The following is a 57671-nucleotide window of genomic DNA, read 5'->3' as shown; positions in this document are numbered from 1 at the left end:
TGCGGAATTCCCCAAGCAAAAATTTCCGGCAGCTTAACCCAAGATCCGTTCGCGCTGAGCACACCTGAGCTTTTACCCAACAAAGTGTACAGTAACCACCCAGATAAGATCCCAATCAAAACCGCATAATTTTTGATCCATCCTTTGCCTTTGACAGATAGAAGGATGACAAGAATAAAGACACCAAACGAAAGAGCTGCAGTTCCGTAATCCGGTAGGGACGCTTCCCCGTGTAAAGCCATCATTCCTTTCATGAAAACACCGCTAAGTTGAAGGGCTAATATCAAAAGAAAGGAGCCAGTAACCAAGGGGGTGAACAGGAATAGCAAACGATGGAAATACCCGCTCAAGCCAAGAATGAGGAGCAGCAGGCCTGCAATAATGAATCCACCCTCCAAAATTTGCAGCGTTTCCTTCAGGCTTTGGCCCTGTCTGACAGCTACGTCAGCTAAAATCACAAACACACTGACCCATGAACCTGCGGGGCCATCCGCAATCGGATACCGATGCCCCAACCATCCTTGGATGAAAGAACTCAAGCCAACTATCAAAAATGTTCTCTGCATCAACGCCGATACTTCCTCCATCGACAAGTGAAAAATGCCACCGATCACGATAGGTAGTGCGACAGAATTGGCCAGCAGGAAAATAAACCATTGAAATGTGCTTAAGCTGCCGTAGAATCGTCGATTTTGTATTTCCATTTTACCCACCTAATATAGGGATCTTTGAGCGTAGCTCAAAGTCTCTCCGCTTTTACTTTACGGTAACATCGTTTAGCATGAGATATCCTACCGGATTTAACGCAAATCCTTTTACATTTTTAGCTGTTGCTGCAACGTGATCAATCGTGCGGATCGGAATCAGCGGACTATCTTTCATCTCGATTTCTTGCGCTTTAGCGTAAATCGCTTTACGTTTTTCCACATCTTTTTCACGACGGCCTTCTTCAATTAGCTTATCCACTTCCGGATTGGTATAGAAAGCAAGATTACCTTTGCTTCCGTGGGAGGAGCTGTGAAACACATTATACTGATTATAATCCGCATCGCCGGTCGCGTTCCCCCAACCGCCGATAAACATGCTGTGCTCACCTTTTCCAGTTACATCCAGATACGCGCCGTACTCCATCACTTTAATCTCGAGGTCGATGCCAATTCCTTTCAACTGAGATTGAATGACTTCCGCCAGATTGATGCGTTCTTTTCTGTCATCTGTAACAATCGATGTTTTAAATCCATTTGGGAAGCCAGCCTCGGCAAGCAGTTCCTTCGCCTTATTGATGTTGTAATCATACTCGCCCAATTTAGGATTAAAGCCTATCATCTTAGGGGAAAGAGCTGATATGGCTTTGCTGCCCACGCCGTTATAGACACCTTTGATAATGGAGTCCTTTTCAATGGCATAGGAGAATGCCTGACGAACGCGCACATCATCAAACGGTTTTTTCTTCACATTAAACCCAATGTATTCTACCCCAAGCCCTTCGGTGCGAGCCAGTGTCATAGACGTTGAATTCTTCACGCGGTCTAATTCCGTTACTGGCAGTTGATCGCTAATCTGAACTTCTCCCGATTCCACCATGGCGACCCGCGTAGTATCCTCAGGTACTACTTTGTAAACAACCTTATCTACTTTCGGAATCTCTCCCCAGTAGCTATCATTTTTGACAAGGATCATCTCTTGCCCTGGCGTCCAGGACTGGAATTTGAATGGACCTGTTCCAATTGGATTTTTCGACAGCTTGTCAGCCTGTTCCGCAATAGCTTTCGGGCTAAGGATACTGCCTTCATTGCTGGCAAGAATGGACAAAATAGGGGCATACGGATAGGACAGAATGAATTGTACCGTATAGTCATCAACAGCCTTCACTTCTTTTACCATGGAGAAATTGCTTGCTCTTGGCGAATTTACTTTTGGATCCAGAGCACGCTCCATGGTCTTCTTGACGGCTTCGGCCGTGAACGGCGTTCCATCGTGGAAAGTCACACCTTGGCGCAGCTTGAACTCCCAAGTTAAGTCATCTACCTGTTTCCACTCTGTCGCTAGAGCAGGCTTGTACTCCATGTTCTTATCCGTCATGAGCAGACCTTCGTAAACCTTGCCAAAGATATAATTGGCTGAAGGAATGTTAGTTATAAACTGGGGATCCAGGTTATTCGCATCCGCCTTCCTTGCGATGGTCAGTGTACCGCCTGCTTTTGAAGCTTCCGAAGCTTTCCCGTTATCTGCCGTTGAATTTGGTGAAGAGGAGCATCCGGCTAACACTGTCATACCGACAAGAGACATTGCGAGAAAACCGCCAAGAATAAGATTTCTTTTCATAGTAAACCCTCCTGTTTCGATCATGTTGATGAGGCTGTTTATTTGCTTATAAGCATTATAGAGAATATTAGCCAAAGTGCCTTGCACATTCTTTACGTTTATTTACAATATCTTTACTACTTTCGTTATGCTAACCATCCATTATTTCATTGTCACATCATTAATTTCAATGTACCCTGAAGGGCTAATCCATACACCTTGCACATTTTTGGCGATGGCAGCCAAATTCTCCGAGCTGCGATAAGGCAGCAACGCTACATCATTGATTTCGATGGCCTGCGCTTTTTCATAAATTTGTTTGCGTTTTTCGGGGTCCGCTTCTTTACGTCCACTTTCGATCAACGCATCTACTTCTTTGTTGGTATAGAAGGAGTGGTTTCCGGGAACACCATGAGAGCTGCTGTGGAACAAATTGTACTGATTATAATCCGCATCGCCTGTCGCATTCCCCCAACCACTAATGAACATTTCCGTCTGAGCTTTGGATGCTGCGTCGATGTAAGCTCCAAATTCCATGACTTTCACTTGGAGATCGATGCCAATCCCTTTTAACTGCGATTGAACAACTTCCGCCACATTAATTCGAGCTTTATTATCGTTCAAATATACGGTAGCCTTTAATCCGTTCGGATAACCGGCTTCTGCGAGCAATTGCTTCGCTTTGTTCAAATCATAGGCAAACCCTTTTATATTTGTACTGTAACCGATCACTTTTGGCCCAAGACTCGAATTCGCTACTTTTCCGACGTTGTTATATACACCTTTAATGATCGCTTCTTTATCTATGGCGTAAGCAACGGCCTGACGTACACGGGCATCGTCAAACGGCTTTTTACTCGTATTGAAGCCGATATGATCCACGGCAAAGGCATCGAATCGGCCAAGACTCATCGTTGAGGAAGAGTTGACGCGTTCGATTTCGGTAACCGGCAACTGCTCGGCAACTTGGGCTTCTCCGGTTTCAATCATGGCAACGCGAGTCGTATCCTCGGGAACTGTTTTAAAAATGACTTTATTAAACTTTGGTTGATCTCCCCAATAGCTTTCATTTTTCACCAGGACAATTTCTTGACCGGGAGTCCACGATTCGAATCGGAACGGCCCTGTGCCTGTAGGGTGTTTCGTTAATTCTTTTCCATACTGTTCAATGGCTTTAGGACTCAGTATACTGCCTTCCGCACTTGCCAAAATAGAAAGAAGCGGTGCAAACGGGTACTCAAGAAGGAACTGAACCGTATATTCATCCACCGCTTTGACTTCTTTGATCATCGAAAAAAGATTCGCTTTTGGCGTAGGTTCCTTCTTATCCAATACGCGGGCAATTGTTTTGCGAACCGCTTCTGCGTTGAATGGCGTTCCGTCATGGAACGCCGCGCCTTTGCGGAGTTTAAATTCCCATGTAAGATCATTTAATTGTTTCCACTCGGTGGCAAGTAAAGGCTTGTACTCACTGTTCTTATCCAGTTGAACGAGACCTTCATAAATCTTATGCTGAATCACGGCCATGGAGTTGATCTGTGTGCTGAAATGCGGATCAAGGTTGTTCGCATCGCTCAATCGCGCAACGATTAGCGTGCCGGTGTTCTTCTGTGCTGTCGGGGTTGTTTCTTTGTTGCCGTCACTCGCTTCTTTAGCGGAAGTACAACCAGCCAGTGCTAAAGTTAAAATTAAGAAAGCGCTAACAATTTTCCGGTTCATACAAGGTCCCCTTTTTGAATGAATTTTCTTCATATTTAGATAATAAATAATTTTCAGATTTTTTATTTTCACAATCTTTACTTGATTTTATATAATCTTTACTACTTTCGTTGAATAAATGCGGATAAACGACTTCGTATTCCTGAGAGATCAGCCTCTTAGTAGCGACAAAACCTGTTAAGGGAACTGTAGGACGCTATATAGGCAAATGGCGGGGATGCTATGGCATTAGCGGAACTACAAGGTCTTATTTCCACGAAAAACGCTGAATTTGCCTTGAAACAGCAAAATAGCGGACTGGAGTTCCCTCACCCCCGCGATATGGATACTTTTGGCTAGAATAGCGGACTGGAGTTCTCTCTGTTCGCACAAGGCGGCTGGAGTAACTCTGCGCTCACTCCAAAACATATAAACTCTTATATATTAAAAAAAGGCATAGCCCCTCCCGAATGGGAGAAAACTATGCCTACCTCACTACAACGAACCGGAAACAATATTCCCGCGATACAGCACCGCTTGACGCTCGGCTCTTCGCGCTACCGCTTCCGCCGAACAACCGGCATGAACGAGCACCGCGCTTGCTTCATCGCCAACTGCCGGCCAGACGCGGGCACCCTCCGCGGAAAGCGGAAGCTTGCCACCTGTAATAAAGCCGAGAGCCTCCGCAAGCGAGCGCTCGTCACTCCAGCGGAATCGCTCCGCCAGACGGCCGACTCTTTCCAAGCTGTCACCTTGGCCGAATGGGGACCAGTGATCGGTGATGCTATCGTCGCCCAGCGACACGGAGACGCCTTTCTGCTTCAGAAGCGGAATCGGTATCGTCGCTCGGTTAATCGGCACGGTGGAGGTGATCGCGATACCGAGCTGCGCAAACAGCTCAGCCACTTCGCTTTGCAGCTCGACCGGAACGTCAGCAAGACCTAGTGCGTGACTGACGGTTACGCGCCCCTGCCAACCCGCTTCCTCGGTTAGTGCGGCAAGCCTTTTGAAGGTGAATATGCCTAAATGACCAGGGTCGTGAATGTGGACGTCAACGTCTGCGTCAGCCTCTACAGCTAGCTCCATAATCGTGTTCAACGATTTCTCGATGTTCTGATCAACCGAGGCCGGATCTACGCCACCCATGGATGTCGCTCCCATTCGGAGCGCCTCACGCGCCATTTCCACAACGTTGCTGCGCAGCAGCCCGTGCTGCGGGAAGGCTACGATTTCGCCAGACAGCTTGCCTGAATATGTTTCGAAAGCTTGCAGAGTGGCTTCAAGATTTTTCAAGCCGATATAGGGATCAATGTTGCAATGGCTTCGGACATAGGTCGTGCCGTTCTTCTGCAACAGCCCAAGCATCGCTTCCGCCCGCTCCCTGGCTGTCGGCAGCAGCTGCGTAAGCAGCGTCTCTTCTTCCTTTAAGCGAGTGAAAATATTCACCGGAGGTGAGCAAGCTTTCCATGGCCCTCCGTAATACGTTTTATCGATGTGAATATGCATATCGCGGAACGCGGGAAGGAGAAGCAGGTTCTTCGCATCTTGCTTAGGCAGATCGCTGTCTAAAGTCGTGTCTGCCGAAACGATTTGTGTAATCTTCCCATCCTCAATGAGGAGATGGCAGATCTCCGTTTCCGTTCCTGTGATTCTTCCATTTTCATAGCAATAGCCGCTCTCCAAACAGACGTTAGTTAGCCAATAAGTCGAAATCATACTCATGTTGGTTACACCCTTTCTCCCTGCCAAATTTGCAATCTCTTACAGCAACTCAGGATCAAAACGTTTCTCATCCACATAAGCCCTAGCGTGACCCCAGAAATATTTGGTCGGTTCCATATACTTCTGCAGCCCTGCGCGTTCAATCGTTCGCTTCGCTTCTTCATTCGCTTCATCAAGCGCCGTAAACTCGTCAACTGTGAGCACTTTGCGGTCTTCCATCACGATTTTCCCATTCACGATAACGTTGTCTACGTCGCTCGCTACCGCTTGATGGACCAACCGGTGCACATACATATATTCAGGTGTCAAATGCGGCTGGCGCATGTTAACCGTAATCACATCCGCTTTCTTGCCTGCTTCCAACGAGCCTAGTTCATCATCCCAACCTACACAGCGCGCCGCATCAATCGTGACCATCTCCAGCAGCTTGCCAGCCGGCAAATAGTAGTAATCCTTGAGTGCCGCCTGATGGATCATCTGCGTCTTGCGCATCGCTTGAAACATATCAAAACTGGCTGCCGGGGAGGTACCATCCGTGGAAATCGCCACAGTTGCGCCCATCTCCATCAGTTCCGTTATTGGCGTCCGTGCATTGACTTGTCCGAACCCTGGGGCAGAGCTAACATTGGTGCCTGTTTCAGCCAAAATTCGCGCTTCGTCAAACGAGATGCCACGGCAATGCTGCAAATGCACATCGGGCCCCAGCAAAGCGTTTTCTTTATCTTGAATCGCCAGATGAATCATGCCTCCGAAAGCATCCGAGTGAATCCGCGTCTTGTATTTCCGGGCGATCTCGCGAATCTTTTTCGCTTGATAACGATCATGATCAGTTAAGCCGTACAATTGGTCCGGCGGAGTCGGGGCGGAAGGATTTACGGAAGTTACGATAACAAATGGCGTGATAAAAGCACGAATATGGTCGTCATGCGCATGATGGAGCGCTTCAATCACCGACTCAGCACCCTTCAGCACCTCTTCGTAAGTCACTTCTCTGGTTACCCGCTTCCCATCCACCCAGCGGCTGAACGAATGCGGCCATGGCGGATTGCAAGGACCCGTGCAGACAATTTCGCGTATGCCAACTTCGGAGTAAGCTTTGGCATGATTCAGGGCAAAGATTGGATCATCGGAACGAGGCATGGAGCCAAGCACACAGGCGCCTGTCGTGATCCCTGCCTTTAAGCGTTCCAGCGCGTTCAGCTTACCTTCGTAATACCAAAACTCATCCGTTACAAAGTGCTTGTACGTATGCGTCATGATCGGCATCCAGAAACTGATGTTGTCCATAGCGATCGTCTTGAACATGGAGTGACCGCCATGACCATGGACGTCAATCAGACCGGGCAATATACAGTGATGGCTGCAATCCATCGTTTTCTTCGCCTCATACTTCGCCAGCAATTGCTCGGTGTCGGCAACTTCGAGAATTCTCCCCTCGTGGATCGCGACAGCTCCGTTCTCAAGAATGCGTCGTTCTTGATCCATGGTAATCACGACTCCATGGACAAGCAATAAATCGATCATAGCTGAAGTCCTCCTGCCACCAATGTCCCCCGATAGAAGACAGCGTTGCGTCTGGCTCTTCTCGCTACCGCCTCTGCCGTAGAGCTAGCATCCACAAGTACCATGCTCGCTTCATCTCCAACCTTCGGCCATGCCCGGTTGCCATCTCTATCCAGCGTTGTCTTTCCTCCCGTAATGAAACCAAGCGATTGTGACAAGGAATACTCGTCAATCCAGCGGAAGCGTTCCGCTAAACGGCCTGCTCGTTCCAAGATGTCCCCGTTGCCGAAAGGCTGCCAAGTATCGAAGATATTATCGCAGCCCGCAGCGACAGCCACGCCTTTCTCATGCAAAAGCGGAACCGGCGGCAGCGTTCTGCTGTGGGGCGCGCTTGTAATGATCGTAATGCCTGCCTCGGCTAAAATGGCGGACAACTCTGCCGCCTCACCGGCAGGCACTTCGCCTAAAGCGAACGCGTGGCTGATCGCCACTCTTCCTTGCAAGCCCGCTTCCATCGTAAGCGCTGCCAAACGCCTCATTGTAAAAGTACCCAAATAATCCGGATCATGCAGATGTAAATCGACGCCCGCATTAGCCTCAACGGCCAGCTCCATCATTTGCTGTAAAGAGGCTTCAATATCCCCGTCTACCGTTGCGGGATCGACGCCGCCGATCAATGTAGCGCCTTCACGAAGCGCTGCTCTAACCAGCTCCTTGGACTTGGATCGCAGCAATCCATGCTGTGGGAAAGCTACAATTTCGTAAGAGAGTTTCCCCTCATACTGGTCTAACGCCATCTGCACAGCTTCCAAGTTATGCAGCCCTGCGTCCGGATAAATATCCACATGTGTCCGCACTTCCGTCGAACCTGCACTTAATAGCGTAGCCAGCAAGTTTTCTGCTCTCTCCTTGGTCGAAGTCGGCAGTGTAGGGAGTATCCGTTTCTCCAATTCGCAGCGTTCCACGATATTGGCTACGGGAATGACTGCGCGCCACGTTTCTCCCATCAACGTCTTATCCAAATGAACATGTTTCTCAATAAATGATGGCAGCAATAGCAGGTTCTTTCCGTCTTGCTTCGGAAGATCCGTTTCTAACGGTTTATCAGCAGAAACGATTTCACTGATGAAACCGCCCTCTATACGCAGATGGCAGATTTCAGTCTCTGTCCCGGTGATCACGCCATTATCATACAAATAGCCGTTCTCCAGACGAACTTTGGTTAACCAATAAGATGAATTCACGAATTACTCACCCTTCCTTCCTTTTCCAAAAATTCGGTGTGTATTGCTCGTACTCCCTCAATTATAAAGAATATTCTGTGTTTTATTTTCACAATCTTTACTTCTATTTAAGGTATCTTTACGAGTTGTCCAAAGCTTATTTACTTCGTCCTTATTTCTGATAACTTTAATTTAACAAAGGAGGTTTGCTAGATGAATGTTGATTATGCTGAACAAAAGCAAGCGCTACCAAAACAGGTTCTCTCGGCTCGTCCAGGCAAGTGGAGAACATTTTATTTAAAGCTGCGAAGAAACAAATTAGCGATGCTGGGTGGGTACGTTATTCTTTTCTACTTCCTTGTCGCCATCTTTGCTCCGCTTCTGGCGCCCTACGATCCCTATCATATTGAATTAGCGAACAAACTAAAGCCTCCCTCAGCCGAACATTGGATGGGGACGGACGATAAGGGTCGCGACGTGTTAAGCCGGTTGATCATCGGGACACGCCTTTCTCTCTCTGTAGGATTTGTGGCCGTGTTTATCGGAGCTTTCTTCGGAATCGTTCTCGGGTTGTTTGCCGGCTATTACGGAAAATGGGTGGATACGATCATTATGCGTGTGATTGATGTTTTGCTTGCTTTTCCGGGCATATTGCTCGCACTCGCCATCGTAAGCGCCTTAGGTCCCAGTTTAATCAACGTGATGATTGCCATTGGCGTATTTTCCATCCCGATGTTCGCCCGGATCGTCCGCGGTTCGACCTTATCGGTGAAAAAGTTGGAATACATCGACGCGATCCGCTCTTTGGGAGCCAGCGATCTGCGGATTATATTCGTACACATTTTCCCGAACATCCTGTCCCCGATTATCGTTCAAGCCACTCTAAGGCTCGCAACGGCTATCCTCTCTGCCGCAGGGTTGTCCTTCTTGGGACTTGGCGCTCAACCTCCTTTGCCTGAGTGGGGTGCTATGCTGAGCAACGGACGCGACTTTTTATTCACAGTACCTTATCTGGCCTTATTTCCGGGGCTTGCCATCTCTACATTAGTTATTGGATTTAACGTATTTGGGGACGGGCTCAGAGACGCATTGGATCCAAGAATGAAACACTAAGCTCGTGCTTACGAAGACAGTTTTCTTAAAAGAAAACTCTAAGGGGGATATCCATGTTCGTATACATCATTCGCCGGCTACTTCAGATGATCCCGGTACTGTTAGGCGTCATTCTAGTCGTATTCTTGATTATGCAGCTTGTGCCTGGCGATCCGGCCGTTCTGCTCGCAGGAGAAGGTGCTTCCGCTGAGACGGTTGAACGCATTCGTCATCAACTGGGCTTAGATCAGCCATTGTTTATGCAATATTTCCAGTACGTCATCGACGTGGTTCGAGGAGACTTTGGGATCTCGCTTCGCTCCAATCTGCCTGTTTTTAACGAAATCATGATTCGCTTACCGATCACGATTGAGCTTGCTGTGGCCAGTATATTCATCACCATTGTTCTCGGGATGCTTGCCGGAATCATATCCGCTACGAAGCAATATACGGCATCTGATATCACGATCATGATTATCGCTCTGCTCGGTGTATCCTTGCCCAGCTTCTGTCTCGGGCTTTCGCTCATTTATTTTTTCTCCGTGAAAATGCACCTCTTTCCTGTCGCGGGCTGGGGAACATGGAAACATGTTGTGCTCCCGGCCATCACATTAGGAGCCTCAGGTGCTGCCATTGTCGCTAGGATGACGCGCTCCACGATGCTGGATGTCATTCGCCAAGATTATATTCGAACAGCCAAAGCGAAAGGCTTGAAATTACGCGTTATCATTTATAAACATGCCCTCAAGAATGCACTGATTCCTGTCATTACCGTGGTCGGACTACAGTTCGGCGTATTGCTCGGCGGTACGGTCTTAGTAGAATCTGTCTTTGCCATTAACGGACTTGGACGGCTAATTGTAGATGCCATTCGCATGCGTGACTTGCCTATGGTACAGGGTGGTGTACTGATCGCCTCCATCATTTTCGTCATGGTTAACCTTGCGGTCGACGTCCTGTATCGCAACTTCAACAAACGTATCGAGCTGGATTAAAAGGAGGGAACGAGATGCTTAAACAACAAGAAAAGGTTTTGGAAGTAAGCAATCTTCAGACACACTTCTTTACCGATGAAGGCGTCAGCAGAGCTGTTGACGGCATTGATTTTACGCTCCATAAAGGGGAAACGCTCGGACTTGTAGGCGAATCGGGCTGCGGTAAAAGTATTACATCGCTTTCCATTCTCAGGCTGATCGCCAGTCCCCCCGGGCGAATCGTTAACGGAGAAATCCTTTTCAAAGGACAAGACTTATTGAAAAAAACGGATAAAGAAATGGGTGCCATCCGCGGCAACGAAATCTCAATGATTTTCCAAGAACCCATGACTTCTTTAAATCCCGTGTACTCGGTTGGGGAACAAATCGCAGAAGTTTTTCGCCATCACCAAAAGCTCGGGAGAAAGGAAGCCTGGGAGAAAGCAGTCGACATGCTGCGTCTGGTCGGTATTCCCTCCCCGGAGAAGCGTGCCAAACAAGAGCCTTATGAACTTAGCGGCGGCATGCGGCAGCGGGTGATGATTGCCATGGCGATGGCTTGCAGCCCGGAGATTCTTATTGCTGACGAGCCGACAACCGCTCTTGATGTAACGATTCAAGCGCAAATCCTGGATCTGATGAAGCTCCTGCAGAAGCAAATGGGCATGAGTATCATTATGATCACTCACGATCTGGGAGTCGTTTCTGAAACATGCGATCGCGTAGCCGTGATGTATGCCGGCAAGATCGTGGAATATACCGCGGCTGGCGAGTTATTCGCCAATCCGAAACATCCCTACACAGTTGGATTACTTAACTCTCTTCCTCGTGCGGACCAAGACCAAGAAGAACTGCAAGCGATCCAAGGAAGTGTCCCAAGTCCATACAACATGCCTGTGGGATGCCGTTTTGCTCCTCGTTGTCCGCAAGCAAGAGAACTTTGTCAAACAACTGTACCGGAGCTAACCGACGTCGGAAATGGCACTCAGGTTCGCTGCTGGATGTATACACCAGAGTGGAACGCACAGCTTGATGCGCATATGAAAACGGGGGGCTCAATCCAATGACAATACCTGTGGAGCGTGGTAAGGATAAGAAGGTTTTAGTTGAAATCAACCATTTGAAACAATACTTTCCGATCAAAGGCGGCATCTTAGGGCGAACCGTGAACCATGTAAAAGCTGTGGACGATATCAGCTTTTACATTTATGAGGGAGAAACGCTTAGCATTGTAGGTGAATCAGGCTGTGGCAAATCGACTACAGGACGAGCCCTATTGCGCCTGGATGAACCGACCGGAGGAGATATCCACTATCAGGATAAGGATGTACTTGGCCTGAATAAGCGTGAACTCAGAAAGCTGCGCAAGGACATGCAGGTCATCTTCCAGGATCCTTTTGCCTCGCTGAATCCTAGGCAAACCGTCCGCCAAATTCTCGGCGAAGCACTCACCATTCAAGATGTCATTCCGAAGGAAAAGCGGACAGAACGTATTCAAGAACTGCTTGACAATGTCGGGTTACGGTCCGACCATATCGACCGATACCCGCATGAATTCAGCGGCGGTCAGCGCCAACGTATCGGCATCGCACGCGCATTAGCTGTGGAGCCGAAGCTTATCATCTGCGATGAAGCCGTTTCGGCACTGGATGTGTCCATCCAAGCACAAGTGCTGAACCTGCTGAAGAAGCTCCAGCATCAATATAAGCTGACTTATTTATTTATCTCCCATGATCTGGGCGTGGTACGCCACATCTCCGATCGGGTGATGGTTATGTATCTAGGTAAAATCGTAGAAATTGCGGACAAAAAATCGCTTTTCGATAACCCGCAGCACCCTTATACCAAAGCTCTCCTTTCCGCCATTCCTGTACCCAATCAGAAGGAAAAGAAAGAGCGCATCCTGTTGACCGGCGATGTTCCCTCTCCCATCAATCCGCCTCAGGGATGCCGCTTTCATACGCGCTGCCCGTTTGTCGTTGAAACGTGCAGATCAAAGGAGCCTGAGCTGCGCTTTACCGGTGAAGGACATCAAGCAGCTTGCCACTTGGTTGCTTCAGGTAAATATTGACTTCATTCGCTTTATCATGACGAATAATTTAAACTGGTAGAGAAAACAACTATTAAAACCGTATGCAGAAGGGATCTCATGCTTAGCTTTGAGGGTTTTACCTTACTCATTTTGCTGTTTATTTTAGCTCCAATTATTGGGGCTATTACTTTATTATTTTTGTTTGTCTTTGAGAAACGCATTGATCTCCTTGAAAACAAAACGAAGAAAATAGAGTTGGAAAAAGAGCTGCAGCAATCGCTTTACAACCAATTGAATCAGCAAATTCAGCCCCATTTTTTATTCAATTCGTTGAACGTGATTCTAACCTTGGCGCGCTTGGAACGTACGGAAGAATTGGTCAGAGCCCTTGAGGTCTTCTCCCAATTCCTTAAGTTTAAGTACAAAACCACCGAACCCGTGATTCCTCTTCGTGAGGAAATTCGTTACACAGAGTACTACATCGAGATTCAAAAGCTGCGTTTCGGTACTCGCCTTACAGTTACACTAACGTGCGATGAAGAACTCCAGGAAGCCTATATCCCGCCTTTTGTTTTGCAGACCATTGTTGAGAATGCGTTTAAACACGGGTTGGAACGGAAAGTTGGAGCCGTGAATCTTGATATCCGTTTTTCCCTTGAGCAGGAGACGGCAATCCTTCTTGTCTTCGATAATGGCACGATGGAGCAAGAGGAATCTGCCATGGAAGCGAAGAGCGGACATGGCTTGGACAACATTAGACGCCGTCTGCATCTTTACTTTGCCGATCGAGCTAGCTTACAGATTCAATCAATCCCGGAGACAGGTACGAAAGTGCAAATCAAATGGCCTTTCATCATAGAACCTAACTTATAAGAGGTGACCTAATGAATGTATTACTCGTGGATGACGAGCCTCTTGAGCTGGAACAGCTTGAATATCTGATACACCCGCTTTTTCCTTTTTGGACCTTGTACAAAGCATCCGATAGCTGCCAAGCTACCGCCATTAGCCAAAAGGTAAAGATTCATCTTGCCTTTCTTGATATCAATTTACCAGGCAAATCAGGACTGGAACTTGGCGAAGAGCTGCGTCAACATAATCAAGATATTGAGATCATAATCGTCACCGCCTACCAAAACTTCCATTATGCCAAACAGTCCATCCGTCTTGGTGTGGTCGATTACATGACGAAGCCGGTCATCCAAAGCGAACTGAATGATATTCTGAGCAAATACCGCAACAAGATGCCGCAGTCCAAGTACTCCCATGTTATTCATGACGCGCTGACCATCATCCATGAAAAATATGCAGAAAAGCTCGCGCTTGCCGACCTTGCCGCTGAGGTGCACATTAATCCAACCTATTTAAGCCGCCGCTTTCATGACGAAGTTGGTGTGTCATTCTCCGAATACTTGATGCAGTACCGCATTCAGATTTCCAAAAAGTATCTCCTTTCTCATCCCGATTGGAGTATTTCTACCGTATCAGAAAAAAGCGGCTTTAATAGCCAGCATTACTTTTGCACCATTTTCCGCAAAAGCACAAGCCAAACACCTAAAGAATATCGCGATAAGGAGAAATAAACCTTGCTTTACCAATCATTTCGTGAATATGCGCAGGGAGCAGCCAAGATTGGCATAGGCCTGGGAGTAATATCAATCTTAGCCCGATGGGTAACAGGCATTACCATCTTCGCCTCCCCCGAAGCGTTGGTCAAATATGGCATCTTTGGCGGAATTGGCTATGCGTTGATGGGAGCCATCGCGCTGATGGCTTTTGGCTGGCTTGGGAAAAGGGTGCGTAAAGAGTTCGGCGACGGCTTGACCATTGGGGATTTTTTTCAATTTAAGCTTCACCGGGTCGGTTATTGGATGATGATTGCTATCCTGCTTATCACCAGTATAGAGGGCTTATTTACGCAGGGAATGGCCGCAGGCGTGCTTGTCAATATTTTGTTCGGCATCCCAATTTCAATTGGAATGCTTTGTTTCTTCTTGTTTTGCGTCGTCTATGTCGGCTTTGGCGGAATTGTCCTGATTCAGCGTTTGGCCTTCGTTCAAGTCATATGTATGTTTGCCGCAGCCATCCTCATCCCCCTTTATTTTTTCATTGCAAAAGGGGTTGAGAACGTTTATCAAGGAATCCGCCTCTATCATCCTTATTTACTCGTGCTAAACAATCACGAAGGATTGTTTTTTATGTGTACAGGCCTATTCATTGGCTTCGGGCAAATTTTCGTCGACCAAGCAACGTGGCAACGTCTATACATGCTCGAAGGCAAAAAAATCGTGCCCACCTTCCTGCTATCCGGGCTCATCTGGGCAACCGTTCCACTAGCTTTTTCTTCGTTAATTATGGTCGTTATATTTACAGGCAGTTTTAATAACATTTATTCACTCTTATTTGATCTTATCCGCAAGATTGACACGATTTTCTTACTGGTGTTGTTCGTCCTCTGTTCATTCGGTGCCGTAACCTCAGCCTTCGGCGCAGGGCTGCATTCCATGATCAGTCTCATCGCGGGCAACGTGTATCCCCTCTTGAAACCTGACGCCAATGAAAGACAGAAGATGCGTATGGGATACATGCTTGCGATTGCAATCGGCGTTCTGTCGATTGCACTTACCTTTTTTTTCACACCTACACTTCTGGAGCTGCTCTTTTTCTTTGGCATTATTTACGCGGCACTCATTGTCCCTCTCTTGTTCATCGTTTTTAGCAAAGGAAAAGTGGACAATTTCATTCCTCTCTGCGCACTGATAGGACTAATCGCGGGATATACAAGCCGATACAAGTTAGGGAACTTAGACGCCGTCTGGGTTAGTATGATGGTGTCAAGCCTACTTGTCATTGTGCATTGGGGCAGTAAGTTTATTAAGAAACAACTGGGAAATCATTGAGAGGACTCCATTTCTATGCTTCGTTCCTACTTATTATTAATTTTTTGCGTTACCGTTTGGGGGAGCAACTTTGTCTTTGGCAACATGCTTGCCAAACAGTTCTCCCCCTTGTTTCTAGCCATGGCTCGCTTATTGTTCATCTCCTTGTTTTTACTGGGTTATACACGGGTTCGACACCGCTTCGTTGCCGTTGGCAAACAAGCGTGGAAGCTGCTTATCTTACTTGGCCTGATTGGCGTTTTTATAAACCAGTGGTCCTTTTATCAAGGCTTACAAACGGCCGACCCGACCACCTCAGCGCTTATTCTAGCGCTAACTCCTATTACGACTGCCCTTTTAGCAGCCTTATTTTTAAAAGAAGCTTTAACGGTAACGATGCTAGCTGGCTCGCTTGTGGCAATCTCGGGTGTATTTCTCGTCGTTAATAATGGCGGGAAACTGGCATTTCATATAGGCCACCTTTGGATTTTTATCACGATGATTACATTTGCCATCTCCATTGTATTAGTGCGTCTGCTGGCTCGCAGGCTGCCCCCCATTATTACCACGCTTTATTCGACCTTGGTCGGGTTCGGCACGATGGTGCCGGTCGTACTGGCGGGTGGGACAGGCTGGAACATCAGTCATGAAGCTTGGGCATGGGCTTTGCTAATTATTACCGCTATTCTAATGCACGGAATAGTTACGCTCATTTGGAACAGCCAACTGCAAAAGGTTGGCGCGGCGAAGGCAGCGATGTTCTCGAACCTAGAACCGTTTGTCGCGATGATAGTTGGCTATGTAATACTCGGCCAGCTCGTTACCTCGCAGCAAATGATTGGTTCCTTATTCATCGTTGGCGGCGTTACCCTGGCATCCTTAACTCTTTCCAAAGGAAAGTCACAGAGGGTGCTTCCCCAGTGAGCCCGACACTACTGGATGAAAAGTCTCGATATATCTATAGCTCCTCCTAATACAAAGAACCCCGAAATTATGAAAACCATAATTTCGGGGTTCTTTTGCATTAATGTAATAGTTCTTAAAGCTCTAGTTGAATGAATTTCCCGAGAAGAGAGTCAGTCTAATACTCTATTATGCTATTCTACAAGTTTATTTTTCAGTCTAAAACTATATTTTCTAATTATCGAACTTTTTGAGATTGTGTACGTCTAAAGCTACCTTCAATGAAGTCTCTCTTTAATCTGTTAAATTGTTAGCATGGTAGCATGGTAGTATAACTCCTTGAGAAGTTATGAAGGCCGTGTTTAAATGTAACAATAGCATGAAATGACACGATAGGCTTGCGTCATGGCTTAGTACCATAGCGAGAAAGAAGGCTATAGAAGTGAAAAGAACATTCATAGATTTGTTATTTATAGCAGTTGGTGCACTAGCTTTTGCGTTGGGCATTAATGTGTTTGTCATCCCTCACGAGTTGGGCGAGGGAGGGGTGGTTGGCATTACTATCATTTTATATTATTTGATGGAATGGTCTCCAGGTTGGACAAGTTTGATTATTAATCTGTTACTGTTGGCAATTGGATGCCGTTTGTTAACAAGAAAGACTGTAATATATACAATCGTTGCCGTTTCTCTCCATTCGTTGTTTCTTCATCTGACCCAAGGTTGGCATATTGCTTCAAACGATTTAATTGTGAGTTCCATTTTCGGAGGGGCTATGATTGGATTTGGCATCGGACTTATTGTTAGGGTAGGAGGTACGACTGCTGGCACTGTTATTATAGCCAAGTTGATGAACAAGTTCTGGGACTGGAATATCAGTTTTGCGTTGTTGTTGTGCGATGTTCTTGTAGCAGCGTCCTCTTACTTTATCATTGGCCCCGAAAGACTGATGTTCACCATTATTATGCTTTTCGTAGCTACCAAAGTGATGGAGTTCGTGATAGAGGGATTGAACCCAACGAAATCTATAACGATTATTTCCAAAAAACAAGACCAAATAGCTCAACAAGTAAACACTCTTATGGATCGAGGTGTTACGGTCTTAAGCGGCCATGGTTATTATACGAAGACTTCCATGAATATTCTCTATATTATAGTCAAGAAACAGGAGGTTGCCCTGCTGAAGAACATCGTAAAATCCGCGGATCAAGAAGCTTTCATGACGGTCCATAATGTGCAGGATGTGTTCGGTAAAGGTTTTGTCGACATTCAAAATTCCTAAAAATTCTGCTTTTTTTCTTCTGTTGGGTGACATACAAATAAAGTTTTGAATTGGTGTTTTCGGGCAAAAAGCTTGAATTACAAATAAGTTTTGAAGTACTTCTTACAAACATTATATTTCCGACTAAATTCAAAGAAAAAAACCACCGCCCTTTTTCGTTTTTCAGGCGATGTTTTCAAAATATGAAACGTTCTTTCTACGCCACAACTCGGCAACCGCTTCCGCATGTGCTGTCGAATCCACAAAAAAACAATAATAGAGTTCATTTATCAAGGTCGCTTTTCAGGGGTACAGAAGTCATGTCTTCGACGACGAATCTAGATAATCGGCAACATTCCAATTCATTCATCTTCACGTCGTCTATAATCTCATTTGCAGCCAAGCGGCTAACAATAGGAGCTAGCGTAATGGCTGAATGCATAACTGAAAGATATAGACCTCCTATCTGTTCATGAAATCCAACAATAGGGTAACCGTCTTCTGGCATAGGTCTCAATCCTACCTTGATACTTTCCAACTCCAAATTCTCACCTCCATTTAAATGGTGGCGGAGGGTATCAAAAGCTCTTTTTCCGATTGTTTCTGGCCCGTTTTCTTCAGACTCATCTATATAATCTTCCGCAGCTATAATAATATCATTTGTTAGTTGTCTTGCTTCAAATTTTGAATTAGAAATTAAAGTATGAATTAACTTTTCTTTTGATTTCATACGAATTATGATGGAAGGCGAAGGAGCAACAGGAACATCGAAGCCTAATGGTTTACAGAGCTCAGGTAAATCTGCACCAGTAGCTAATACAATAATATCTGATTCTATAAAACCAATTGAGGTGTAAACACCAACAACCTTAGAACTCTCTTTTTTGATTTGCGTAACTTTTGTATCGTAAAGTATATTCGCTCCATGTTCTTCTGCTTTTTTTAACAAAAGCTTTGTTGTTAATGCAGGATCTACTGCGCCTTCTCCATAAGCAAAGCTAGCCTCTTCTGGATATTCCTTTAAATTAGGTTCTAATTCTATGATTTGTTTCCGATTCAGTTTTTGTATATGAGATTTCTCCACATTTGCAGGAACTCCCCATGTCAGTGCTCCGTTCCAATTTATCTTTAAATCAGGCAGATCTTTTTCTAATGCATGATATTCGGCTAATGTTGCATCGTATAGATGTCGAAATTTTTTTGAAACTCGACCTGAAGGATGAATCCAAGCGAAAGATTTTTCAGTAACTTCACATGCTGCTGTTAAATTGCATTCGATCACAGTAACATCCTGATTCCGCTTTGATAAGTTATATGCCATTGATGCACCAACAATCCCTGCACCAATCACTACTATTTTTTGTTTCCTGATCATGCACGCCTCCTCTTGTCAACCAGTGCTTACTAACTACCTTCCGCAGAGGTCGTGATATAATAAAAAGAAGTTAATTTTGAGTGGGACTCTCAGTCAGTGGAGTCGGGAGAAATCACTTCCCACTTTCCAGCACCTTGACCCGACGGTCTTCGCTCAGGTTAGTGTTGGCTTCCACTCACGTTCACATATGCTATCATTTAACATGAACTGAGTTCACTATTTAAATACTGTAACATATTGCTCTAATCTATCGGCAGGAATTAATGCTTATAACTAATCATTACTATCCAATTTCTCAACCGTAGCCAAACCCAGCAAGATGGCACCACGCTAATTTGCCCGTCCCTCGGTTTTAATGGTTTATCTCACTATGCGGGAACAGAAGAAGCGCTTTGGAACTTTTCTCCATTCATTTTTATCCTGCACACATACTCCACTTTCTCCTTGGTGTTCACCATCCCATGGCTCGACGGATCTATGCCCTTACATTCATACGGGGCTTTCGCAGGTTAAGCTCGTTGGAATGTGAAATAGTAATTCACTAGGCAATGGGGTAGGGTCGATTGAATTTACCGCCGCTCATACTCTCTGAGCGGTTATTTGTGTCGTTAGCGACACAGTGGCGGACCAAAAGAAAACCTTTTCGAGGGTTAGTCGCAAGGAAGTTGAGTATTCTAAATACGCTCAAATAGGTCTACTTGATCCATTTTTCACTTCATCAGCTTCAATATACATGTCGTACCTCAATCGTTCGACGATGTCGACGTCAGACAGTTCAAAGGATATCGTCATAAAACGCTGCTTGTTTTAACCCTTGATCCGTTTTCCTTCCACCACTAGACGGGATGCCATCAGTCTGATAACTGGCTCCGACCAATGTCCATCGGCATTGTCGAAATTTTTGGGTTCACTCGCTATAACGATATAAACGCAATTTCCGTTTCAACGTATCTCGGCAAAGAGTCTCCTGGTTCCCGCACCTGATGAGCTATTACCCAGTTGGTTCTGCTCCCGAATTCTTACCCTTATTTCTTTATGGATAACATACCAATTTCTTCGTCTGTTAATGCTTTATGGAATACAGCAAGTCCGCCCAGCAATCCTTCATAGAAATTTCCCATCTCACCGGATCGGTTCACGGCACCCACGGTGAAATCCGCACCCGTCAGTCCCCCATCGAACAACCCTTTGTCATACAAATATGGGTTATAGATTTCACGTTCGTCCAGTACTCCGTCTACATATACCTTAGAGTAAGATCCATCGTAAGTGAATGCAAGCGCATACCATTGTTCCTTGACTAACGGTGTTGCTCCAATCGCTGTTGTCATACACCACGGATGTCCAGGTGTCGGTCCACCTTCCGCGGAGACATGGCCTCCCACCTGATCGCCGCTTTCCCAGATCCTCAGATTAATGAACATGGCGTATTGGCGCTTCTTTTCCGTTTCATTCCACATACCAGCAATAGCTTCGCACTGCCCATTTTTTCTTTCTTGACGTTTTAGCCATGCCAGAATGGTCAGCTCTGCCTCCAGTCCATGAAAATCAAGAGCCGGGCACATGTACCTAGGCAGGTTGAACCATTGCCCAAATTCCAATTTTGCCGCGTAGGTTCCCAAGACGCCGTCCTTAACTCTTGTAATAGGTCCCGAAATCTCTTCGAGTGAATAAGGATAAGGGCCTTTGGCTACTCGCAGACTCCCCGCTGGTTCTTGAAAGTCCCAAAAAGCTACAAGCGAAGGATGCTGAACTATCATTTCATTTCTAGACGTCATTCGTCTCCTAATACCTCCAAAAAGATCTGCCGCATAAGCAGATCTCTTGTATTTCTATAGAAAATAGTAGCTGGATCTGTCCTTACCTTTCAGATTATAGCGTTGATAATGCTGGTAGTGGGCCTTATATAATTCGCCGTTTTTACTAGGTGAATACGTCAAGTAAAGCTGTTTCCTACTAACTTCGGACAGGTTCGCGCCACTTTGATGAGGGGTAAATGAATGAAAGATGATCATATCACCCGGATTCGTTTCTATAATAACCCCCGTTTTAGGATCAATCTTTGTGATTTCTTCAGCGTTCATATTACGAAGCTCACCCGGCGTGGAACGTAGTCTTTCGTGATAGCCCGGGAACAATTCGAGCCCTCCATTCACCTCGGTAGCTCCATCAATGGCCACCATAATGGAGATTAAACCTTCAATCGGGAAGCCTTGCCACCAAGCCGCATCCTGATGCATCGAATAACCGTTGGCTCCAGGAAGTTTGAAGATTAATTTATCTTTGAATAGAAGAGGCTCATCCAAGTAAATGTCTCTCAGCGGCGACAAAATACGTTCGTCTTTTACTAAGTCTGCAAATACAGCTGAAATGTCATGTACAGGGTCCAGACGTTCGATGGCAACGCGTCCATCCGCATAATTCTTGTGCCCGGCGCGGATATTGAACTTATCGGTATAATCGCTTAGCGTAAGCAATTGATCGCATTCCGTTTGAATCACATTGGCTTCTTGCTCTGTAAAGACGTTGCGGAGAACTAAGTACCCCTGCTCGTTATAGGTTTGCAATTGCTCTTCCGTTAGAATGTTTAGGGATTTCTTTTTCATAGAAATATCCACCTTTCATTTGTTTTTTTGCTTTCTCAATTTATTTGATTATTTTCTTATATCCTTATATTACAGCCTAATATTCCCTTTATCCATGCACTAGGTTATACTATTTCATATACTTTTTTGCATTCAACAGGAGCGTGAATTCGTGACTAGGAAAATCCAGGTTATGCGTTACTATTATGGTAAACAAAGAGAGCAGTTTTCCCTAACAGAAGACACCTATGAAGGCTGGAGTATGCTTGCTGCGGAATCTGGCCGATTCTCCTTCGTTTTAGATGACAATGCACAAGAAAACCGGATTGCCGAATTCGGGGAGCTTGTTTTTTGTCCGCCAGGCCATACGTTGAGGCGTCTGGCTCTGGAACCGATCTCCTTTCATTTCGCTGAATTCACATTGTCCGGCCGCTGGACGCTACCCGATAAAGTACGCATTAAGGATGTTGGGAGACTCAGCTCCACGTTTCGTTATTTGCAAGAACAGCAGGAGGAGGATCTGAGCGATCAACTGAGGGAGGACGTTCAGCATCTATTCGAGGACCTGCTTTTCATGGCATATCGGGAGCAGCTCACAGCGCAACAAAAGCGATCTGGAACGATAGATCCATTGATGAATCAAGCTGCTGCTTACATCGAGACGCAGGCTCTCGAGCATGAATTATCTCTAAAGGGGGTGGCACTCACACTCGGTCTTAGTTCATCTCAGCTTACCCGGCGTTTTCAAGCTGTGTATGGCATGTCACCTGTCCGGTATGCAACCAAGATTCGACTGTCCCGAGCACGTTTGTTGCTAGCTGAAACTCCCGACACACTTGATGCTATTGCAGAGCAATGCGGCTTTCAGAATGCCTTTTACTTCAGCCGAGTCTTCTCGCAGCATATGCAAATAAGCCCTTCAGCATATCGAAGGACATTCCGTGTGTGAACAGGCAAAGAGCAGATTCCCAATAAGAAACTGCTCCTCTCTGTTTTTCGAACTTGCACCGATCCGTTGGCGGAAGAGAAATAAGTCAGGAACATTCACTTTTGATCCTGTAAGCTATTTTTTGTTCAATTTACCATAAATTTCCTTACCTTCTTTAGTAAACCAATCCTGAGATGCTTTAATAACGTCCTGTCTGCCGGCAGCGTCCGCTTTCTTGATGTATTCATCCAATGCAGTAATCGGTAATGCACCGTTGATAATTTTGGCAATATACTCATTTCTCAGGTCGATCAGCGCTCTGCCCTTGGCGAGTTCGACTTCCGTCTGCGGTCTGTACTGGTTGATATTGAATGCAGTAAGCTGCGCACCCGCTTGAGCAAAACTCTTCATAGCTGTCTCATATCCGCCAAGTAATGCGTTAGGAAGCCAAATGTCCGGTGTATTCCACATTCTATAATATAGTTTATAGATGATCTGATCATAAGCAGGCTTCTTCGGAGTCAGCGCGCCATTTACCATATCATAATGAACACCTTCCTTACCGAAATTCACAAATTTCTGCAGACCCTTATCTTTTAAATAGGTGTTCAGTAAGTCCACAGCTTCGTTCGCGTTTTTCGAATTTTTGGGAATGATATAGAAGTTGGACACAGGAGCCGGCATTGAATAACCTTTCTGTCCATCTTTCCCTTCTACCGTTGGCAGGAAACTCAGCTTCGCATTGGCATCCGTTTTAGTTAAACCAGCTAGGTAACTAGAAGGTTCCCAGTAGCCGGCGTACACCGAAGCCGCTTTTCCCGATGACATCTTTTCAGTCACTTGCTGGGATTTATTGAATAAATACTCGTTGTCAATCAAGCCTTCTTTATATAGCTTATTCAGGTAGGTCAGTAGGTCCTTCAGATACACATCCTGTGCGTCCACCAGCTTGCCATCCTTTACGATGAAAGGTACAGCGAGGTTAGTTATGCCGGATAACCCGAAAGCTGCGGTAATGACATCCAGTCCGTCAAGCGGATTACCGTTATTGCCGCCTGCAGCTACGAATGGAATCGTTCCCTTGCCGCTTGGATCTTTGTCCTTCATGGTCTTTAAGAAGGTATATAGCTCGTCGAGATTTTGGGGAGCCTTCAATCCCAGCTTATCCATCCAGTCTTGTCTAGCTAGAAATCCTGCGCCTAGATCGACGTTATCGAATTTCTGAAACGGAGGAACCGGGATGGCATATTTTTTCCCTTCCAGCGTTACAGCCGTCCAAGCATTCTCGGTAACTAATTTACCGACCTCAGTTCCGAATTGCTTGATCGCATCGTCCACTGGCAAGAGAGCCCCTTGAGCGCTGAAACGTTTGAAAATATTCAAATCATTCGTATAAATCAGATCATACACATCACCAGAAGCAAACATCAAATTGTATGTATCCAATTGATTAGCAGCCGGAATGACATTCCATTCTATGTTACTGTAACCTGTCTTCTCTTTGATCATATTCAGAAATTGATTATCGTTTGCGCTTGCTCCCTGCTCATAGCCCTTAACTCCTGAATTATCAGGAACGGCGATCCTAATTTTAGCCGCCTTATTCAACTTCGGTCCCTGAGTTGCAGCAGCCTCATTCGTTGCCTTGCTTTCTGGTGTCGGCGTCGTTTTGTTCGTGTCATTACTGCAGCCAGCAAGGGACACCGAGGCTGAAAGTGCAACTAGTAAAGTCGTCATTGACCATCTGTTTAATCTCTTTCGCATATTACTTCCCCCTTCATTAGCTATTGCTTAACAGCACCTAGCGTCAAGCCAGTGACAAAATATCTTTGTAGAAATGGATACACAATGAGAATTGGAATCGAAGAAACGAAAATAGCTGCGGCTCTGAAAGTCTCAGAGGCGATATTGGCCAATTGTTCTGGATTTTCCAATCCATTCTTATTGGCTGCAGCCACTACGTTTTGCAAAAATAAAGGTAAAACCTGAACCTCTTTTTTCGTTAAATACATTAAAGGGTCCATGTAGTTGTTCCATATACCTACCGCACTGAAAATAGCAATTGTCGCAAGCAAAGGCTTGGAGATCGGAAGCATGATGCGGAACAGAATGTTGAGATTTCCGGCTCCATCGATTCTCGCAGATTCCTCTAAGCTGTAAGGCAGAGACTCGAAGTAATTGCGCACCAGGATGAGATTGAAAGCGCTCACCATCCCAGGAATGACAAGCACCCACAGATGATTAATTAATCCGGTATTTTTTATGACCATATACGTAGGGATCATTCCCCCGTTGAACAGCATCGTGAACACATAAAGAATATTGATGGCCTTGCGACCTACCAAATCTCTTTTCGCAATGGCATACCCCACACAAGCTGTAAAAAACACTTGAATGGCTGTACCCAGAACGGCGACGAACAAGCTGTTCATAAACGCAGTACGAAAATCGATACCTGATAATAACACTTGGTAAGCTTTTAACTGAAAGCCCATTGGCCATAAGCTAACCTGACCGCTGACGACATAAGCTTCCTCACTAACCGATTTCGCTAACAGTGTGATAAACGGTAGGACGCAAATGAGACCTACTGTTATCAACAATGTGTAATTAACAACCGTAAATACCTTTTCCCCGGTCTTCATCCTCTTGTCGAACAAAGCTATTTGCTCCTCTCTGCTGCTTATTTACCATATCCCTCGGTTCGAATACTTGCGACTAATCTTATTGGCCGTAACCATCAAGGTAAATCCAATAACGGATACAAACAAACCGACTGCGGTTGTATAGCTGTAACTACCGTTCTGAATCCCTTCGCGGTATACATAGGTTCCGATAACATCCCCAACACTGTATACAAGGGGATTGTACAGCAGTAGCACCTGTTCTGTATCGCTGCCCAATAAGGTAGACACTCTTAGAATAATAATGAAGACGATCGTGCTGGATATGCCCGGGAGCGTAATATGCCACGTTTGTCTGAGCTTACCTGCACCATCAACGCTGGAAGCGGCATACAGATCGGGATCGATGGACGTTAAAGCTGCCAAGTAAATGATGGCGCTCCAACCGGTTTCTTTCCAAGCCGTTGATGCGACGAGCACACTTTTGAAGTAACTATCGTCGCCAAGGAACGAAATCGGCGATAGGCCGAACACCTTCAGCATGACATTGATAATGCCTGTGCTGGGAGACAGGATATCCACAAAAATCCCTGCAATAACCACCCATGAGAGAAAATGTGGAAGATAGGTAAGCGTTTGTGTCATGCGCTTCACAAAGCCCGTCCTGACTTCATTCAAGAGCAGCGCCAAGATAATGGGCAGTGGAAACTGAAAAATAAATTTGAACAGATTAATCAGCAGCGTATTGCTCAACACACTAAAAAATTTAGGATCGCTCAGCAATGTTCGAAAATGCGTCAGTCCTACCCACTTACTATCCAGTATGCCGTCGAATACCCGATAGTTCTTAAATGCGATGACGATCCCCAGCATCGGGACATAACTGTAAATCAAAAGCACCAGTAAGGGAATCAAAATAATCAGATATAAATCTAGATTATGCACGATTCTTGCCTTCAGGCGATTTTTTGTTTTGGGGATCACACCAGCATCTAGAGATTGTATCGCATGGGAGGGTGTAATCTTTGCCATTTCATCACCTCAGCTCCTTGTTGTATATCTTTATTTTACGTAAATAGGCCTATCAGCCACAACAGGACAGAAGTAAGATATCTCTGACAAAAATACGGACTATACGCTCCCCGAAGTCTTGAGCTTCGCAACGGCACGGCAGCCGAGGCCTGGTCCGCTGTAAAACTGCAAGCCGCATTCCTCACCATAATAAACTTGTATACGCTGATGCACGTTCTTCACGCCGTACCCTCTGGTCTCCGTTTCAAACAACTGCTGAAGTCTCTCTGCTGTCATCCCAACGCCATCATCGATTACTTCTAGATATAGATAAGCTTCTTCCCGATAAGCACGGACGACAATGGTTCCGGCCTTCCCTTTCTTCGGCCTGATACCATGAATAACTGCGTTTTCAACTAGCGGTTGCAGAATCATTTTGATCATAATCATCTCATCCAGACCTTCTTCGACGTCCGTCATGAACTGAATGGTTCCCCGATAACGGTAATTGATGATCTGCATATACTTGCTGACCTCCATAACCTCTTCTGCAACGCTGATATGCTCCTTGCCTTCGTTCAAACTCAACCGCAAAAACTTGGCAAGTGATTCGGTCAATTCCGCGATTTCCTTCGCTTCTATTCGTAAAGCGCTCCATTGAATAATATCTAGGGTGTTGTAGACAAAGTGCGGGTTTATTTGGGCATACAACAGTTTCATTTCGGACTCTTGTTTACTGATTTGTGCCTGATACACCTCTTCAATCAGAGCTTTAATTCGCGTGCTCATCTTATTAAAAGAGCGCTGCAACCGCGCATATTCATCATTTCCACGAATATTGTCTTCCGTCTCAAAATTCCCTTTTTCCGCATGTTTGATGAGCTTTATCAGCTTTTTCAACCGTTTGGTGATACTTCCCGATATGATGAAAGCAGTGATGATCGCGATAACCGAGACTACCCCCGCCAAAGCGAGCATGAAGTTCTGAATCCACCTGCTATTCATGCCAAGATGCTTTTCTGTCATGAGCAGCGCAATTTGCCAGTCCAGACCTTTCGTCTTGCTGTAAACTGCATAATTGGTTCTCTCCGCAGGTCCGAAGCTGACAATCCCCTCTTCCTCTCCCGGCAAAGACTTCAAAAATAGGTCGCTAACATCGCTGCCCCCTGCCAGTAATTGTGTAACTCCAATTCGCTTGTTAGGAGACATGACAAGTGTTTCCGCTCCATCTGGAAGCCGAATATCGTTCAGAATAGACCAGATAAATTTGGCATCGAGCTCCACCATTACATAGCCAAGTACATGCTGAAATCGGTTGATATCCTTGATTTCTTTTATAAAGAGAACCTCATCACCTTGAACGATGCTTAAATGTTCCACGTCGCTTGCATAGAACCACTGTTCTTTGATTTTGCCTTCCAAAAGTGGCTGTAGACCAGCTTCAAGTTGAAGCTGATCTATACCAAAAAAATTAGGGCTAGCCGAGACGAAGGTTGGGTTTCCTCTCATATAATAGCTAACCTTGAGCACATTGCTCTTGCCCACGTAATTGCTCACATTTTTGTTAAGCAGATTGAAAAAATCAATCACTTCCCCCGAACTCAAAGCTCGCTCAGATACCGTTCTTAGAATGAGTTGAATATCATAATTGCTTTGCGTCAGATCGGCAATGTTATAGGCGGTTTCAATGCCGAAGGCGATGTTTTTCTCCGCCTGCTTCAAGGTTTCCAAATAAGCCTTGCCTGTCTGTTCAACCACCGACTTATGAATCGTAATATAGGAGAAATAGACCAATACCATAACCGGAATAATGATTAAAATTAAATAGGAAGTAACCAGCTTGGTTCGCAGGTTGATGTTATAGTAAACGCTAGTGAGCTTGTTTTTCAGTTTTCTCATAGCATTTTCTCCCGATATTCCATAGGGTTGACGCCTACTGCTTTTTTGAATATTTTGGTGAAATAGTGCGTATCTTGGTACCCGACCTGATTCGCTACTTCATATATTTTGATTGAGGCGTCCTTGAGCAGCACCTGCGCCTTCTTTAATCTTACATGCGTGATATAATCGTTAATCGTGTGTCCCGTTTCCTTCTTGAATAACGTCTGAAGATGTCCAGGAGACATGAATACTTCCGCCGCCAGCTGCCCGATCGTCAGATTCTGATAGTAGACTTTATGAATAATGCTCTCAACATCCCGAATAATCCTTCGGGACTTGCTGTTTCGCAACTCATTCGAAGCTTTCTCCAAATAAACCAACTTTTCGAGCACAAACATCTCGATTTGCTGAGGGCTCTGCATGGATCTGAATTGGTGCAAGGACTCTTTAACCTCTTGGGCAATTGCAGACTCTATATGCGTGGCTGCGCTTCGAATCGCTTTAATTAGAAGCTCGCTGCAAATGGTCGTCAAAAACAGCATACTTTCCATTTTCAATTGTCGAATCGTAATAAAAAGTTGCTGGACCTCAGCTGTTAGCGCTTCTGTCTGTCCCGTGCTGCACAATCCTATGATCTTCTCCACAGAATCCACGATCACCGGCAATCCTGTCGATGAAATACTGCCTGAATAATATTGGCTAACGTCGTCTTTTAATCGTTTCTCAGCTGTCTCCTTATCTAGCTTAGCGACAACTTTGCCTACAACCTGCTTTAATTCCTCCCGATTGAAAGGCTTTAATATATAATCAATTGCATCCAATTTAATCGATGCTTTCACATACTGAATATCTTGATGAGCGCTGATCATAATCACCATTACCGCAGGCTGCTCATGTTTCAACTTGTCTACAAATTGGATGCCGTCCATCACCGGCATCACAACATCCGTAATTACGATATTTGGCCGCAGATCGCGGGCAACGAGCAGAGCTTCCGCCCCGTCTTCCGCTTCCCCCGTAATCTCGATACCCAGACTATCCCAGTCGATGAGATCTCGCAGGCCTTCCCTCGAAATATAATCGTCGTCGACAAGCATCATTGTATACATGGGCAGGGACCTCCTTGGCAATTTGAGAGCGTTCTCTTAATTGTATCTTACTGCGATAGATTTGCTCAATCAGAATGTAAAGTAATCACATGTTATTAAGACTCTTAGTGCAAATTCCACTTACTCATTCATACAAGAAAGCTTTATTAACATGCATTTCAGCATAACAGCTGCTTCCGCACGTGTGATTGTGAGTGGTGGTGAGTAGTGAATCTTATTCCCCTGATCGCTGGTAATAACACCGAGTCCCAACATCGTTTGAATTGCGGCCTTAGACCAGTCGTTTAGTTGATCGCTATCTAACATTTGAGCGAAATGGTTCGACGGCTTGAATAACCCGAGCAGAATGCGGATCGTCGTCGTCGTTTTGATAAATAAATTAAAAAACGCGCTTATGCTTTAAGATAGGATTTCATCCATCAGAATCGTCGTTTGCAGCTTGGTCGACGGTATTCCGACAGCCACCTCATAGCAATGGCGTTACCACTAAACTATTATGGCTCTATAAAAGAAATCTGACGCAGCATACGGATCAATAATACGGCTGTCTCCGCGCGTGTCACCGGTTCAACCGGGCGCAAACTTTGGCTGTCATCCCCCTGAATTACGCCCAGTCCGGACATACGAGCAACTGACTCCTTCGCCCAAATGCTGGTCTTGTAACCATCCCGATAGCCATCAATAATCGACGTGACTTCTATCGTATCCCTGCCGGCTATCCAGTCGACAACTCTGCTCAGAACAACAGCCAGCTCCTCTCGGGTGAGCAGGCGATCCAGCCCATAAATGCCATCCTCGTAGCCTTCAAGCAATCCGAATTGTGCTACCACGGCAACAGCATGCGCATACTATTGTACGTCAAGTTCGAATGCGATTAACTCCTGCACCTCGGCCCGGAACGTCTTGGAGGCGATATGCACTATGTCGGCCTTCAAGAAAAAGGACCCCAAATTCCACTTTGCAGTGGAATTTGGGGTCCTTTCATGGGTAAATTGGGACGTTCCCATTCCATGCGAACGATTTTGGAACTACCCCCTTATCGTACGATCGTTACAGCTTTTCGCCCGTAGCCGCAAGGATGAACAAGATGCTGTTTTTATTGCTGACAATGTCGATCGATTGAATGATCTTGTTCGGTTGGGGATTATCAAATACCGAGACGAATAATGCCCGTTCCCCCGTCGCGTGCGTAATCACCTTCTCTCCAATCGGTACGGCAGGATCAATTCCAGGCACATACCAATCGTTGATGTTCACCTTGTTGAGCAGCTCGTGCGTGGACGTCGTGCCGTCGTCATAATGCATGATGAATTCTCCTAGTTTCGCTCCCTTGGCGGCATCTACATACATTGCCGTGTACAAGAAACCGACTTTCGCCAGCGCTTTGCCGACGGGGATCCCTTCAATCCGAGCAGGAATATTCGGACGGATGGCGCCTCCCACCGTTGCTACGGAAACCGGAGCACTACGATCTTTGATATCGAACGGGACGCCTCCCACTGTACGTTTCCCAGTTTTGAAATCCGTCGCCCCCAAATTGTCTGTGCCGAGATCCGCCCAACCGCCTTGCCCGTCCCCAGCCGTCTCATCCGTGTAGGTCTGGTTCATCGCCGTGGTCAGGTTGAGATACTCTTTCTTAGCATCAACTATCTGATTCGGCACCACCACCGAGCCGATTTCCCCTACGTATGTTAAGGAGATGTCGTCGAGCAGCACCTTGCCGGCGCCGGAATAAATGCCGAAACCGATCGACTGTTTCACCGTAGGCGTTACGGGCACTTCAAAATCGAAGACCAACGGTACAAATTCCGTATCCGAGATATTCGTCAGATAGCCATCCTTCGTATTGTTCACACTCGGCGAACGATCATAGAAGAAGGTATAGGCCTTCAAACTCGAATCTCCGGCAAGCCGCTTGAAATAAGCGGTAAGTCTGTATTTGCCCGGCTTGTGCAGCTCCGTGTCCTCGAATACGTATACCCGTCCTCCCCCACCGGATGTAAGCTCCATGCTGTAATTCCCGGTTCGTGCCGTTTGGCTGAGAATAATTTTCGCCTGCGTATCGTTCGGATTAAGCTTATCCCTGAATGTCCAACTCGTCGGAATAACGCCCTGCAATCCCATCGCGGGATCGCCCAGAACCTCTTCAAAACTTTCGTTGGTGTGAAGCGGAACCTCGTCAAGCAACGTGGTCTTCGTCAATTCAAGCGGCTGGCTGCTGATGATGTAAGACGCGCTTTTGACACGGAAGACCGTTCTACCGTTCTCCGTCTCGACCGGAATCGTACGACCGAAGATGTCGGTCACCTGCATAATGCCGCCTGATGCTTCAATCGCATATTCGCCGATCGCCGATCCGAGCATGCTCAGGTAGGTGCCGTCCGCTCTGCGGAAGTAGTGACGGATAGTAAAGTTATCGCTTGCGGCAAATGTATATTTCCCAAGATACCGATCCGCCTTGCGAATTTGGTTCTGGAAAGCCGCGACTACCTGAAAATCAGCATTCGGCGTCATCTTAAACCGATTGAAAAACACGTCCATCAAGCCCATATTGATGAAGCGGTCATACCCTCTCTCCAAAAACATCGCAAACCACTCAATCGTCTTGAATTCGCGCGCTTTCTTGTTGAACAAGGTATACCACATATGCTCGGACATCCAGTAAGGAACACCCGGGCGTTTCTCCTTGAGCTTGTCGATCCATATATCCGTCTTGGCCGTCCCGCCGTAAGCATGAAGATTAAATACATCAAAGTAGCCCTCTGCATACTGATCTTCCAGCAGTTGCAACGGCATCTGACTGTCGGCAGCATCGCTGTCGGAGAATCCGCTGGTTGAAATCAGCGCGTCCGGGTCGGCCCGCTTCGCTTCCTGATATGCGATTCTCAACATTTGGGCGTACAGCTCCGTCGAGCCCGGGAAGGCGGAAGGATCGGCCGGCGGATGGAAGTTGACCTCGTTGTAAATCTCCCAAACCTTCACATCGTCTTTGTAACGGGAAACCGTCTGGTAGACATAGTTCGCCCACTCTTGCAGATCGCGAGGCAGCCAGCGCTCCGGCCGCTTGGCCAGATCACTCTTGGCTTGAATCTCCGGCGGAGATGGAATACCTGCCCATTGTGGCAAATATCCAAGTGTTCCGAGTATGTCCATGCCAGCTTCCCTTGCTTTGGCGACGTAAGCATCCGTCTTCTCCCAGTCGAACGCTCCTTTCACTGGCTCAACGATCCGCCAGCGGAAGGGACTGCGTGTCGTCTTCACGTTCATGCCCTTCAATATCGCCGGGTCAAAATCGTCCAGCAGATACATGCCATAATAGTCGGCAAGCTGGCCGTCCGGGCTGGATGCATCGTTTGCCGGCAAAATGGCGATCCCGGTATCCCAGGTAGTCAAGAGCTGACCCTCGTAAGAGACGGTCGTCTGCAGATTGTAGTAGCCGCGTCCCGCTAGCTCGGGCAACGCGATCTCATGGATATGATATCTCCTGTCACTCTGCGAAAGAACCGTAATCTCTTTCTCCATGACAGGCTCCCCGTCCGCATTATTTGCTTTGATCTTCACCTGGTAACTCTTAGATGAATCAGACATGTTAAGAGCGACGAACGGAGTTATTACAGGTGCGCCTTCTGTAAATACCGATTTTTCCGGTCTGCCTACAGGCGTCAAGCTGTGGTAACCTATTGTCCGATGCCAATTCGTACGCCTGTGCTCGATTTCCTTCAAGCCGTTGATTGCTAGTAAGCTCGTATCAGCATCGCCCGTAAATACAATCCCAGGACTCACTGTGAGCTCCGCCGCCGACAATGCTCTGGTCGATATTTTCAGCGCCTCGGTATGGAACGGCTCCGACTTGTCAACCTCGAATCGATATGGCAGCAGATCGCTGCGGATCGGTCCCGCCATCGGTGCCGATTGTTTCAGCACACCATTGACATATAACCGTAGCTCCGTCCCCCAAGTTATGGCGACATTGATACGCTGCCCAGGTGTGTAAGTAAATGTAGTGTCCAGAGCTTTCTGCGTGTTGACCCCGTCTCGCAATATGAATGCGAGACCGCGTTCCGGCCGGGCAGGAACATAGATACCCATGAGCGTATTCCCGATCTCTTTGGTCGGCGATACCTTGAACACATAATCCCAATCGTTGCCGAACTGCTCAAAATCTTTATCGATACGCATCGTTAACTGTATCGTCCCCTGATCGGGGCGCAAGATGCCAGGGGCATAATCTTGAAACAGCGTCTCCGACTCGGTAAAGTACGCATTCGCGTCAGGCGCCTCAATGGCTGCTGCCCCCACCGACACCGGTACCGCCAGCGTCAACAGCAACGATAGCACCAGCAGCAACAATAATCCCCGTCTGGCTTTTTTCCTTCCGTATAGGCTCATTTTTCTACCTCCGTAGGTTCCCTTCTTCAGTTAACAGTTACCCTCTTATGATACGACCAGCAACAAACGCCAGCTCGAACAAATCAATCTTGCCATCCCGGTTCAGATCATAACCGCGAATCAGCGTCCACTCTGTACTGGAAGTGTTGGCCGAAGTTTTCGCGTAATGATGAGCAATCAGCGCCAGGTCGCCAATCGAGATGCGTCCATCGCCGTTCAGATCGCCGGCGGTCGCGGTAATTTTCCAGCTCGTAAAGGCTGCGATCGCTTCGTTCAGCGCAGTCGTTGCCGCTTGTACCTGTCCGGCAGTTGCCGTCAGGCTGCCTGATACTGCTTCGGCATCTGCAATGGCGGCAGCCAGCAGCGCGTGTTGCTGATTCAGGGATCCCGGCCAATATTGGCCCACTTCCGTTCCTTCCGTCGCCGAGGCGAGCACGCTTGCCGCCGTGGCAATCAACTCGTTCAACTCACCCTTATCAACCGTGGTCCCTACCGAAATCGTACGGGACGCGAGCGCCAAGGCATATTCGCGGCCCTGCATATCTGCGCCTGTGGCCGCCGATACGCTGACATTCGTCGAGCCTGCCGGCGCTTGTTCGGATACACGGAAGGTTACTTTGACTATCGCCGTGTCGCCTTCGAGCATTCCTGCATCGCCCAGAGCAGCTAGCAGCAAGTGCAGATGACCATCGTCGTTCCCTTTGTCTGCCATCGCGACGACTACGCCGTTTCTTAGGCCTGCGGCATCCACATACACCAGTACGTTCGGATCGTAGTCAAGCTTGACGTCCAGTCCCGCCAGCTCCGATACCCCGTGGACACCAATCGTCAGCTCGATGTTCTCACCGGCAGCGACAACAGCATCCGACTGCAGCGTTACTGCCGAAGCAGCGATCGCAAAGCGCACAACGCTCTGGTTATATACCGCGTCCGTTACGGTCAGCTTGTAGCGGCCAGGCTCCGATACGACCGTTCCAGACAAGAAGGAAGCCTGCACCACGATCTCCCGGTCAATGGCAGATAGCGGCACCATCACCTTGGATATAGAAATTCGCTCCACAAGCCCGGATGGATCATCCTCTGAATAATAGACCGATTGCGGCATGTAGCGCGACCGCATCCGATCGCCGCCATTGTCGCTTTCGATTCGGTAAAGAATAGCGGTACCTTCGTTGAATTGCGGCATGACCGGCTGATCATAGACAGCGCCGCTGACAACGCCTTCAATAACCGGAGGAGTTCGGTCAATGGTAAAAGCGACGCTCCTTGACCGATTATCGGATACCGATACCTTCAGTACGTATGCTCCCTCCTGCGTCACCGAAGCGCCCGATACGAACGGCTCCGACGGACCGCCATTTTTGCTGAGCGTGCCAGTCCCTTCTGGAAATACCGGCTTCACGGTGTAATTGTAGGCATGCCCATCCGCCACGCCTTTAACGACAATCGGGCCGAATACGATGGAGAAGGTTACCTCTGTCGCCAATCCGCTCGCCGCCTCAACGCGCAGCAGATACGTGCCTTCTTCCCTTATTTCGCTGCCCGACAAGTAAGGCAACATAGTTCCCCCATTCTTACTAAGCGTCGCGCTCCCGGCAGAGTATGTTGCCGTAACGACAGTGGAATAGACAGCGCCGTTCGACACGCCGTAAATGGCCGGCGCAGCAGGCTCGCGGGACCAATCGCTTTCGTAAGCACCAATGTCTGGACGCATGCCTCGAGGAATCGCATTTCCGTCCATGTCAACCGTCAACCCGACGTCAGCGCCTGCATCCACGGCAGGTGATGGTTGCCCCAGCCGGTAATTCGTCGCAGCCGCATCAACAAACAGCGGGCTGGCGGCAACCGAGTGCTGATCTTTTTGCTTAGCTGCCGAGTAGTATGCTTGGGTTAAGCCGATGATTTTATCTGCCGCAAAGCTCGCGCTCACTCCGCCTTGGTTCCAAAACACGCCTCCGGAGGCCGGATCGTACAAGTTGTTATCGAGGATCAGATTCGATACCTGAGCTTCGTTGTCCACATCAACCACTAGCGTGTAATTAGCCGAATTGCCTGAAATCAGGTTATTCCGCACGCTCAGCCCGTTCAACTGACCGCTATTGCCGCCGCTTGGGCCGACGACCCGCAGCTTGAGCGCCGCTTCGCGCCCCGAATTGCTATGGAAGTCGGAGTCCGCAATCGTGTTGTTCAGTACACTTGTCCCGTTCAGCTTCCCTTTTAGATTCATCAGCATAATTCCCGAACTGTACTGGTCAATTACGGTAGCGCTTCCAATCTGATAAAGCAAATTGCCGTTAATCGCCAGGTTCAGCGAATCGGCATAGCTGGTGAGTGCAGAGATCCCGGTTCTTGCAATGTCATAAATACGATTATTGGTAATTTGCGTATTGGACGCCGACTCGATCTGGATCCCTATACTTGATAAACTACCGCGTGACACATTGCCGTTTTTTCCGCTATACGTGTCTTTCCCGACCTTTCGAACTGTGTTATGCGTTACAACGTTGCTCAACGGGCGCGTCACAGTCGATGCCCCTCCGACATAAATACCTACCGAATCGCCGTCGTCCGTCCTCAGTACTCCGATATCGTGCACCGTATTGCCGCTGACCAAGTTTCGATCCGCACCGTTTTCTATGTACACGCCATAGAAGTTCGCATCGTATATTTCGTTGCCGATCAGCTTGTTATCATCAGCCACCGTAATCCGGACGCCATGACGATCCGAGCCGTGCATGCGGCTGTTGCGAATCGTAACATGATGGCTATCGCCATAGATTAGAGCCGAATACGAATAACCTCCGTACAAATCCAGGTCTTCGAGCTCCACGTAGCTCTTTTGATTGGAAGAGAAGGCGAAACGGTCATTCGTTACAATTTCCAGCTCGTGGCCCGAAGGCAAGCCGGACGTAGGCTTATAATAAACGCTTGTTGTCACCGAATCCCATGCCCATTCACCAGACGCAAGCGAACCTTTTTGCGGCGCAGGAAGTTTCGCCTCGGTGTTATTGCCAGTCAGCCTTCGCCCGTCCTCAAGTACAACGATCTGCCCATTCTGGCCGAAAGAGACTGCTCGCCAATAATATTCGCCGTTAGCACCAGGCCCCTGCCAATCGGTCGCAAGCCTGCCTCCGCTGATGCGGGGAAGTGGCAAGTTCGTCGGTCCGTAACTACCGAACACGATCGGGTTGTCCGCAGTACCTGATGCCCCTGGGGCAAACAATCCCCCCCGCCATATTTCACCGCGTTTAAACAATACTTTGTCGCCGGGCTGCAAAGCAGCGCCGCTCACTTTACCGATAGATTGCCAGGCCGTTTCCGGGCTTTTTCCGTCTCTCTTATCCAGACCTGCCGTCGCATCCACGTAATAAACGCTGCCCGCTGCGGAAACCGTACTGGGATTTTCGAGATTCTCCCACAGCAATGCTGCAGACAGGAGCACGACCACGCTCACTGCCAGCTTTAGCGTTTGGAATCGCAGCCACCTGAAGGTTGGTGTTGCCATCAATTTTCAAACCTCCTTTAGCTCCATTAAAAGTAAACGATTCTCTCAAGCCGTAACCCTTACATAACCGCCTTCTTTCCTTTGCCGACCGGTCGTCCGCCCCCTTTCCAAGTGTTTCTTCCATACTACCTGCGGCATGAAGTCGTTACAACCAGACAAATATCCGATTTAACTGAGAATCGCACGGTGTTTTGCTGCGCTGACTGCCAAGAAAAAAGACTCGTCTTCCAGCAACTGTGGCGATACATTCGCCTGTTGCCGGCAAGAGAGCCTGACCTAACGCAAATCCGATTATTGTTCTTTGAATCGTCCCGACTTGAGCCTCGCCGTAACGCGAAAGCCTTGACCCGGGGCGCTCTCTAACCGTCACTGTACCGCTCGAGCACCGAGGCAAGCCGCTCCGAATCCATACCGGCTCCGTTATCCGCCACCTGAAGCAGCAGATCCCGCCACCCTCCCTCCAGGCGCGGATCACGATATCGCCCGACCGCTGCGGCTGCAGCCGGATTCAGACGACGGACCCAGGTGTTGGGTGACAAATATGTTTTGAATTGCAGTGTAGAAGCAGTATTTTTCCGTCTCACGCTGTATCTTGTGTTGATATTTTGTGTAAATTGAATTTTGACAGAAAATATAGTAAACGCTAGCCTCTTGATGAAAATATACGCGATATCGGATCAGGGCTGAAATATGTATAAGTTTGCTACTATCTTTCGATGGCCTTGTCAAATAGTACCCCTACTCACTCATACCAACAAAATCAAAATAGTGCATTCACCCGATAGAGTGAACACACTTTTTCTGTCACTTACATCTCGCTCCAAAAATTCCCCCTACATTAACTGCTCTATTTTCCATTCCATGGTTCGCATGTATTCAAACATTTGTGAAAGAGTTTTCTGAGTCACAAAACCTGGTATTGTACTCTTTTCAACTTCAATAACTTTGACAAAGTTATCACTTTGCCACTCAAAGTCAATGCACCTTTTATTCTGATATTATACAATTAAGGATAAAAACATTTCCCAACAATCTAATTGTTTATGCAATTGATTAAGTTTATAGTAATGATCGCAATTATTAATTTGGCAGCCTTCGCAAAATAAGTTTTAGACTGATATTGAACTAACATTCCCCAGTTAGCGTAACGATTAGTTAATCGAATACTCAGTTAACATTTGATTTCGACGGAAAGTGATTGTTCCTAATGTTAAGTCAACAGAAACTCTATTACTTCAGCCTTCAGCGTTTCTTGAAATTGCACGCGATCAAAGCCGGGCGGGTCTTGCGAGGGGGGAAAGGCTGGTGAAATCATCTCAGCTGGGAAAGGAGTCAGGAAGGAATAATGTCCGGCATTCTCCACCGTACGATAGCGAATCATTTGAGGTTCAGCAACACTATTCATGATGATCTGCGCGTGAAAAGGAAGTGCGTAAGGGTCTCGCTCGGCATCCAACATGAGAATGGGGAGCCGAACGTTGTTTAATGCTCCCTCATTACGGAACCAAACGGACGCCGGTGCTAGCAAAATCAGGGACCGGATGCGTGAATCATGAGGGACATCGATCTGCTGCGGCTTCCCATCCGGGCTCTCATTAGGGAAGGAGGTCGGGATACCGCCAGCTGCTGCAAGCGCGGTGTAGCCCCCCATGGAATGCCCGATGACCGAATGGCCTCCCGGCTGTAGAAGCCCCTTAAACCTCTCATCTTCAAAAAACCAGTCGGCTGCCATGCGAAGGTGCCGGGGGCGATAGGTGAGGTTTTGGACAGTACCTTCCAAACTATTATCATTGCGGTTATTAAATGGATGTTCGAGAAGGCCAACGATAAAGCCGCTGCGCGCTAAATGCCGAGCGAGCGACCGGTACACAAGCGGTGAACCGCCTGTACCGTGTGAAATGAGGACTAGTCTAAATTTTCCCTCTAGCGGCGCTGCGTCTCTGGCCACTTCCAACGAGTACGGCCCTAACCTATCAGTCTGTTCCGGTGCATCTGTCGGATACATCACGATCATGGGAACGGTCACCTTCAATGCGTTGTCGGTAATGTGTACCTCACAGCAACCTGCATATCCTTCAACAATGTCTTCTATTTTGTTCATCTTGATTTCTTCCTCTCCTTGAGCTACATGATCCTAATATGGCGAGCCAACGGGAATATATATGTCTAATACCGAATCCTCGTTCATCGGTCCTAGATATCGATGGTCGTAACGCACAAACTCCGGGTAATTCGTACGAACGCTGCCTGACTGAGGTAACCAGGTTTCATAAATGTACTGGAACGTATCGTTAAGTCTCGATAATGTCCCCTTATGAGTAAAAATCGCATAAGTTACGACTGGGAGCAGCTTAGCGACCATTCCCAAGGGAACTACACTCTCCTCGCCAGCCACCTCGACACAAGCGATATACGTGACTTCCCATTGCCTACCTGTAAGTTCAATGACCGCATAAAATATGTCTTCCGTATCCGGCTTTCGCTCAATTTCAAACAAACGCTGCCTAAAGCTCCGCCATAGCTTTCCGACTTCGTCCGAATTGACACCCAGTATCGACATGCCGACCAGATGCAGCTTATTCAGGCAGACAATAGCTGGCACGAGGGAGACGCTCTTATTCAAATGCTGTAGCCCCACTTCATCCAAAGGAAGCTTCTCCATTGCCCGGAACAGCGTGTCCTTCATGTCCCTTTGCTTTCGAAATTGTCCAGGCGAGATGGAGAACATTTTCCCAAAGGCTCGGGCGAAGGATTCCTGAGACTCGAACCGGTACAGGATGGCAATATCTATGATCCTTTGGTTGGTATAAAATAAATCGTATGCTGCTTGTGTCAATCTCCGCTTGCGTATGTACTCCGAGACGGAGTTTCTCGTAACCGATAGGAAGATTCGGTGAAAATGGTACGGCGAATAGCCCGCAGCCTCCATAACCTTGGTGCTTAATCTCTCATCGGTCAGATGATCCTCAATATAGGTAATGGCTTTGATTACCAAATCCTTATAATTCACTTTAATGCCTCCATATCGATATACTCACTTTACGACAGATGGAACGCTCTGTTTTGATATTTTTTGCGGAATTTTACTTTACTCAACAGCTAACACTACTTTCCTAGCGCAGATAGTTTCCTGATCAGCCACACTCTCCGGTTCGCCGAAAGAGCGACCTCTGGAAATTGCTCAGTCTCGCTGGTTTTAAACAAATCTGCCCGTCCCTCGGTTAATGATGCATCGTTAGTCTAAGACTTTATTTTCCTGGTCTACATCTTTATTTTCTTAGTCTACAACTTTATCTTCCAGTCTATTACTTTATTTTCTTTCTACACCAGCCGACCGCTGCCGGCGCCGATCGCAAACCCGAGCCTCATCCGGAAGAACCAGGAGCGTGAGCGGCAGGCTGCTCCAGCCGACCACCGCTCGTGTTCAGTCTACAACTTTATTATTCGGAAACAATAATCATGATACTTTTTATTTCTGGTGATATTTGCTTTTATCTTGAGAATATTTCCTTGAACCTCTTTAATCAATTCTTCCATAGCTTTAACATGTATTCTACCTGACTTCCATCCTAATTCCCTAATAAGGTATCCTTCTGAAGGAGCTTTATTATCACTAGCTTGAATGAAAGGCTTATAATCCTTCCCATATCCTTGGCCTCTACCGTCCTTTAGTCTATTCATCTGCGTTTTGTGAATGGCACTACCTCTAGTCATCTTTCTTCCCCCTAAAATGAAATATGCGTTCACCCAATGGAGTGAACGCAGCTGTTAACTAAGGACATATGTCCTATATATTTTGGTACTATACAATCTCCCTAAAAAGGTGATTTTCTATACTTCAGAACTTTATTTGTCACTTCAAAACTTTATTGTCTACTTCAAAACTTATTTGTCCCCCAATAGATGTTTTTCCCAAACCCCGCCCATTGACATTCCCCTCTCAACGTAATAAAATATTTTTACGTAACATATTCTTTGTACTGGAGGCCTTACTCTCCATGCCACAAGAGATTCAAGACAGCTACTACATCGAGTCCCCCGAGCAAGCTACTGTGCTGCTGAACCCGCTTCGCGGAGAAATCATTGCCCAACTTCTTGAACCGGGCTCCGCCGCTGAAGTTGCCCGAACGCTTGGCGAGACCGCCCAACGCATTAATTATCATCTTAAAGCGCTGGAGAAAGCGGGATTGGTTCAACGGGTCGGTACCCGTCAGGTGCGCAATCTGGTTGAGGTGCTTTACAGAGCCATTGCCAAGACCTTCGTCCTGGCGGAATCACTGAGCATGAAGCCTGAAACCTTGCAGAAGCTGAAGGATCAGAGCTCGCTTGCTCATCTGGTGACTGCCTCCGAGCGAATTCGGAGAGAGGCGATGCTGCTGATGGAGCAATCGGACGTTGGTGAAGTCATTCCCAGCGCAACGCTGCAGCTTCAGGTCCATTTATCCGATGAACAGCAGCGGCAATCGTTTATTGAGGAATATGCGGCAATGGTGCAGCAATTGGTAGACCGCTATTCGGGCGGCAAAGCTGATGAAGCCTACCAAGTCTTGTTAGCCGTCTATCCCAAACCCAAAGAATGAGGAGGCATTTGCCATGAGTCATGAACAACCAACGAGTAAACCGCAGCACGATGCAGTTCCGGCAGCACCTGTTATTGCTTGGGAGCAAGAGCAGCCTCTTGAGCGCAGGCCTGAGTCCTCAGGCAGCAATGTGATTTCAATCGACACTTATCGTCGTCAGGGTTCCTCCCTCTTGGACTCCGAAGCTACGGTCACTGTGCGTGAATTTCAATCTGCTCAAGGCGAAGAGCCGGTTCGACTCATCATGGTCTCCTCCGGTTTTGGTCAGAAGCCTGCCAGACACCCCTATACGATTCAGAACAAAGCCGCTTAACGATTTAGCTCAAAAAAGAAAGGATGATTCCGATGAGTTTCATACCTATGGTTGTTGAACAAACTGCGCGCGGTGAGCGCTCTTACGATATTTATTCCAGACTTCTGAAAGACAGAATTGTCTTCTTAGGGACAGAAGTTAACGACCAAGTGGCCAATGCGATTGTTGCACAGCTGCTGTTCCTTTCTGCTGAAGATCCTGAGAAGGATATCTCGCTCTACATCAACTCGCCAGGCGGATCAACCTCAGCGGGACTTGCGATTTATGATACGATGAATTTCATTAAGCCTGACGTATCTACCATTTGTGTAGGTATGGCGGCATCCATGGGGGCTGTTCTCTTAACAGCTGGTGCTCCAGGCAAACGATTTGCTTTGCCGAACGCCGAAGTGATGATTCACCAGCCTTGGGGAGGTACGCAAGGGCAAGCCAGCGATATTCAAATCCGTACCCAGCATATTCTCAAAACACGCAGTGTTCTCAATGGCATTCTTTCATCGACGACCAAACAGCCCATTGAGAAAATCGAGCTGGATACCGACCGCGATTACTTCTTAGAAGCGGAAGAAGCACGTGTTTACGGTTTGATCGATAAGGTTATCGAGAAAATATAAGAGAAAATATAAACAGCCAAAAAACTCACCCCCTGAAACAGGGAGGTGAGTTTTTGTGTGTCGGATCAACCTTTTACCGCAGAACCCGTAATGCCCTGAATGATATACTTTTGACCAATAAGGAACACGAGCAGCATAGGGACAATCCCTGCGGATGTGGCCGCCATCATCCCGTTATAGTCAATATTGAATTCTAAAATGAAGTTCTGCATGCCCAGCGGCACGGTATACAGATTCCGATCCAGCAGGAAAACCAGCGCATTCTCATAGTCATTCCAATTCCACGAAAAATCAATAATTGCCAGTGTAGCAAGCGCGGGCTTCGCCAAAGGCAGCATAAGCTGAAAGAAAATGCGGAAATGCCCAGCCCCGTCTACAAAAGCGGACTCTGTAATCTCCTGTGGAATCGAGAGGAAGAATTGCCGCATCAGGAATACGCCGAAAATCGTGAACAACCCTGGCAGAATTAATGCCCAATGCGTATTATAAATACCGATTTTATCAAATAAAATGAATTTCGGGACAAACAGCACCTGCGGCGGCACCATCATCATAGATAGGTAAAACATGAAAAGCAGGTTTCTTCCCTTAAACTCAATCCGTGAAAAGCCATAAGCGGCCAAAGAGGATAGGAAGGTCGCGCCCACCATGCAGATCAAAGCAATTTTCAACGAGTTCATGTAGTAGATGACAAAGCTTTCCTTGCCTGTCCATACTTTGATATGATGCTCTAAGGTAATCTTCGAAGGTATCCATTGAATCGGATATTGAAACACTTCACTCGGTGATTTAAACGATGTGCTGATCATCCATAGGAACGGCATAATCATGAAAAGTCCGAGGACGAACATCACCACGGTGCTGCCTATTTTTGCGGATTTTATTTCCATATTGTATCACTCCGGTTGTTTACTTAATAATGAACCCATCGCTTCTGACCAACCCATTGAATCATGGTAATCAGAAAGATGATTGCGAATAAGACCCATGAGATGGCTGACGCATACCCCATTTCATAGTACCGAAACGCATTGTGATAGATGAAAAGGGATAGAATCGTTGTACTGCCGCCAGGTCCGCCTTGTGTAACGGCTTCAATCATGCCAAACGTTTTCATCGACGTAATTAAGCCGGTAATCATTAATAAGAACGTGGAGGGGCTCACTAATGGGAAAATGATTTTCCGAATCGTCGTCCAGGTGCTGGCGCCATCGATCTTGGCTGCTTCCAGTTGTTCCTGCGGTATTTCTTGAATGGCCGCCAAATAAATAATCATATTATAACCAAGCAGAAACCAGATCCAAATGACATCAATCGCATACATCGAAGACGTCGTAGTCGACATCCAACCTGGTGGGTGTTCGATCCCAATAGAACGAAGAAAGCCGTTAATAGGTCCTTGTGAAGGTTGAAAAAGCAGCATCCATACGAAGGCTACCGCTACACCGCTTGTGATATAGGGCATGAAAAACATGGCGCGAAGCAAGCTTTTGAGATATACGCTGCGATTCAATACGAGCGCTACAAGAAAAGCCAATCCGATAGAAACCGGAACTGCTGCGAGAAATAGAGCCGTTTTCTTCAATGACACATAAAAGACAGGATCGTGAAAAAGTCGATTGAAATTCTCAAAACCGATCCACGAGATATCCGGCGATGTGTATTTGTAATTGGTAAACATGATCCCCAGCGAGAAAAGTGCAGGAATAACGAAAAATAAAATGACGCCCAGCATGTTAGGTAAAATGAACAAGTACCCTAATCTCTGTTGTTTTTTTGCCCAGTTCATGCAATTAACCACTCCTTTTTGAACAAAAAAGGGAGGTGCCTTTTTCTTGATGCATCCCCCCGTTTTCCTTGCTTATTTCTTATTTTTGGATAAATAATCGTTATGGCGTTTGACCGTGTTTTTCAGGGTGTCATCCAAGGATTGTGCCTTCAAGAAATACTTCTCGTATTCTTCTCTTCTCGCATCAATAACCTGCTGAGCCATCGTTGCTGTATAGGTAGGGAATTTACCGAATACAACCTTTTTCAGTGAATCTACATCATAGGTTTTTTCGTTGTCACCCAGAAGCAATTTGATCGCTTCTTCGACATTGGCATCCTTCGAAGAAGGAATACGCCCTCCGGATGCAAGCGGCATCATTCCGCCATCCGCGTACCATTTCAGAAACTTCCAAGCTTGCTCTTTGTTTTTCGAATTGGGATTGATGGAAATTACATCGCCAAGTCCGCCTGGATATTTAAAATTCGTCTGATCCTTCGTCACTTTAGGAAGTGTCGCAAAAGCAATTTTGAAATCACGCGGGAAGTCCTTCATGTTGTTGGAGCTGCGGAAAATGAACTCTCCTGCTCCCAGCATCGCGGTTTCCCCTTTGAGGAACATCGTATCTGTCGGCATTTTGCTCGTAATTTGCTCGCCTAGCAACGGCATGGATTTATCGGTATACATCATGTTGAACATGGATTCATACGCCTTGCGAACCGTCGGATCGTCGAGGTTGGATGTACCGTCCGCTTTCGTAAAGCCTGCTCCTGCATTGGCGCCATCGAAGAAATTAGGGTACGCGGAGATATGCTCTGTGAAGCCCCAGCGTGTGCCTTTTTTAAGCTTTGCCGCATATTGCTGCAAATCATCCATCGTCCAATCCAGAGAAGGAACCGTGAGCCCTGCTTCGTCCAGCGCATTTTTGTTGAGCCAGACGAACGAAACATTCTTCTTGGTAGGCAGTCCGTAGTATTTATCCTTGACCTTCCAATCCTTGGCGTCAGTACCCATTTTATCGTCAATGTTGTAATCCTTGAATTCGCTCAAATCCAGAGCAGTTCCCGCATCAATACGCTTGGTCAAGCCTGCTAGAGTATAGTTGACATACAAATCAATGCCTTGATTCGTCGTTAGAGCGGTATCCAGCTTCAAATTCCCCGCATCATCATTAACAAATCGCTCATATTTAACCTGAATATCAGGGTTCTTTGCGTTCCAATTATCAACAGCCGCTTGTGGACCCGACTCGCCTGGCACGCCGCCCCACATCGTCAAAGTTACGGCTTTCTTGGCCTCTGGAGCGCTGCTTGTACTTGGGCTGCTGGTTGATGCTGCCTTTTCACCGGATGAACCGCAACCTGCCGTTACCCCCAACACAAGCGCTGCGGACAGAAGACTAACCGTTGTTTTCTTTATATTCATCATTTGAACCTCCCTTATCTCTTATGCTTGCTGGTTATAAATTCACTATATCACCAGCCTTTAATCGTTCGAAGGAACAAATTCTTGTTCTTGTAGCACAAAAGTTTGATTTCAACTTTTCGTATGCTGATGTCTGTAAACACTTGGCGGCATCCCCACTTCTCTGCGAAAAATGCGCGCGAAATAATTCTCATTCGGGAAACCCACCTTCGCGCCGATAAGCGCAATTGCTTGATCTGTTTGCAGCAGCAGGCTGCAAGCCTTCTCAATACGAATACCTAGCATATATTCCGTGATCGTTTTACCCGTTTTCTTTTTGAACAGAACACTTAAATATTTATCATCCATCGTGGCGATCCCGGCGAGAAGAGTGAGCGGCATTTCTTCCTCAAAGTGCTGGTTCATATAGGCAATCACTTTATTAATTTCCGCATGATCCGTCACCTCATAATTCGCAGCTTTCCAGTGAGCCACATACCCGTCAATTCTTTGTTTAAAAAGACTGCCCGCCTCTTGATGGGAAATCGTCTCTGCATACCCGCTCGCTGAGTTTGTTGGGGATAGCGCCAGCTCCGCAAACAACCGGTCCAAGCGCTCTGCAATTTCTTTCACACGAAGCAAAGACAGATGAGCCTCTCTCATCCATGTCCAGATTTCTTGTCTGGCATTGTCGAGCATGCCTTGATTCATTTGTTCAAAAGCTTGAATTAAACTCTTCTCAAGCGGCCATGGCAAATTCGTAGAGGTAAGATCTTTCAGCGCTTTCGGCTTAGGGAAGAAAATTCCCGTTCTACCGGCATACCATAGCTCTGTTAGACGAGAAACCATGCCTGTCCAAACCGTATGAATATCCTCGTTCGTCAACCAATCAGAGATCACCATGATCCAATCATCGCTTCGTTGTTCATGGTTCGGAATGTTAAGCTTGGTTAGCTCTGCAAACGAGCAAAAAACCGTGCTCACCCCATTTTTCGTAAATACATGCACTCTTGCCGGCATCTCTGATTCAAAAATAGGCAGCTGACATACATCTTGCTTATCAAATGAATGTTTCCCATGAGCTATAAGAATAAGCAGATTAGGCTGAAAAACATCACGACTAAACACAGGAACCGCCAACGACTGCTGCTTCGGTTCGTGATAGAGGGCTTCGCAATAATCGTCTATTTCTTGAGAAACAAGCCGGGCATTCCGTTCAAGCTCGCCTCGTACCTTCGTCAGCGCTTCTGTCATTTTCTCCGGCGTCAAATAGAGCTTAAGCACATAGCCCGATGCCCCAAGCTCCATCGCTTGCTGGATATAAGCAAATTCGTTCATAACCGTGAGCATGATGAAGCAAGTGCCCAAATTCTCCCGGCGCAGCTGCGCAAGAAGCTCTACACCATTCATAACCGGCATCATAATATCGCAAATGACCAAATCGGGTTGATTTTTGCGAATAAACGCCAACGCCTCTTGACCGTTTCCACATTCCTCCACGACCTTAAATCCATTTTCCTCCCAAGGCATCCCTTTTCGAATACTGCGTCTCACGAAGGCTTCATCTTCAACCAAAAGAACCGTCCACATGTAAGCTTTCCCCTTTCAAATATGGTGGAGACAACAAGCACAGCGTGCGAATCCGAACGAGTGTCCCTGTCTGAACCGATTCTACGGATATCGATCCTTGCTTGCGGAATAAGAGCGCTAATCTTTCCTCGAGATTCTTTAAGGCAATACCGTTCCCAGGTGAAGCGGATGCTTTCGTATTTTCCAAACCTGCACCATTATCCTCCACCTCAATAACCAGCTCATTGCCCTCTTGGTGGACTCTGATTTCGATGCGGCCTGAACGATCTATCTTAGCAAAACCATGATAAATACTATTTTCAATCAATGGCTGCAAGCTCAATTTGGGCACAAGCGCATAACGCAGCTCCGGATTAAACGTGATCACGACCTCGAATTCGCGGTCATAACGCAGCTTCTGAATGCTCACATATCTCTGGGCAAGCTCAATCTCATACTCCAGATGAATTAAATCCACATCAAGGCGCATCCCCGCTTCCAGCAGCTTGCCAAGTGATTCACAGACTTCAGGAATTTGCTTATTCCCCATTTCGATCGCAAGCCATTTCACGGTGTTTAATGTATTTAACAAAAAGTGCGGATTCATCTGCGAAAGCAGCATTTGAAACCGCATCGCTTCCTTGTTCCGTTCTTCCTCTTTCAATCGGTTCAGCAAGCTTTCTACATCTCGGACCATGTTATTAAAAGCTTGAACAAAGGTCAAAATTTCTCCTTTATAGCTTTGCTCAGGCAGTTGAATCTTCAGGTTTCGCTTTACGACATCGGACATTTTCTTCTGCAAAAGCTGCAACGGTCTCGTGATGGTCGTTGAGATCAAAAAGGTCATCACGATAAACAGCACAGCAATAATCAACGTTGTCAACATGTAGGATTGCTGCAGTTGATTCACTTTGTGGAACAAATATTTGGTGGGAATACGCTTAATCAGGTACCAATTCAAGTTCGGAATTTTCGAATAGCTGATGATATGGTCGTTCTCGACCTTGGAACCGATCGGCTCCCAGCCCTGCGTATTCATGGGACTCGGCAGCGCAAGAGCATTGGAAGTCGTACTGCGTGCGTAAATCTCTCCTTCCGAAGAAGCCAGGGCGTATAATTCCTCATTAACCGGGCTTGGAATCGCGCTTCGCAGCCAGCTCTGATAATCCACGCCTATTCTTATAACCGCATAGATGCGATCATTCTCATCCCGCAAAACTTTATACATCGTCAATAGGGAAGGCTGAATGCCAAACTCGGAGTTTGCCCCACCTTCCTCCAACTGCCATTTCGAAATTGATTTTCCTTGAAAGGCATCCTGTATCCTAGGCATAGCTGCAAGACCCGAATAGTTTAAAATACGATTAGGCCCGTAGGACGTGTATACAAAATCTTTTATATCCAGAACCGTATAATACACATAGGAATTGGCAATAAACACACTATTATTAATGGCATTAAATTTCTCTTCAATTTTCAATTTTTGTTGGACAGAGGTATAGGTTATACCCGCTTCCGGGTTTTTCAAAATAGCCGTAATGAAGGAATCCTGTTCAATAAGGGTGAATGTTTTCTCGGCAACACTCAGTAAATTGCCAAGGGACGATGTAATCGTTGTCATTTGTTCGAGATTTTGACTGCTGACCTGCTCCTTCATCAAGGTCTCGAACTTCTGAACATGCGTCATGTTCAACACGATGATAGGCAGCAGAATAACAAGCAAAAAGGCTAGGAACAGCTTGTACTTTAACGTTTGCGGTATGAAATGTCTTATCAATGCCCTATCCCCTTATTGGTCTCATATGCGTCTAGTATACTTGCAAGTTGTTCAAAAACAAAGAGACCGGCGGGAAATCTGCCAGTCTCTTTATATGGAAATTTACTTACACCCGAATCAAGCCATCCCTGGTCATTGTCAATTTTTCAAAGCCGTTATCGGTTATTAAATACGTATCCTCAATGCCCACCACGCCGCGTCCGGGGAAGGTGAACTTAGGCTCGATCGCGATGACCATCCCAGGCGCCAGCGGATATTTGAAGCCTTTGGCGAGAACCGGAAGTTCGTCGATTTCGAGCCCGATGCCGTGACCAAGGAATTTCACTTGGTCGGCGCCGTACCCCATAAAGTGGGCGCTGAGCCCCGCTTCCTGCACGTGATCCAGCGCGAGCAAATACAGATGCTCGGCAATTCTGCCAGGCTGCAGCCTGGCTTCCGTGGCGCGGAGTACCTCCTCCGCCACGTCATAGGCTCGCTGCAGCTCAGGGTCTAGATCGCCGATCACGAGCGTACGCGTCTGATCGATCAGATAGCCGTCGATCATACAGCCAAGATCGACGAGGATCGGTTCGCCGCGCCGAATCGGCGCGCGGCCCGAGCTTTGCGGGCTGGACGGGTGAAGCCCCGTGCCTCCGGCCGGCCCGTCAAAATAGGTGGGCACCGCTGCCGCCGCGCCTGCCGCGACCATTCCGGTGATTAACTCGGAATTGTAAGCGCGCATGCGCATCAGCCCTTGGTGCCCGCGCAGCCGGAGCTGATGCTCGATGAGCGCCATCAGCTCGAACTCCGCCATCCCCTCACGAATGTGAGGGATGACCGTTTCCAGCGCCGCGTCGACGACGCGGGCGGCCTCTCGAATCGCCGCGACTTCGTCCGGCGATTTGATCATTCGCTGCTCGCGCACGAGCAGCGAGCCGTCCTCCCAGACCGCGCCGGGCAGCGCGGTCTGGAGCCGCAAGTACAGCTGGACGGGCAACACGTCCAGCTCGGTGGCAATCCGCAGCGCCGCACCCGCTGCGGATCCATCCGCGCAGCGCGCGCGAAGACGCTCGCCCAGCGTCTTCCAAGACCCCAGCGCTTCCACGTCCGCTGACGCTTCCTCCTTCGCGCGGACCAAACTGCGCCGCACGAGGTAGAGCACCTCGCCCTCCGCTGGAATAAACAAATACCCTGTCTGCATCGAGCCGCAGTAATAATAAATATCAACATGGTGAGTAACCAAAAAGCCGGACCATCCCCGCTGGATCATTTCCTGCTGAAGCCACATCTGCCGTTGCTTGAAAATCGTCATTCGTACCTCTCCCTACACAGCCTTAAATGGATAACTTATCATTCTATTATACAGTCAAAAGACCATCTCTGCAGAAGACTTAATCGTCCACGTAATCGGCTGCAAAACAGAATACGTTCGAGGAAACTCCAATCTGATAAACATAATTACTCCTGGGCGATCAAGCGTAACAGAGTAACCGCGTGCATGATCAGCATAGGTATAAGGGAATTCTTCATTGTCATTAACAACTTTAAATAATTCCACCACTACAGCACTGCGCAAAAAGGTGTTTGGCATTGGAGAATTAGCCGTATCCAACCTTAAATTAGCCTGCAAATACTGCATAGCCACCGCTCTCGCCTGCGACACATCAATCGCATGAATACCACCGGCCAGCTTCCCCTGATCACTTTGCTGCGCTGCGGCATGAACAGCGCGATTCAGAGCATGCTTGCCCTGAAACAGAGTGTGCATCGCCAATTCCTCATCCGTTTGCAGCGCAAACAACGATAGATAGACCACACTCATCAAAACGACTAAAAGCAGTTTATACAAAACATCCCCTCAACCTTCAAGGCACGTATTCACTCATTTTCATGCCCGACGCCCCCATACGATTAGAAGCGGCAGGAACCGTTATACCAACAAGCTGATCAATGACAAAAAGCCGGTGATAAGGATACGTCATATGCAGCCGCAAGCCTGCTCCTCTCCAAACAGGTGCGCTTGCATCCGTACCGCCAGTGCCTGTAGTCGTTTCGACAATGTATATGAGATCTTCAGGAATAAAACCTCTTTCCTCCATACGATCCCTGGAATCCTGAATCATCGCGCTATTAATATAACCGTGCCTGCCGTTCGCGCCAATTTCCAGCAAATAATCGACCTCTTTCTGTAAAACAGCCTGTCTGACAATAATAATATGTTTGTATACCGGAGCGAACATGAACCAACATAATAAAGTCGCAAGTAAAATAAAAACCAAGATCTGCTTCATGGATTAATCTGCTCAATGCTCCCATTGATCCTCGCTCCACTATTATGAACCTGCTGCCTTGTACCTGTGCTGCCCCCTACCACATCTTTATAGATTATAATCACCACCATAATCAGCATAGCCGTAACGAGGATCGATCTCACAGCCAATCCCCCATCATTAAGGCCTTAACGCTGTAATATCTGAGTTAGCCTGTGTACCATGCGTGGATATGTTCCGTCTCATTCCTGTCGAACCATCATTAATAATCGTTGTAAACAGAAAAGCCACCACAATTAGCATCATCACAGTAATCAAAATATTTCTCATCCCTTGCCTCCTTAATTAATCGTATTAAATAGCCGCTGGCCTTCGGCAATCCAAGGATACATAAACACCCGAAACGTGTTCAAAATCGGAAGTCCTGCCAACACAAACAGAACATAAGACACCGTCTCTTTTCTACTGTCTCTAACCAATTCCATTTTCTCTTTGTAATCTTGGATTCTTTGCTTCAATAGTTCGTAATAGCTTTCATGCTCGTTCAGTCTTAAAGCGTTCAACGTCTCCGCGAAGCTATGAGCTTCATCTGTTCCAAGTCTGGCTCTAAACTGCTTAATCGCCGCTTCCGAGCCTTGATACCACTCATTGAGCAGCAGCTGAAAATGTGTTCGTATCGACCTTGTTTGCGGTGCACACAAAGTAAGCTTGGCATGCAAATTAAGCTGAGAATCATTGTAATAGAGCAAGTGATGACTGATTATATAAATCTCACGAACAATCCGATGTGCCCGTTTTTCTTTCAACTGAGCCAGCACTCTGGTATCGAAAAACAAAAAAACACCTACACATACAGCCCCCACCAGAATGTACATCGGCTGCAGATGAAACGTAAAAACAGGATACTGCAAAGACAAATATCCGACAGCCCCAACAATCAACGATACCCCCAGCAGCATTCTTCTTACCCCTTCATACAAAGCAGCATTCATCCAAATGCCGCATCCGATAAGCAGCTGCCGTTTTTCCTCTACGATTTTCGTTTGCAGGCCCATAAAAGAGATCAGCCAGGAGGGAAGGTCAGTCTCTTTAAGCACTTTCTTAATCCGCAGTGATCTCCATCGCTTTGTCCGAACAGGCAGCAATTTCAAGGCATGATAAATAACGGTCATGAAGAACAGGAATAGCAAAACATTGGAAACAATCTGAATGACTGTCATTTGATTACTATTAAAAATCACAAGAGCAGCTCCTCACATTCTTCGCATGGATAAATAGATCCCCATTAGAAACGAAATGAAAATAAGCAAAAGTGCGTCCAAAATCATATTTCGTCCGTCAGGATCAACCATATAGTACAAGTACGCATTATCCGGATTAATTTTAAAATTAATAAATAAAAATAAAACAAGAAACAAAATCGGCGTAAAGTTTGCAATCCGAATTTCCAAAAGCCGGTTTCGTTCCATCTGATCAGACCGTTGAGCTTTTCGCATATCAACAACAAGCTCCTTTAAGCTATCGCCAACAAAGATGCCTTCCGTTAAGGCAACTCGCATAATACCGACAAAATAATCGGCCCATGTATGGCCTAAAGTGAGTGAGAAGATACGCAAGCTCTCATCTGTATCCCGCTGTGTCATTAAATTACGATATAATTGCTCGAATACAGGCTTGATCGGGTACAAAATGCGGTTCTCCTCTAAACAATACTTCAACGATATTTTCATATTTTTGTGCGGATCCACCATATAGTACTGATAAAACACTTCAACAGCAGGAAGAAATTCCAATCTGGTTCGCAGTCTCATACTGACCAACTTCAGCCGAAGCAGCATATAAGGCAATGAAATACTAATCGAAGTCAGAATAACAACCCCTTTGAGTGATTGAAAAATTAAACTCCCTGCCAATAATCCGATTAACCATAAAATCAGTGTGATCGTAAGCATCCCTTTCATACTCATTCTCGATTCGACGGATTCCATCATTTCCTTTACATGCTTAACTAACACATTCCTCTTCCCCAAATATTCGCTGAATCTAGCGCCGTACGCAGAAGTTTTGACATATTGCAGTCTAAATCTAGCTTTACGCTGTCGGGCCAATACGTGTAAAAGCGATTGAATACAAATAAATACCAACACAAACAGCAAGGCCAAACAGACATATTTAGCGAAAATCATCTCATTAGCCGCCTTCTTTCTCAATAAAACCGAGCTTCATCAACAAAGCATGCCCCTCTTGGTCAGCCTTAACAATTTTTCGCGATGCATGAACCGACAATTTCCCGGGAAATGTCCAACCATCTGTCGACTTGTCATAAGCTGCTAGATTGGTGACACACACCTCCATATTTTCGTACCGATATTCGACGATTCGCACAATTTTTCGCTTTCCCTGGACGACTGCCATTTCCAACCCGATTTGCGTCACATATTCTGTAATTCGTTTTGTTAGCCTAAGCGGATTCATTCCCCTGCCATCCAGCATGCACATATCTGTAATTGCATCCGGAACGTCTTCAAGTTGGCTCACATGAACGGAAGTAATACTTCCCTCATGGCCGCGTGTACAAGCTCTCACATACAAATTGGCGTCCTCATCGCGAATTTCGGCATGACATATCCGCTTTGGCGATTGCCTTAAAGCCAGCTTAAATGCTTGCTGACCCGAATGTCTTGGATCCTCCTCGTCAATTTCGTATTCGACGATATTTTTGTTCGGAAAATCGCGTTTCAAATTCAGCTCAAACCGTGACTCAATCGTAATAATCCTCTCATTGTCATCCATTTCTGCGATGATCGCCTTTATCAAATTCGTCTTGCCAGAGTTCGTTGGCCCTATCACGACCATGTTAAAATAAGATCGAATCAAACTTAGCAACAATTTCTCCATCTTCTTGTCCATCGTTTCCAATTCTGCGGCAGCCAGTGAAGCCAAACTAAATCTTTTCACCGTGTAGAAGCGAATCGTTAATGTAGGCTCCGCCGTGAACCCAAAACCGGTCATCGTAACCCGCGACCCATCACGTAAAACGACCTCAGCCCACCGCTTTCTGGGGTTCATCGTATCATTATTAAATAACACCAAATTCTGTTGAATACGCTCCAGCTCACGTATGGAAGGCAGTATGTAGGCAGATGGCTTCGCCATTCCACCACGCACTTCAAAAATTTGTCTTCCCACAACCTGTATCTCTTCAAGTCCCTCCTTCTGTTTCAACACAAGTTCAAGTACGTTAAGACCAATAATCTCTGCGAAAATAGCTTCCGGCAAGGTCGTATAGCCAGTTGTCCGAGGGGGAATGCCCGAAAGCCTTCTTTTGGAAACCAGATCATGAATAATCGCAAGCAGCTTCCCTCGATCATCCTCGTAACCAAGAATAGCTCGACTCAAAGTCTCGTTATAAATCTGTTTTTCCGCTTCTGTCCTGCCCCTCAAGGTGACGAGCTCACTACGTATATCTTCAACCGTTTGGTTAAAAACTGCATCCTCGTGCGTATGATGCGCTGAACTATCTTCATCTCCCCTTGCCTCAACATAGAAAACCTCATTAGGAGTATGCGACCTCGTTGCGGCACTTTCCGTTTTGCATTCATGCATGTAAGTAATAATCGAAAACCTTTCCTCACTCACTCCTTTCACCTCTCCTACTGTTCGAATTAAGTTGCTGCTCGTCGACCTGTCACCATTTTTTGCAGCCACGTTACTGGTCTTACAGTCACTTTCTTAGGCAGCTTATAGTAATCAATGAACTTGCATGCAACAGCCTTAACTTCTTCGTGCATAGGATGGCCATGTGCAAACATCTCCAGCAGCTTGCCTTGATTGCAGCGGGACAGCGCATCCGTATGTCTGGAAACTTGCCCAATAAGATGCAGCTGTGTTTCCCTGCGGATATCTTTTATTGTGAATTCACTATGCTTTGCGTGGTGGTCGGTTTGTACGGCTAAGAGCTCAAAGCTATCCGACTGAAGTCCAAAAACAGAACCAACCTGCCGAATCCATTTCGAGAAATCCTCTTGAAAATGTGCGATATCCGTCGTTGTGACAACAATCTTGCTATCAGCTTCCAACAACCCGCAAACCGTTGCCGCATTATCCCAATACGCGCTGACCTCAATAACACAAACGTCAAAGGCACTTCGAGCTACACGAAGCAAATGGACAATCTCTGCGGGCGCAAAGAACTCAGCTTGCTCACGAAGCATATTCCCGTATAAAACATACAGCCCTTGAGCTCCCTTAGGTTTATCACATACCTGAATTAGCCGATCCGCTGTAAGGCTTTGTGCTTTCAACTCCGCTCTCAGCCCATCTAGCGTAAACCCATGTTCTTCTCTGCCTAAATAGCGATGCAGTTTTGAGCTTTTTAAATTTAGACAGATGTATCCCACTTTCTTTGATGTTTCCAAAGCCAACGAGTACGCTACTCCAAAAGATGCCAAAGTGGTTCCGATATTAGGTGTAGAGCCTATGAATGTCAGTACCTTTCCCGAAGGTTGACAACTCTCCTGATCTCCTCCCGAACCGTCCACCCATGACCGTATATCATCTGCAATCACCGCTGTGCTCCTGCCTGGTTGAATGAAATCCAGCTTCATCAGTTTGCACATTTTCACATACTTTTCGTTGATCGAGGCATCATGATAGTTGGACAGCAAAACAATAATGTTTACCCCCGCATTTTGCCTAAGCAGCTCTTCCATAAATTCTTCCAAGTCGCCATAGTCCAATACCCGATCTGAAATAATCACATGAGATAAGGGTTGTTCCTTTAATTTGCAGGTAAATTCAACGGCTGCCGAGGCAATTACCCAGTTCAGTGGTTTTCTATAAACCACATTAATAATTTCATCAATTAATCGTTGATCTGTCGACACCAGTCCAATATTCAAGCCTAACGCCTCCTTTCAATTTCCTGCCAAAATGGAAGTGGAACTAAAAGCAATTACCAGCTTCGCTTTCTTCGCGCTGCATAGCTGATCAATCTGAAGCCACTCCTGTTCAGTCAAATTCAAGTTTATCTGATCTATCGCCCCGTTCGCTTCCAATCGGGAAGCATACATCTTTTCTTTATCGCCCTCCACTTTAGACAATAGATTAGAATTCTTCGGATTATCTACCTCGACATTGGCTGAAGATTTCACAGAAGCAACCGTAATTTCCTGTTCCTCAAAAAGTCTTCGCGAACTTCCATCCGCACTGGACAAATAAATACGCACCCGGTCCCCGGCACGAATTCCATTGGAAACGGACAGCAAATACTCCTTCGGAATTTGAAAAGTAGCCTGCCGCTCACTGGGAAGCAAATGATACTGATTCACCTTCCACCGCAAAACAGGCTCCTCCCTTCCTAGCGGAATCAACGATTCCTGTCCAACAACCTCCTCCAGCTTCGTCAGCATATTCCCCGTGTAGCTTCCCTTCTGCACAAGCTTAAAATCTACCATCTCCTCACGGATAAGCACTCCTGCACGAATAAAATCCTTTGCCACAACAACCCGTACCGTCTGCTGAAGCTCGATCTGCTTTACTTGCATGACATACACACCATACACAAGCAAACCAGCCATCACCGCAGCAACCAAACTAATAAGCAGGCTTCTCCTGCGATTCAAAGCCTCACCTCCTTCCCAAAATCCACCCGTTCCCTCTCTTGTTATAAAAATAAACAAAAAAAGAACGCAAACTTCGGAATTAGATCCGAAATCTGCGTTCTTCGCATATTAAAAATATCACATAAACTTCCATATATCAACAACTTAATTTTTGCCCATTAACGAATGAACAGGCTTAGTTCAGACAACGATAAATAAGTGGGCGAAAATTCAATCCTCAAGTGGCCACTATCCCCTTAGCTCAGATAACCTTAAGTAATCTCGCTACCCCGACACCAGCTTCATATAACCAACCTCCGCATCAAACCACCAGTAGATACTACCGTTCATATTGACTATTTTTATTCTAGCCTCGGCAATTCAGGTGCTAGCTAACTTTTAACTCAACCTCCTCTAGCCACTATCCCCTTAGCTCAGATACCCTTAAGTAATCTCGCTACGCCGACATTAGCTTCATATAACCAACACACGCATCAAACCATCAGCAGATACTACCGTTCATATTGACTATTTTTATTCCAGCCTCAGCAATTCAGATGCTAGCTGCTTTTTAATCCAACCTTCTCTAGCCACTATCCCCTTAGCTCAGATACACTTAAGTAATCTCGCTTCTCCAACATTAGATTCATATAACCAACCTCCGCATCAAACCACCAGCAGATACTACCGTTCATATTGACTATTTTTATTCCAGCCTCAGCAATTCAGATGCTAGCTGCTTTTTAATCCAACCTTCTCTAGCCACTATCCCCTTAGCTCAGATACACTTAAGTAA

49 protein-coding genes (1 of these 49 running past the window's edge) are annotated in these 57671 nt (G+C 46.7%); 13 read left to right on the top strand and 36 right to left on the bottom strand.

Annotated features, from left to right (window positions below; genetic code table 11):
* The 6 genes from HQN90_RS26530 to HQN90_RS26505 form a co-directional block, all read right to left on the bottom strand.
* Positions 1-704 carry the 5' portion of a purine/pyrimidine permease gene (locus tag HQN90_RS26530; RefSeq protein WP_173224314.1) on the bottom strand. The gene continues 592 nt to the left of window position 1, outside the view, so the window shows 704 of its 1296 coding nt (coding positions 1-704); its start codon is at positions 702-704; its stop codon lies off the left edge, out of view.
* 52 nt (positions 705-756) lie between these two features.
* A complete protein-coding gene (locus HQN90_RS26525) occupies positions 757-2325 on the bottom strand; it encodes a glutathione ABC transporter substrate-binding protein (RefSeq protein ID WP_173224312.1) in 1569 nt (522 codons plus the stop codon).
* 141 nt (positions 2326-2466) lie between these two features.
* Complete coding sequence (locus HQN90_RS26520) at positions 2467-4023, bottom strand: glutathione ABC transporter substrate-binding protein (RefSeq protein WP_173224309.1); 1557 nt, start codon at positions 4021-4023, stop codon at positions 2467-2469.
* 474 nt (positions 4024-4497) lie between these two features.
* Positions 4498-5715, bottom strand: a complete 1218-nt coding sequence (locus HQN90_RS26515) for an amidohydrolase (RefSeq protein WP_173224394.1) — start codon at positions 5713-5715, stop codon at positions 4498-4500.
* 48 nt (positions 5716-5763) lie between these two features.
* Positions 5764-7248: an amidohydrolase family protein gene (locus HQN90_RS26510; protein WP_173224307.1), complete on the bottom strand. Its 1485-nt coding sequence runs from the start codon at positions 7246-7248 to the stop codon at positions 5764-5766.
* Positions 7245-8471, bottom strand: a complete 1227-nt coding sequence (locus HQN90_RS26505) for an amidohydrolase (protein WP_173224305.1) — start codon at positions 8469-8471, stop codon at positions 7245-7247. The genes HQN90_RS26510 and HQN90_RS26505 overlap by 4 nt, the downstream gene beginning before the upstream one ends.
* 192 nt (positions 8472-8663) lie before the next feature.
* Here HQN90_RS26505 and nikC point away from each other — a divergent pair, with 192 nt between their 5' ends.
* The 9 genes from nikC (at position 8664) to HQN90_RS26460 (ending at position 17612) form a co-directional block, all read left to right on the top strand.
* Entirely contained in the window at positions 8664-9563 is a 900-nt protein-coding gene (gene nikC / locus HQN90_RS26500) for a nickel transporter permease (protein ID WP_079414509.1), read from the top strand.
* Positions 9564-9616: 53 nt separating this feature from the next.
* Positions 9617-10537 (top strand): ABC transporter permease, encoded by a 921-nt coding sequence (locus HQN90_RS26495; protein WP_079414510.1) that lies wholly within the window; start codon positions 9617-9619, stop codon positions 10535-10537.
* A gap of 14 nt (positions 10538-10551) precedes the next feature.
* On the top strand, positions 10552-11583 hold the full coding sequence (locus HQN90_RS26490; protein ID WP_173224303.1) for an ABC transporter ATP-binding protein: 1032 nt from the start codon (positions 10552-10554) through the stop codon (positions 11581-11583).
* A complete protein-coding gene (locus tag HQN90_RS26485; protein WP_173224301.1) occupies positions 11580-12587 on the top strand; it encodes an ABC transporter ATP-binding protein in 1008 nt (335 codons plus the stop codon). Before HQN90_RS26490 ends, HQN90_RS26485 begins: the two co-directional genes overlap by 4 nt.
* Before the next feature lie 78 nt (positions 12588-12665).
* Positions 12666-13421: a sensor histidine kinase gene (locus HQN90_RS26480; protein WP_079414512.1), complete on the top strand. Its 756-nt coding sequence runs from the start codon at positions 12666-12668 to the stop codon at positions 13419-13421.
* Between the two features lie 11 nt (positions 13422-13432).
* Positions 13433-14131 carry a response regulator transcription factor gene (locus tag HQN90_RS26475; RefSeq protein ID WP_173224299.1) on the top strand — a complete coding sequence of 233 codons (699 nt, stop codon included), beginning with the start codon at positions 13433-13435 and terminating at the stop codon, positions 14129-14131.
* A gap of 3 nt (positions 14132-14134) precedes the next feature.
* Positions 14135-15448, top strand: a complete 1314-nt coding sequence (locus HQN90_RS26470) for a sodium:solute symporter family transporter (protein WP_173224297.1) — start codon at positions 14135-14137, stop codon at positions 15446-15448.
* A gap of 15 nt (positions 15449-15463) precedes the next feature.
* Positions 15464-16351, top strand: coding sequence for a DMT family transporter (locus HQN90_RS26465; protein ID WP_173224295.1), 888 nt, complete (start codon positions 15464-15466; stop codon positions 16349-16351).
* Positions 16352-16772: 421 nt separating this feature from the next.
* A complete protein-coding gene (locus HQN90_RS26460) occupies positions 16773-17612 on the top strand; it encodes a YitT family protein (protein WP_173224293.1) in 840 nt (279 codons plus the stop codon).
* Between the two features lie 262 nt (positions 17613-17874).
* Here the strand turns inward: HQN90_RS26460 and HQN90_RS26455 are convergent, their stop codons facing one another.
* The 3 genes from HQN90_RS26455 to HQN90_RS26445 all read right to left on the bottom strand — a co-directional run bounded on the left by HQN90_RS26455 (position 17875) and on the right by HQN90_RS26445 (position 21572).
* A complete protein-coding gene (locus HQN90_RS26455) occupies positions 17875-18966 on the bottom strand; it encodes an NAD(P)/FAD-dependent oxidoreductase (protein WP_173224291.1) in 1092 nt (363 codons plus the stop codon).
* Positions 18967-19991: 1025 nt separating this feature from the next.
* Entirely contained in the window at positions 19992-20744 is a 753-nt protein-coding gene (locus tag HQN90_RS26450) for a LamG domain-containing protein (RefSeq protein ID WP_173224289.1), read from the bottom strand.
* Positions 20745-20798: 54 nt separating this feature from the next.
* On the bottom strand, positions 20799-21572 hold the full coding sequence (locus tag HQN90_RS26445) for a phytanoyl-CoA dioxygenase family protein (protein ID WP_173224287.1): 774 nt from the start codon (positions 21570-21572) through the stop codon (positions 20799-20801).
* Positions 21573-21723: 151 nt separating this feature from the next.
* Here HQN90_RS26445 and HQN90_RS39705 point away from each other — a divergent pair, with 151 nt between their 5' ends.
* Positions 21724-22500, top strand: a complete 777-nt coding sequence (locus HQN90_RS39705; protein ID WP_173224285.1) for a helix-turn-helix domain-containing protein — start codon at positions 21724-21726, stop codon at positions 22498-22500.
* A 114-nt stretch (positions 22501-22614) separates the two neighbouring features.
* Here HQN90_RS39705 and HQN90_RS26435 read toward each other — a convergent pair whose 3' ends face one another.
* The 12 genes from HQN90_RS26435 to HQN90_RS26375 form a co-directional block, all read right to left on the bottom strand.
* Positions 22615-24243, bottom strand: a complete 1629-nt coding sequence (locus tag HQN90_RS26435; protein WP_173224283.1) for an extracellular solute-binding protein — start codon at positions 24241-24243, stop codon at positions 22615-22617.
* 20 nt (positions 24244-24263) lie between these two features.
* The gene (locus HQN90_RS26430; protein ID WP_173224281.1) at positions 24264-25139 is read right to left on the bottom strand and encodes a carbohydrate ABC transporter permease; all 876 of its coding nucleotides are present in this window, start codon (positions 25137-25139) and stop codon (positions 24264-24266) included.
* 27 nt (positions 25140-25166) lie between these two features.
* Positions 25167-26135 (bottom strand): ABC transporter permease, encoded by a 969-nt coding sequence (locus tag HQN90_RS26425; RefSeq protein WP_173224279.1) that lies wholly within the window; start codon positions 26133-26135, stop codon positions 25167-25169.
* 99 nt (positions 26136-26234) lie between these two features.
* Positions 26235-28013 carry a sensor histidine kinase gene (locus HQN90_RS26420; protein WP_173224276.1) on the bottom strand — a complete coding sequence of 593 codons (1779 nt, stop codon included), beginning with the start codon at positions 28011-28013 and terminating at the stop codon, positions 26235-26237.
* On the bottom strand, positions 28010-29104 hold the full coding sequence (locus HQN90_RS26415) for a response regulator transcription factor (protein ID WP_173224274.1): 1095 nt from the start codon (positions 29102-29104) through the stop codon (positions 28010-28012). Before HQN90_RS26415 ends, HQN90_RS26420 begins: the two co-directional genes overlap by 4 nt.
* 494 nt (positions 29105-29598) lie before the next feature.
* Positions 29599-29934 (bottom strand): S-layer homology domain-containing protein, encoded by a 336-nt coding sequence (locus tag HQN90_RS26405; RefSeq protein WP_173224392.1) that lies wholly within the window; start codon positions 29932-29934, stop codon positions 29599-29601.
* 220 nt (positions 29935-30154) lie between these two features.
* Positions 30155-33493, bottom strand: a complete 3339-nt coding sequence (locus tag HQN90_RS26400; RefSeq protein ID WP_173224270.1) for an endo-1,4-beta-xylanase — start codon at positions 33491-33493, stop codon at positions 30155-30157.
* A 37-nt stretch (positions 33494-33530) separates the two neighbouring features.
* Positions 33531-36998 (bottom strand): right-handed parallel beta-helix repeat-containing protein, encoded by a 3468-nt coding sequence (locus tag HQN90_RS26395; RefSeq protein WP_173224268.1) that lies wholly within the window; start codon positions 36996-36998, stop codon positions 33531-33533.
* Positions 36999-37357: 359 nt separating this feature from the next.
* Positions 37358-37582: a hypothetical protein gene (locus tag HQN90_RS26390; RefSeq protein ID WP_173224266.1), complete on the bottom strand. Its 225-nt coding sequence runs from the start codon at positions 37580-37582 to the stop codon at positions 37358-37360.
* A gap of 626 nt (positions 37583-38208) precedes the next feature.
* The gene (locus HQN90_RS26385) at positions 38209-39099 is read right to left on the bottom strand and encodes an alpha/beta hydrolase family protein (protein ID WP_173224264.1); all 891 of its coding nucleotides are present in this window, start codon (positions 39097-39099) and stop codon (positions 38209-38211) included.
* Between the two features lie 33 nt (positions 39100-39132).
* The gene (locus HQN90_RS26380) at positions 39133-40008 is read right to left on the bottom strand and encodes an effector binding domain-containing protein (RefSeq protein ID WP_173224262.1); all 876 of its coding nucleotides are present in this window, start codon (positions 40006-40008) and stop codon (positions 39133-39135) included.
* 419 nt (positions 40009-40427) lie between these two features.
* Positions 40428-40712, bottom strand: coding sequence for a hypothetical protein (locus HQN90_RS26375; protein ID WP_079414536.1), 285 nt, complete (start codon positions 40710-40712; stop codon positions 40428-40430).
* A 284-nt stretch (positions 40713-40996) separates the two neighbouring features.
* Between HQN90_RS26375 and HQN90_RS26370 the strand changes: the two genes are divergently transcribed.
* From HQN90_RS26370 to clpP, 3 genes are read left to right on the top strand one after another with little or no spacing between them, the layout of a single operon-like run.
* Positions 40997-41578, top strand: a complete 582-nt coding sequence (locus tag HQN90_RS26370; protein ID WP_173224260.1) for an ArsR/SmtB family transcription factor — start codon at positions 40997-40999, stop codon at positions 41576-41578.
* A gap of 13 nt (positions 41579-41591) precedes the next feature.
* Positions 41592-41891: a hypothetical protein gene (locus tag HQN90_RS26365; RefSeq protein ID WP_173224258.1), complete on the top strand. Its 300-nt coding sequence runs from the start codon at positions 41592-41594 to the stop codon at positions 41889-41891.
* A gap of 32 nt (positions 41892-41923) precedes the next feature.
* Positions 41924-42505 carry an ATP-dependent Clp endopeptidase proteolytic subunit ClpP gene (gene clpP / locus HQN90_RS26360; RefSeq protein ID WP_173224256.1) on the top strand — a complete coding sequence of 194 codons (582 nt, stop codon included), beginning with the start codon at positions 41924-41926 and terminating at the stop codon, positions 42503-42505.
* A gap of 65 nt (positions 42506-42570) precedes the next feature.
* Here clpP and HQN90_RS26355 read toward each other — a convergent pair whose 3' ends face one another.
* The 15 genes from HQN90_RS26355 to HQN90_RS26285 all read right to left on the bottom strand — a co-directional run bounded on the left by HQN90_RS26355 (position 42571) and on the right by HQN90_RS26285 (position 56896).
* Positions 42571-43395, bottom strand: coding sequence for a carbohydrate ABC transporter permease (locus HQN90_RS26355; protein WP_173224254.1), 825 nt, complete (start codon positions 43393-43395; stop codon positions 42571-42573).
* Positions 43396-43418: 23 nt separating this feature from the next.
* A complete protein-coding gene (locus HQN90_RS26350) occupies positions 43419-44294 on the bottom strand; it encodes a carbohydrate ABC transporter permease (RefSeq protein WP_173224252.1) in 876 nt (291 codons plus the stop codon).
* 72 nt (positions 44295-44366) lie between these two features.
* Positions 44367-45701 carry an ABC transporter substrate-binding protein gene (locus HQN90_RS26345; protein WP_246362852.1) on the bottom strand — a complete coding sequence of 445 codons (1335 nt, stop codon included), beginning with the start codon at positions 45699-45701 and terminating at the stop codon, positions 44367-44369.
* Positions 45702-45809: 108 nt separating this feature from the next.
* Positions 45810-47267 (bottom strand): response regulator, encoded by a 1458-nt coding sequence (locus HQN90_RS26340; RefSeq protein WP_173224250.1) that lies wholly within the window; start codon positions 47265-47267, stop codon positions 45810-45812.
* The gene (locus tag HQN90_RS26335) at positions 47245-49023 is read right to left on the bottom strand and encodes a cache domain-containing sensor histidine kinase (protein ID WP_173224248.1); all 1779 of its coding nucleotides are present in this window, start codon (positions 49021-49023) and stop codon (positions 47245-47247) included. Before HQN90_RS26335 ends, HQN90_RS26340 begins: the two co-directional genes overlap by 23 nt.
* 106 nt (positions 49024-49129) lie before the next feature.
* Positions 49130-50314, bottom strand: coding sequence for a M24 family metallopeptidase (locus HQN90_RS26330; RefSeq protein ID WP_173224246.1), 1185 nt, complete (start codon positions 50312-50314; stop codon positions 49130-49132).
* Positions 50315-50368: 54 nt separating this feature from the next.
* Positions 50369-50851, bottom strand: a complete 483-nt coding sequence (locus HQN90_RS26325; RefSeq protein WP_173224244.1) for a hypothetical protein — start codon at positions 50849-50851, stop codon at positions 50369-50371.
* 16 nt (positions 50852-50867) lie between these two features.
* Positions 50868-51293, bottom strand: coding sequence for a hypothetical protein (locus HQN90_RS26320; RefSeq protein WP_173224242.1), 426 nt, complete (start codon positions 51291-51293; stop codon positions 50868-50870).
* Positions 51290-51436, bottom strand: a complete 147-nt coding sequence (locus HQN90_RS26315; protein ID WP_173224240.1) for a hypothetical protein — start codon at positions 51434-51436, stop codon at positions 51290-51292. The genes HQN90_RS26320 and HQN90_RS26315 overlap by 4 nt, the downstream gene beginning before the upstream one ends.
* Before the next feature lie 16 nt (positions 51437-51452).
* Positions 51453-51602: a hypothetical protein gene (locus HQN90_RS26310; RefSeq protein WP_167388032.1), complete on the bottom strand. Its 150-nt coding sequence runs from the start codon at positions 51600-51602 to the stop codon at positions 51453-51455.
* An 11-nt stretch (positions 51603-51613) separates the two neighbouring features.
* The gene (locus HQN90_RS26305; RefSeq protein WP_173224238.1) at positions 51614-52513 is read right to left on the bottom strand and encodes a hypothetical protein; all 900 of its coding nucleotides are present in this window, start codon (positions 52511-52513) and stop codon (positions 51614-51616) included.
* Positions 52514-52525: 12 nt separating this feature from the next.
* Positions 52526-53458 carry a type II secretion system F family protein gene (locus HQN90_RS26300; RefSeq protein WP_173224236.1) on the bottom strand — a complete coding sequence of 311 codons (933 nt, stop codon included), beginning with the start codon at positions 53456-53458 and terminating at the stop codon, positions 52526-52528.
* A 4-nt stretch (positions 53459-53462) separates the two neighbouring features.
* Positions 53463-54911: an ATPase, T2SS/T4P/T4SS family gene (locus tag HQN90_RS26295; protein ID WP_338042390.1), complete on the bottom strand. Its 1449-nt coding sequence runs from the start codon at positions 54909-54911 to the stop codon at positions 53463-53465.
* A 26-nt stretch (positions 54912-54937) separates the two neighbouring features.
* Positions 54938-56173, bottom strand: a complete 1236-nt coding sequence (locus tag HQN90_RS26290; protein ID WP_173224234.1) for a CpaE/TadZ family protein — start codon at positions 56171-56173, stop codon at positions 54938-54940.
* Positions 56174-56188: 15 nt separating this feature from the next.
* On the bottom strand, positions 56189-56896 hold the full coding sequence (locus tag HQN90_RS26285) for a CpaB family protein (protein WP_173224232.1): 708 nt from the start codon (positions 56894-56896) through the stop codon (positions 56189-56191).
* Positions 56897-57671: the final 775 nt, after the last annotated feature.

It is taken from the genome of Paenibacillus alba (genome assembly GCF_013204855.1).
Lineage (GTDB): Bacteria > Bacillota > Bacilli > Paenibacillales > NBRC-103111 > Paenibacillus_E > Paenibacillus_E alba.
Note: the sequence above shows the minus strand (reverse complement) of the source record. Positions and strands in the feature narration are given on the sequence as shown.

Excerpts from the sequence above, each read along its gene's own strand:
- HQN90_RS26525 (WP_173224312.1), bottom strand. The coding sequence starts at position 2,325 with ATGAAAAGAAATCTTATTCTTGGCGGTTTTCTCGCAATGTCTCTTGTC.
- HQN90_RS26520 (WP_173224309.1), bottom strand. The coding sequence starts at position 4,023 with ATGAACCGGAAAATTGTTAGCGCTTTCTTAATTTTAACTTTAGCACTG.
- HQN90_RS26510 (WP_173224307.1), bottom strand. The coding sequence starts at position 7,248 with ATGATCGATTTATTGCTTGTCCATGGAGTCGTGATTACCATGGATCAA.
- nikC (WP_079414509.1), top strand. The coding sequence starts at position 8,664 with ATGAATGTTGATTATGCTGAACAAAAGCAAGCGCTACCAAAACAGGTT.
- HQN90_RS26495 (WP_079414510.1), top strand. The coding sequence starts at position 9,617 with ATGTTCGTATACATCATTCGCCGGCTACTTCAGATGATCCCGGTACTG.
- HQN90_RS26490 (WP_173224303.1), top strand. The coding sequence starts at position 10,552 with ATGCTTAAACAACAAGAAAAGGTTTTGGAAGTAAGCAATCTTCAGACA.
- HQN90_RS26485 (WP_173224301.1), top strand. The coding sequence starts at position 11,580 with ATGACAATACCTGTGGAGCGTGGTAAGGATAAGAAGGTTTTAGTTGAA.
- HQN90_RS26480 (WP_079414512.1), top strand. The coding sequence starts at position 12,666 with ATGCTTAGCTTTGAGGGTTTTACCTTACTCATTTTGCTGTTTATTTTA.
- HQN90_RS26475 (WP_173224299.1), top strand. The coding sequence starts at position 13,433 with ATGAATGTATTACTCGTGGATGACGAGCCTCTTGAGCTGGAACAGCTT.
- HQN90_RS26465 (WP_173224295.1), top strand. The coding sequence starts at position 15,464 with ATGCTTCGTTCCTACTTATTATTAATTTTTTGCGTTACCGTTTGGGGG.
- HQN90_RS26455 (WP_173224291.1), bottom strand. The coding sequence starts at position 18,966 with ATGATCAGGAAACAAAAAATAGTAGTGATTGGTGCAGGGATTGTTGGT.
- HQN90_RS26450 (WP_173224289.1), bottom strand. The coding sequence starts at position 20,744 with ATGACGTCTAGAAATGAAATGATAGTTCAGCATCCTTCGCTTGTAGCT.
- HQN90_RS26445 (WP_173224287.1), bottom strand. The coding sequence starts at position 21,572 with ATGAAAAAGAAATCCCTAAACATTCTAACGGAAGAGCAATTGCAAACC.
- HQN90_RS26435 (WP_173224283.1), bottom strand. The coding sequence starts at position 24,243 with ATGCGAAAGAGATTAAACAGATGGTCAATGACGACTTTACTAGTTGCA.
- HQN90_RS26425 (WP_173224279.1), bottom strand. The coding sequence starts at position 26,135 with ATGGCAAAGATTACACCCTCCCATGCGATACAATCTCTAGATGCTGGT.
- HQN90_RS26420 (WP_173224276.1), bottom strand. The coding sequence starts at position 28,013 with ATGAGAAAACTGAAAAACAAGCTCACTAGCGTTTACTATAACATCAAC.
- HQN90_RS26415 (WP_173224274.1), bottom strand. The coding sequence starts at position 29,104 with ATGTATACAATGATGCTTGTCGACGACGATTATATTTCGAGGGAAGGC.
- HQN90_RS26400 (WP_173224270.1), bottom strand. The coding sequence starts at position 33,493 with ATGAGCCTATACGGAAGGAAAAAAGCCAGACGGGGATTATTGTTGCTG.
- HQN90_RS26395 (WP_173224268.1), bottom strand. The coding sequence starts at position 36,998 with ATGGCAACACCAACCTTCAGGTGGCTGCGATTCCAAACGCTAAAGCTG.
- HQN90_RS26385 (WP_173224264.1), bottom strand. The coding sequence starts at position 39,099 with ATGAACAAAATAGAAGACATTGTTGAAGGATATGCAGGTTGCTGTGAG.
- HQN90_RS26375 (WP_079414536.1), bottom strand. The coding sequence starts at position 40,712 with ATGACTAGAGGTAGTGCCATTCACAAAACGCAGATGAATAGACTAAAG.
- HQN90_RS26370 (WP_173224260.1), top strand. The coding sequence starts at position 40,997 with ATGCCACAAGAGATTCAAGACAGCTACTACATCGAGTCCCCCGAGCAA.
- HQN90_RS26365 (WP_173224258.1), top strand. The coding sequence starts at position 41,592 with ATGAGTCATGAACAACCAACGAGTAAACCGCAGCACGATGCAGTTCCG.
- clpP (WP_173224256.1), top strand. The coding sequence starts at position 41,924 with ATGAGTTTCATACCTATGGTTGTTGAACAAACTGCGCGCGGTGAGCGC.
- HQN90_RS26355 (WP_173224254.1), bottom strand. The coding sequence starts at position 43,395 with ATGGAAATAAAATCCGCAAAAATAGGCAGCACCGTGGTGATGTTCGTC.
- HQN90_RS26350 (WP_173224252.1), bottom strand. The coding sequence starts at position 44,294 with ATGAACTGGGCAAAAAAACAACAGAGATTAGGGTACTTGTTCATTTTA.
- HQN90_RS26345 (WP_246362852.1), bottom strand. The coding sequence starts at position 45,701 with ATGATGAATATAAAGAAAACAACGGTTAGTCTTCTGTCCGCAGCGCTT.
- HQN90_RS26340 (WP_173224250.1), bottom strand. The coding sequence starts at position 47,267 with ATGTGGACGGTTCTTTTGGTTGAAGATGAAGCCTTCGTGAGACGCAGT.
- HQN90_RS26330 (WP_173224246.1), bottom strand. The coding sequence starts at position 50,314 with ATGACGATTTTCAAGCAACGGCAGATGTGGCTTCAGCAGGAAATGATC.
- HQN90_RS26320 (WP_173224242.1), bottom strand. The coding sequence starts at position 51,293 with ATGAAGCAGATCTTGGTTTTTATTTTACTTGCGACTTTATTATGTTGG.
- HQN90_RS26310 (WP_167388032.1), bottom strand. The coding sequence starts at position 51,602 with ATGAGAAATATTTTGATTACTGTGATGATGCTAATTGTGGTGGCTTTT.
- HQN90_RS26300 (WP_173224236.1), bottom strand. The coding sequence starts at position 53,458 with ATGATTTTCGCTAAATATGTCTGTTTGGCCTTGCTGTTTGTGTTGGTA.